Source organism: Bradyrhizobium sp. CCGUVB23 (genome assembly GCF_024199885.1).
Taxonomy (GTDB): Bacteria; Pseudomonadota; Alphaproteobacteria; order Rhizobiales; family Xanthobacteraceae; genus Bradyrhizobium.
In genome coordinates, this window is sequence record NZ_JANADQ010000001.1 from 4,906,967 (window position 1) to 4,964,637 (window position 57,671).

The following is a 57,671-nucleotide window of genomic DNA, read 5'->3' on the forward strand; positions in this document are numbered from 1 at the left end:
CTTCCAAATCACAGTTCAATGAACTACAGTTCAATGAACTAGAGAGGAAGCTTGACGGTCTACCAACTCAAGACATTTGCCCGCTTCGCTCGCGGCGAAAAGATTCCAGCAAAACGTCTGCTCGACGCGATTGAACGAGTTGAACGGGGGTTGGTGGATGCCGATTTAGGCGGCTGCCTCATCAAGCAGCGGGTTGCCCGGCAAGGGCAGGGACGAAGTGGCGGCTATCGCATGATGATCGCATTTCGGGCCAAGGATTTTTCGGTGTTCTTGTTCGGCTTCGCCAAAAGCGACGAGAGCAACGTCGATGATCGGCAGTTAGCTGTCCTGCGCCGGATCGCAAACGCGTGGCTTTCAGCCGATGCCGCGTCGATAAAAAAGGCTGTTCAACAGGGAGAGCTAATCGAGGTGACACCATGACCAAGAAGAAAGAGCAACTGTCTGACCGCTTCACCCGCGAGATGACCGAAACCGCCGATGCCATGCACAAGCTCGGCATCATGGACGCTGAATCGCACAAGCTGACGATGCGTGAGCTGAACCGCAGCATGCCTGCCGCAACTATCGCGCCGTTGACCGGCTCGGAAATTCGGAAACTGCGTGAGCAATCCAACATGAGCCAGGCCGTTTTCGCTAAATTCCTGCATCTGACGGTTGACCACGTGTCCAAATTAGAACGTGGCGCAAAACGTCCAAACGGCCCAGCCCTTGTGCTGCTCGATACGATCCGGCGCAAAGGCATCGAGGCCATCCTTTGACGCCATCGCCACCGGAAAAATCCGATGTCCTATCAAGTCGGGACGATCAGGGAATTCATGGAGTGGACAAAGCGCGTCGGCGGCAAAGGAAGATGCGAAGGCAGTGGTTTGCCGACGATGAGACGGTAATACGTCACCAAGAGGATCTGACGATCAGGCATGAACGCTTGTGCATTCGTGCACGGCTGCACCAACACACACTTACGCGAGGCCGAACTCCGCGGTGCTCGGTCGCTGAATTTGAATTCGGGCAGGCTACATCGAGAGCTAGGTGGCTAAGCCGAGCTTCGAGGACGGTGCAGGCAAGCTGCGACGCGTCAAAATTCACGGTGAAGGACGTCGCCGTTGTTTTTCTGGAGCATTGCGAACGCCGCCGGCAGCGTGGCGAGCGCATGACGACGAAGAAGGTCAGCGAGGGTCTGAGCGCATCGCTCGTAGTCTTTGACAAGTCTTCGGAAGCGCGTGGCCCACGCGAAAGATCGTTCGACGACCTTCACCTCATCGCCTTCGCATGCATCATGCTTAAAAACGTCGCTAAACTCGCTGCTGGTTCATAACAGTCTCTAAGGACGAGTATTTGAATTTGGAAACGACCCGTGCCGACAGGGATAAGCTGGATAGCGACGTACAACGACAAGCGCTCCGCCCTCGCGCTCGCCAAAGCGCGCATTGCCGAGCTCGAAGGGCTGGTGGGGCGCCAGCAGATGGACCTCGATTTGTTTCGGCGAGCCTTGCGCGCCTTGGAGCGGCCGGCAGCGCAAGGCAAACCCGCATCCGCATCGTCAAAGTCATCCAAACGATGACTTCGCAGGTAACAAACGCAAACGCCGACGTGCATTGACTATGCCGCCTCGCGGGCCTGCCGCGCGCGACGTATTCAGCCGACGCCCGATGCGCAGACACGTAGATCGAGTTCACGAAGACGGCGCCAAGCAGCGCAAGACCGACGAAAGCAAGAGGCTCGCCTGCGGCGATCGCTATCACTGCCTCTGTCCCGGGTGCCCTTTTAACCGGTCGCGTCGCTACACTCGTCCCGCGTGCCCTGTCACCTGCAAGCCTGTGCCAGGTCGCTATGCTCACGCGGCCCGGGTGCCATTTCAGTTGAGGCGATGCGCCAGACGCACGCCTGATCGGGGCCTGCGGCCCCCGGGCCGTCAAGGCCAAGCCCCTCATGAAGAATGAGGGGCGGAAAACGGCGGCCGTGTAGTCCCCCGGATCAAGTCCGGGGTCCGGCCCGCACCAAGCCCGCTCGTTTTCCGGCCTGTGACGGCCCACCCCTGCTCATCGGCGCGGGCCTAGTTCCGGTTGCATGCGCAACCGGCAATTAGGAGGCAAAAGTGAGAACGGACGTTTATCAGAAGATCACCGATCAGATCGTCCGCGAACTTGAAAAAGGTGCGCGGCCCTGGCACCAGCCTTGGAAGGTCGAGCACAGTGCAGGACGCATCACGCGGCCCCTGCGCGGCAACGGCATTTGGTAGCGACGATCTCTCGAGCCGCTTTGCGCGCCTCTGTGTCCACCGACAAGCTCATGCCCTGCTCACTCATCCGTGTGCTCCGGAAACAGCCCCGGCATCCGCCGCGAGGCGAGGGCGGCGGGGAACGCAAGCAACAACGGATCACGTGGCCCCTTTGAGCTGAGGACGCCGCGGCCGAGGAGTTCAGAGACGATACGTCGGGCATGACGTGGCGTCAGACCGAGAAGGCCGGCTACATCGCCGCGCGGAAGCTCGCCGCGATAGAGGATTGCTTCAAGCACCGCACCTGCCTTAGGGGGCAGCTTGTTGACGCGAATTTCCTCCTCCGCCCACAGCAATATGCGCGTGCGCAGCCGATCAGGCTGCATGAGCGATTCCATGAAGTTCACCTGGTCAATGCAGGTCTCAAGGAAGAAGCGGGTGAATGATGCGAGGGCTTCCTCACTGAGGCTGCCACGACCATCCAGGTCGTTGCGTCGCGGAAGATCACATTGCGCGAGATGCTCCTTATAGGCGCTGTCATTTCGAGCAAGGCCGCGAGCTGCGGACCAAACAGCGCCGGTATCGAGCGCCTCTGACAGCATCGCATGCGACATCAGGCGTGTGACACGGCCGTTGCCGTCGAGGAATGGATGAATCCATAAGAGGCGATGATGCGCTGCCGCCGCAGCCCGAATCGCGTCCGTCTTGCCGACCCTGCTAAAATTCTTCTCGAACGCCACCACAGCCGATATCTCAGCCCTACGTAACCGTGCCGCCGCGCAAGGCGGAGCGTTCATCTACTGCTTCACATGCCAAACGACTTCGGCGCCAAACTGGCGCCGAAGTCGGTGTCACTACCAAAGCTTCATGATGGCATCGAACGGGCCTGGAGCTTGGCTGACTCAATCGAACCTATAGGACGCCTGAAAGAAGGTACCCCAGCGCTCCATGCCGAATTTCGAAAACTGAGTCCCAGCGATGATTCCCGGGCCATCACAGCCTGTGCATGTCGCTTCACCGAACTTCTTGGTCCACATTGCCCAGTAGCGCCCGCCGACGCCGACGCTGAAGTTCTTGGTGATCAAGTAGGACAACACGCCTTCAATCTGGATCCCGCCGCCTCCATTCCCGCGTTGTTCAATGAAGGTGGTCGTCGGGCGCAACAGATGATTGTCACGCCCTTTGAAATCGGTCCAGGGCAGGTAAGCGACGTCCGCGCTCAAACGCCAACGCTCGGTGAGCATGGTTTCGGCGCTTAGGCCGACACGAGGTGCATTCCACTGAGTATTCTGGCTGCCAATGATAGTGTCTGCCCTCGCCGGGCATGTGTAGTTGGGGTTGGCAATCTGCATGCATCCGATCGAGTCGGAACTCTGTTCGTAGTACGTCCAGCCGATAAATCCGCCGACCTTGTAGTTGGCGCCGCGCAGGAAATCGTAACCGGCATCGGCCGTGTAATAGGTGAACCTCCCGTTTGCCTGGCCGGATATATTGTTGACATAGGAAAGCGGCCCCAAGCTCCAATCTTCATCGTTGATGTTTCCTTTGTTGAAGCGTCCGAGGCCAATATTGCCCTTCAGGAATACTCCCCACGGGCTGTCAACACGACCAAATGCTTCACCGGAAAGCCCGTCGAGGCGGTGGTAGGTGAGCCTTGATACAAGAATGTTGGGATCTACAGTAGCGATCTCGACGGGCACAGCGCCAAAGTTCCATTGGAATCGTCCCCGGCTGAGCCAGAGCCGCGATCCGCCTTCAAACGACCAACCGGCGGCGTAAGCCATCGGCGGCGCGACGGCGGGTGCTTTCGCGTACAACGGTGCATCGGACCACTGCGTCCACGGGTCGGCGCCAAAATGGTAGTTCAATCCGATTTTTCCGATGTGATAGTTGCTGGACAGGCCCGTTGTGTTCGCCGGAAGAATTGCGAATGGCGGATTTTGTACCGTCGGAGGAGTCGCGACGCTTGGCCCACCGAAATGCAGATAGTTGTACTCTACTTTGACCGACCATGCAGGCGTAAGCGCTTGCTCGACGCCCAGCCCGATGATGCCACCGAGGCGACCATAGTCGAAGTGGGTCTTCTGCTGTGGCGCGAGGCCCTCGAAGTTGTTGACGATGTCGCCTCGATTGTTTTGCCAAGCAACGCCTCCCTTGAGATAGGCCAGCGTGTGACCCAGCGCGCCAAACGCGTAACCGACGCGACCGGTCCCCGTGGCAAAGACGTTGGGACCTGCCTTGCAGTTTGCGCTCACGAGAAAGCCGGACGGCGCGAGGCAAGTATTTGTACCGTCGGAGACAGCACCGCTGGCATCGAGTTCGACGCCAAACACCCAGCCGTTGTTCTGCCAGTTATAGCCGATCTGGCCGCCTGCGAGGAACACTGGGGTATCGACGGCGCCCCCATAGATTGACGGACCGTACGGATTTCTGAAGGAGGTTCGGCCGTAGCCGCCGCCGACGTGCCCGCCAATATAGCCTCCGGACCAGCTCCAAACAGCAGCGGGCAGTTTCACTACTGGCACAAGGTCTGCCGCATTGGCTGCACCTGTTGCGACGAGCGCAATTGTTGTGGCTCCCGAAAGAAGAACTCCAGACCGCATCGAACACTTCCCTGCATTTTCTCGGTCCATAACCGAGCGTCCTTGTTGTCGCCAGCAAACCGTCGGGGCGAACCAGACGCTAGCAGCGACGCGCGGCAAGTCCGTCCCGAAGACCATCGCACTGCGATTGGTGATGATGCCGTGAACCGAGCAAGTTGCGTGCCGAAGTGAATTCGCAGATTATGGAGGCACTTCGTAGTGGCGTGTAGCGTCAAATTGCTGACATTGGTCTCAAGACCGACAGCCGGCGCACGTGCGCCCACAATGCGCTTGTCTCCCTCGACTACCGGGACCAAGCGCTCAAGATCGAACTGTTCGAATTGAACAAGGCCCGCGCCCGGCCAGGGCACGGCTGTTGATCCCTCACGGCTGCCGAGCTTGCACAGATGGCGGTGTTCGCCTTACCGAAGTTCGAGCTCTCTGATCGCAAGGGCCGCAATTTCCGCCGGGTCACGGACAACGGTTTGTGCAATCTTGATGATCTTCCTCGCGATCATCTCCGATAGCGGATCGTCACCATCCTTCACGCAAAGGATATGGAGCGCTCGCTTGTAAGCCGCCGTGATGCGGCTGACCATTTCAGGCTCCATCGCGGCGTCTCGAACTAATCGTTGAATAATGCCCATCTCTCAACCGGAAATTCGGCATCGTCTCCCTCCCACCTGAGACGAACCATGAACGCTTCCCCCGAACGGAGTTCACCGAGAGAAGCAATGCTACAGCGTGAAATTTAGTAGTTCATCGCCCGATGGGCACTCCAGACGCCATCTACCAACCCTGATAGGTGCGTCTTGTGTGTCTTCGGAGATACGATGCGAGGCGGGTATAAGGGCCGGCTGCGTGGGGTAAGAGAACAAAGAAAATGACTGATAGAAGCGTGCTTTGGTTCGGGCTCGGGGGCTGTGTTGGCCTTACTCTATGGCTGTTTTTGACCGGCGGGCTAGCCGGTAAGGGCGGTGGCGTCCGTGCGGATGACAAGCCTTCAATCGACAAGGTTAGATCAACCTGGCGAGCGCAGGATGGTGAGACGGCGGAGGAAATCTTTGCCAAGGTCTCGACGGTAGCCCACCTCGTTCCCAGGCGATGGGAGGTTGGCCGAAAGACCGACGCTGGCGTACCCGTTGTCTTTTCATGGACCAAACACCGGTCTGATAAAGCGAAGGACGAATATGCGGTCACTTGGGAGGTGGCACCCGATGGCACAATGAAACTTGTGGCTCCGTATTTCTCGCAAGATTCTCCACGACTGGATCAAGGCGTGGAGGGCCGATAGGCCAGACGGGTTGAACCGCAAGCGCGGACCCAAGCCTGGCCCCCGCAAGCTGAAGCCGCTAGCGACGTACGACGACAAGCGCTCCGCCCTCGCGCTCGCCAAAGCGCGCATCGCCGAGCTCGAAGGGCTGGTGGGGCGCCAGCAGATGGACCTCGATTTTTTTCGACAAGCCTTGCGCGCCTTGGAGCGGCCGCCAGCGCAAGGCAAATCCGCATCCGCATCGTCGAAGTCATCCAAACGATGACTTCTCAGGTAACAGACGCAAACGCCGACGTGCATTGACTATGCCGCCTCGCGGGCCTGCCGCGCGCGACGTATTTCCGATCCCTTGGCAAGGGATTGTCAACTCCTCGACAGCTAACGCTCCTAGCATGAGACTTGGATTTCGACAGCCGACCGAAGCTTTCGAAGCGGCTTGCTGGCTTGCTCGGAGCGCAGTCGCGTGGGTTGCATGACTGATGTCGACCGCGTGCGGTCTAAAGGAGCTGACCGCGATGTTGTCCGACAAGATGCCGACCGGCGAGCGCGGCAGGTAATGGTGGCTTGTTTCTGGTTTTGACCTCAACGATCGGCTTGCTCAAGCTGGACCTCCGGCCCGTCGTCCGAGCTTCGTTTCGGAGGCTGTGAAAAACAACTATCCCCATCTGAGGAGAGTGGCGTGGAACCCAACTATTGCGACCCATTCAATACGGGCGCCTGGATGCACCAGTACGCTGCCTTGCAAGAGCGGCAGCGGGCAAGTCAAGAAGCTGACAACGTGCCGGCGGATCAAGCGGGCTTTGAGCAGCAGCTGAGCGATCTGCACCTCAGATCCTCTGATGAGAGTTCCGCAGAAGGGAGCTCGCCTGATGCTGGTTCGCCGGTTGCTCGCCCCGCAGAGGCGCATGGAAGAATCCAGCGCACTGATGTCGGCGGTTCGATGCGGTTGCCGTCACCATTCAACACACGGGATAACTGGCTCAACAACACGCGCTACAGCGTCGACCTGCCTCGTGCTCGTAGCTCGAGTGGCGACGCGCCGCCGTCTGACTTGCAGGACGGGCTGTTCAGCAGCACGCGCTATACGGCGCCATCGGAACTGCAGCCTGTAGCGCGCACGAAGAAGAAAAAAAGCCGGGGACTGTGGTCGCGCTTTAAGTCAGTGGTTGGTGGTAAAGCGTTTGGGGGAAGTCGCGGCAAAAAGTCGCCCAGCGGCTCGGCGTCGGACGTGGACATTTCAACAGAGTTTCAAGTGTATTATGCCAAGCGCGGCCGCGAGATCGAGCCCTACGAGGATGACGAACAACTCATTTCCATTTTCAGGAGCGCAGCCGAGCGGGACCGCATGAACCCTCGCACTGTCGCGAATATTGCAAGCCATCTGCGCAACTTGAGCGCTTATCTTCGCCAGAACGAGATGGCGCCAATGGCCGACCGGGTTAACAACGATTCGTTGGATGCGGATGCGGCGAGATATGCTAGCACTAATCCGAGCATCATTGGCGCGTTGAGAAAGCTGCGGGCGGCCTGTGCCGGACAAACGATTGATTTCGCCAAGCGCGACCGCGAGATCGAGCCCTACGAGGATGACGAACAACTCATTTCCATTTTCAGGAGCGCAGCCGAGCAGGACCGCGGAAACCCCTCCACTGTTCGGAATACGGTAGGCCACCTGCGCAACTTCGGCGCCTATCTTCGCCAGAACGAGATGACGCCAATGGCCGACCGTGTTAACGAAGAGTCGTTGGATGAAGATGCGGCGAGTTATGCTTGCACTAATCCGAACATCGTTGGCGCGTTGAGAAGGCTCCGGGCAGCCTATGCCGGACAACCAATCGATTTCACCAGACGCGGCCGCGAGCTCCAGCCCCACGAGGAAGACGAGCAGCTCATTTCCATTTTCAGGAGCGCAGCCGATCGCGACGGCATGACCCCTGGCACTGTCACGAATATTGCAAGCCATCTGCGCAACTTGAGCGCCTATCTTCGTCAGAACGACAGGGCGCCAATGATCGGCCGGATTAACGATGGTTCGTTGGATGCGGATGTGGCGAGTTATGGCAATCGGGATATCGCTGGCGCGTTGAGAAAGCTCCGGGCAGCCTATGCCGGACAACCAATCGATTTCAAACGCGGCCGCGGTGTCGTCGTGGGTCTTCACTCCGAAGACGCGGAGCTGCTGGGGAGGTTCGAGGCAGCAGTAAGGCGGGCTCAGGTTCCCACAGAGACCATCAAACGAAATCTGCGCCATCTTAAGAATCTTGCTAATTGGCTCTTTGAAAATGACAAGGCCCCATTGGCCTCTCGGTTCCGCGGTGAGTCAATAAACAACGATATCCTGGAGTATAGGGACAAAGGGGGCGACCCTTCGGACCGCCTCAGGTCGGCGCTAACTCATCTCCGAAGGCTCGGACCCGGCGAAGAAATCGAACAACTCGGGCCCGGCCCCCGCGTCATGGGACCTCGCACGCTGGATCCTTATCCCGACGACGCGCGCCTCATCGAAGACGCGACCAGGCAAGCCTTACACGACCTTGGAAAATCGACCTCAAGGCAGAGGATGCCTACCAATGACCGGGCCAGCCGTCTTCGCGGGCTCAGTGACTGGCTCCGAAGGGAGCAAAGGGAGCCCATAGCTGGCCGGGTCAACGGCAGCGAGCGCCAGCAAAGTGAGCTGCAGAAAGATGCTCGGGACTACGCGGGAGCCACTAACAACTGGCACTTAAGGCGAGATTTGAACGAGCTTCGGAAGTACGAACAACTCGTTGAGGCGAACCAGGCACTGGGGTTGCACCCCCCTGAGCAGGCGGATTGGCCGTGGGGACCTGCCGAGTCGCAAGCGGGAAGTTTTGATCAGGAGCAGCTCTGGCGGGAGGTGGACCAGGCTGGACGGCAGGCACCCGCCGGGTGGGACCATCCATGGTCGGGGCCGTCGTCGCAGTCCGATCAGCCCGCCGGGTCGCAGACGGTCAGCTACGATCAGGAGCAGCTTTGGCACGAGGCGGACCAAGCTGGAGGGCAGGCACCCGCCGGGTGGGACCATCCATGGTCGGGGCCGTCGTCGCAGCCCGATCAGCCTGCCGGGTCGCAGACGGTCAGCTACGATCAGGAGCAGCTTTGGCATGAGGCGGACCAAGCTGGAGGGCAGGCACCCGCCGGGTGGGACCATCCATGGTCGGGGCCGTCGTCGCGGTCCGATCAGCCTGCCGGGTCGCAAACGGTCAGTTACGATCCAGCCGAAGCCGTATGGGCGACGCTTACCGGATTAGCGGGCCAGTCCTCAGCGCATCCGTCGTCAGACTTCTTCCGCGGTGTTGGCTATCCCGTCAATTTGCCGTCCACCCCGCAGGAACTGCGAGATGATGCTCATTATGCGCCGGCATTTCCGAGCACGACCTCCGATGCGTCGAAAGCGCCGCCCCCCGACCGCAGCGGGCGGGTGCTCGACACTAGGGAATGGCTGGGTGACCAGCATATTCTGCGGGATTACGAACTGCTGATGCAGGACTTGCAGCGGAACAATCCCGACCTCGCCGCCCGGACGCGGCTCGTCGATCCCCTCGTCGCCCACTATCATCTGCGCCTGGGTTCTGCGAGCGTGACGCTCGCTGCCTTCCAGCGCATTGTAGAAGTGAATGGTAACGATACAGCCGACTTTCTGTTCGTGCCAGTGAACAACGCCAGTGCTTCGGATCCTGTTCTCCGGGGCACCCACTGGTCGCTGCTGTTCGTTGATCGTCGCGATCGGGAGATTCCAGTTGCCTATCACTACGACTCTAACCGGGGACAAAACGGCGAGCGTGCAGCAATGCTCGCACAACGGCTGAGTGCTCGTCTGGAGCCGGTCCGCATGACCCAGCAGCGGAACGACTATGATTGCGGTGTCTTTGTACTGGACGGCACGCGGGCGCTGGTTAGGCGATTGGCGCAAAGACGACGACCAGCCGTGCTGCATCTTAACAACCTCGTCGCCGACCGGCTTGCACTGCGAAACAGACTAAGGGGTTGACGTCAGCCTCTGCTGATAGAGCCGGTGGAGTGCGGCGCGGCACGAAGTTATCGGGGATCCCACGCTCGCCGACGCGATGCTGGATCGTCTCGTCCATAACGGTCATCGCCTCCAGCTTGCCGGCGAGATCATGCGAAAACATAACGCCAAACCGAAGCGGACACGACAGCTTGTCGTTTTTGTTGATGAGCTGACCCGAGACCAGGCGTTTCGTTACTTCTATGGTTCGACCAAGAGGTTGCCGGAACTGCGTGAGATGCGTGAGGGAAACGAACGGATTCTTACCGCCGTTCGTCCGGCGTGTTTGAGATCGATCACTACCGCGAGATAATCGCCGCTGGTTCTGATCGATTTAAGATGGGTTGAAAGCAGGCCACGAGCGCAGCTCCGTTTGCCAGCATTCGAGCAGCACGTCCGCACCTCGCTTCAGCGCAGATGGGGCAGCCCTGGTTACGGTTGTCCCGCTGCCAGACGAATATCCTTGATAATCATGAAGAGATGGCGTGGATCGGTTGGCGACGGCACGAACCCGAAATGCCGATAGAACGCCGCAGCCTCGTCGTCCTTCGCATGGACGGCGAGCGCGCGTATGCCGACAACATCGGCTACTTGCAGCGTTCGCCCCAGCGCATCGAGCAGCAGTCCAGATCCGATGCGGCGCCCTTGCATTGAAGTATGAACGGCGAGGCGCGCCAGCACCAGGAGTGGGATCGGATGGCGCGGCATGCCTTTTACGACTCGTTCTGGTGCGTTCGCGTGATGAACTTCCCCGGCTACAATGGTGTAGAAGCCGATGACCTCTTGGTCTGCTACGGCAACATAGGTCTGCGATGAGTTTGACTGTTGGGCCTGAAGGGCGTGCCGGATCAGAAAGCGATCGAGTTCAGGCTGGCCACAGGTGAAGGGTTCAACCGCGTGATTGCGATCCAGCTTTTCGATACGGAGCGAACCGGTCACGATTCACTTTTGACATCGAAGACGGAGGGTTCGCGAAAGAGACGTTCGAGGCGAGCATGCCGGCGGGGGGGCGCATCGAGCGCGGCGATAAACGCATCCCAGCTCTTGGCGCCAAGCGTGAAGATCCGCCGATCAGCAAGCCGCTCCTCGGCAACGCTCAGCGCGGAATCGAGCACGAATTCGCTGACCGACCTGCGTTCGGCGGTAGCCGCCGCCTGCAAGGTCTGCTTTGCCGCCCGACTGAGCCGCAAATCGAGCTTTTCCGTTCGGGTTGTGCGCTGAACCATCTTTCACTCCTTAGCAACATCATACCATATTTTGCCAGACAATGTCACGACAAATTAAGCGCAATGGAACTTGAGTTAAGCGACTGAAATAACGAGCGTATATCGAATATTCGGGGGTGGGTTGAACTGTAGCCGTTGAGAATGTTCGGTAATCGTTCTATGCTCATTCCGAACTATATGGGAGGCCTTCCCGGATGAGCAATCGCGACGAACTTTCGTCCAAGACCAAGCAAGCCCTCGCAATTCGCGCCGGCTACACCTGCTCATTTCGGGGTTGTCAAAGGCCGACTTCCGGGCCGAGCGAAGAAGCTCCCGATGCCGTCAGCGTGACCGGAAAGGCCGCTCATATCCACGCCGCCGCGCCGGGCGGCCCGCGCTATCTGGCATCTATGACGCCTGACGAGCGCAGGAATTTTTCCAATGGCATTTGGCTGTGCAGTCACCATGCCGATCTGATCGATAACGACAAGGTCACCTACGCGGCTGACGAGCTTCGCGCAATGAAGCGTGAGCACGAAGACAACTGCAAAAGGCGGCATCGTGAGGGCGTTCGGAGAGGTCAACCTGTCAACGAACTGATTGCAATCGGCCCTGACATTGTTTTCTGCGGCGAACTGATCGGTGCCGACCAGTCGGAGTGGAGCTTTCATCTACAGGATTTCGTCGATGGCGATCTTCACGCCCTGCTCACCTTCATAGCACGATATGACACCACGCCGCCGATGGATCGATATGTTCTGGTGAGTGGCCTCGGCGATGGGCGCGTCATGAGCGGAGCCCCAGCCGTCAAGAAACGGCAAAGTGGCCGTTACGAGCTAACGTTTCCCGTCGCCATGGGTGCCGAGCGCATCCGCGCGATAGACCTCGCCGCAGACCTTGCTCTCTCAGACAAGCACGACCTTATGCTGACGGAGAGCGGCGATATCGCCCTCGTGTCCGGCGTGGATGCGCTGCCGCAAAAGATCGAGACGTACCTTTCGAGTCAAAAAGGCGAAAGTCCCTTTCACAAGGACTTCGGCACGCGCATTGCCGAGTACTTCCGGCTGTTCGCCGGCTCACCCTGGTTTGAGCAGTTCCTGAAACTGGAGGTTATCCGACAGGCCGCGATCCCCTATATCGATCCGCTCTACAGCCGACAGTACACGCCTCTCTCCTGTATCGAACGGGTGTTCGGAATCGAGCTGCTCGCCGACGCGCCCACCAACAACTGGTTGCCCATTCGCGTGGATCTCGAAGTCAAAGGCCTCGGCCGATGGCAGCATCAATTGTCAATCTGCGTACCCAAGGAGGAAGTAAAGCGGCCGTCCTGGGATGAGCTGATGGCTGGTCCCTTGCGTCAGGTTTCTCAATGAAGGGTGCCCAGCAAATCGACACGAGTGAAAATCCGTCCTGGGTGTTTGAGCCACCAGACGCCGCCGAGATCACGCCGCCAGTTGATACGCTTGCTCAAGAGCTGCCCTTCGGCGAAATTAGCTGGCAGAATTTCGAGCGATTGTGCCATCGGCTGGCAAAATCAGATGGCGACGTTGAGTATTGCCGCCTCTACGGAACAGAAGGTCAGGAGCAAGGCGGCATTGACATCTATGTTCGTCGAACTTCGACGACAAAATATGCGACTTGGCAAAGCAAACGCCACAAATCGTTCGGTCCCGCCGACATTGAAAAAGCAGTTAAGAAATTTCTTGATGGCCCTTGGGCAGAGAAAAGCGATCGCTTCGCACTTTGCGTTCAGGCCAGCCTTCGTTCGACCGATGCACAAGATAAGATCGAAACATGCGCAGCCCTATTGCGTGAAAAAGGCATCGACTTTCAGCCGATGGACGGAGAGGAAATCAGCCTCCGGCTAAAATCTCAGCCTGAGATCGTTTACGACTTTTTCAGCCTCGCGTGGGTCGAGCGCTTTTGCGGAAAACGTGCGGCTGAGACCGTCGCCAAGCGGCTCACGCCATCTGAGTTTCGTACGCTCAAGAGCAAGCTGCGTGCTTGCTATATATCGCATTTTACAATTGTCGACCCCGGCGTTTTAAGCTTGCTGAGGGCGCCGACGGGTGACAAGCGGCAGCTTCAACTATCGGACCGCTTCATCGAACCCGATTTGACGCTGCAAACCGAAATCTTCGCCGAAGAACCGCGCCGACCACGCAACGATCGATGGCGCGAACCGATTCTGTATCGAGCGAGATAGGGGGAACGCCATTTCTCGCTCGTATGGAAGACACGCCGCGGAAAGAAAAGACGCGTATCGCCGCGCAAGATTGGATCGCGAAGGCAAATCACGACATCGTACTCGGACTAGCCGGCGCAGGAAAAAGTACGCTTCTCCGGTTCCTCGCGCTGGACATGTTGTCCGAGAGCCCAAAATTTGCTGCGGTGAGGCGCCAATTTCCCGATTTCTTGCCTGTTTGGGTTTCTTTCGCTTTTTGGACCAAACTGATTTCAGCGGAAAAGGATCGTTGTTCGCTCATTGATGCGATCGAGTCATGGTTTCGTCGACAGGATGAGCCTGACCTTCAAGCGCTTGTACGAAAGGCATATGACGACAAGCGCTTGTTCCTGCTCGTCGATGGTATCGACGAATGGGACAATGAGACCGCCGCGAACACGGCATTCGGTCTTTTACAATCATTTACGGAACGACACTCTATTCCCGTCATTATGAGCAGTCGGCCTCACGGCTTTCGACTTATCGCTGGCCTTGACGGTTCATGGCGAGTTTCTGAAATTGCCCCTTTCTCGGCAGAGCAGCAGACCGCGTTGGCGAAGACCTGGTTCGCGCATCTGAATCCAGATGGTGAAAATGAGGGAGAGAGCGAGGCAGAGGTCGGCGGCAAGCGATCGCGTTCATCCAGGAGCTTCAGCGTAACGGGCCTATGGCTCAGCTTGCGGCGACGCCTCTTTTGTTGACCGGCCTGATCGCTCTCAAGCAGGCCCGTTTGCAATTACCTCGCAACCGTTTTCTGGCGTATGAAGAGCTTACAAAACTCCTGCTTGAACTGCATCCCACGGCGAGGGACAAAGCAGCGCTCGCGGGCGCTCCTCGTTATGCTCTCGACCCGCCAACGCGAGAAATGGCACTTGCCGCACTCGCTTACGCCATCCACAGCGGTCAGGAAGGCGCTTCACCGGATGCGATTGAGAGCGACCGCGCTATCGGCGTCATAAGCCGATCCCTCGTTCAGGGCATTGGCGCGTCGATAGCGGATGCAAATCAAACGGCCCGGACCATCTTGACGTTAGGTGAGGAAGATATCGGAATTCTCGTCAAGAAGTCGTCGCGCGAAGTCGGTTTTTTTCACCGCGTATTTCAAGAATTTCTGTCCTCGGTGCATCTTGCAAGCTTGGAGTTCGACCAGCAGCTACAGTTCGTCGGCGCCCATGCAGCCGATCCGCGCTGGAGGGAAGCAATCCTTTGTCTGCTTCACAAGTTGCAACGACCCGCCGAGGTCGATCGCATGCTCGCACTCATTGAGGCTGTGGACGGTGATATTTCGACGCAGGCATCGAGGGATATCCTGCTCGCTGAAGCAACCTTCGGGGAATTCAAAAAGACGCCTCAACTGGCCGCTCGTTTAGCCGACAAGGCTTTCGATCAAATCGAGCTTGGGCGATGGCCGTCAGTACGTCATGTCTTGGTCACTCAAGCTATCGAGGGGCTTTCCTCGCCCACCTTAGGTCCCCAAATAGCGAGTAAGCTCCGTCAATGGTTTCCGAGATGGACCAGCTATGGTTTGGAGAAAACTTTCGAAGCAATTGGAATCTGGCCCGATGATCCCGCAATTGAACCCGTACTTTGGCGTGGCCTTCACGATGAGTATTACGGTGCGGCTCAGGCTGCGGCGCGCACGCTCGCAAGGCGATATGGTCCTCGACCAGAGATGGCGGAACGCCTTTCTGCACTGATCGCTGACCCGCCCAATATTAGCGCTGCCGCCGCTGCACTCGAAGCGCTTTGGCGAGGCTGGCCGCTATATCCGAAGACCGAACAGGTTCTGGGTGCGGCGCGGGAGTCGGAAAGCCCATTGATCGCCATCACCGGAGTTCGCGGGATCGTCGCTTTGGGAAAGCAAGGTGATGATGACTTCTCCCTTCTGACCGAAATTGCTGGCCGCGACGACTACACGCTGAATAACCTCCTTGATGAAGCCTTGGTTGCCGGATGGGCGGGACAAGAAAAGCTTCGTCAATTTGCTCTGCAGGCGCCGGAAGACGAGCGAGTAAGATATGTTCGGCGTCGCAGGCCGGATTTTGGGCTGTTAATTGAGGGGTTTCCAGGCGATCGTCAGGTCGCCGAATTGATTGCACGCGATTTTGCAAAGCAACATCCGCACTGCGTCCTCGACAGAGATGACTTCCATCTCCTCGCCGAACACTTCAAAGACGATCCGATTGTAGTTCCAGCGGTGGAAAGCTGGGCGATCAAACATCGACCAGACGATGGGTACACGCTTTCGCACGCTGCGCGTGTCGGTGCGACCCCAAAGTTCAAAGCTGCTCTATTAAGGTGTGTCGAGGAGAAGCACCTCGCATTTTGGGCAGCTTCGGCGCTTGTTGATCTCTGGGGCGCGGCGGACGCCGAAGTTAACGCGACTCTTAACAAAGCTGCCGAGCAGCCGATCGAAAGGCGTCAAAATATCGCGCATGTGCTGCCGTTGGTGATGGCCGACAAGGCGCGTTGCCGCCAGCTATTGCTGGAGATTGTTTCTGCCAATGAAGAAGAGAGAATTCGGGCTGACTTTGCCCTGGAGGGACTTCGCGTTTTGGGCATTGATGCGTCAGATCGTGAGGCGGTCGACTGTGTGATTGCTCGGGGCTATGACGAAGATCGCTTCGTATTAGGAAACGAGATTCGCGAGGTAATCTGGACGTTCTATGGCGACGAACGTGTCGTAGAGCTGGCCAAACGTGAGCTGAAGAGAGAATCCGGTGCCATCGGCACTGTCGCCGCCGTGTTTTCTGACAGCAGCGCAATGCGAAGATTGGTGTTGGACGCGGCCGTGCCTCTCGATTTAGGCATCCGCTCTGCGATTGTTGAAGCGCTCTCAACGAGAGCGGTGTCAGACACAGAAAGCCGTGCGTTGATTTCGACGGCCTGCCGAGAAGAATCGGGTGAAATCGTAATCGAGTCGTCGATTAAACTCGCGCAAATCAATGGAGATGCGGGCCAAATCGACCCCGAATACATCGGCAAAGTCGTTAGCGAGCTAGACGCGATAGGTCCACGAATGGACGCGCGCCGGCAAGCGGCTCTGTCCGCACTGATCGTGACGAAGCGATTGGACCTTTTGAAGTCGGAGCAGTTCTCGGATGTTCATGGCATTGGCATGAACAAACATCGCGAACTGTTACGATTGGTGGCGTCGGAGTGGGCGTCGATCGTCGAAGGTCTTGGAGGAAATGACGAGGCTCTTGGCGCGCTTGGTGTTCAACGCGAAAATTTCTTCGACGTTTTTGGCAACGATGTCGCCTTGTCTAAGGCCATGACGACGTTTGCTCTTAGCCTGGTGGAATCTTCAACGAAGGGTGTTCCCGCGCCAGCAATTCGTTTCGTCGAGCGGGTTCGTCCCAACAGCGGGCTTCTGCGTGAAGTGTGCCTTAGCGGACTCCACTATAGTGGAAATACGAATTGGGACACGTTTTCGACCGCCATAACTGCCGGCGAGGTGCTTGGCCGTAATTTTTCGTCGGATAAAGGTCTCGAAGATCAGCTAAGCCGAAATCTCGACCAAAATCCGCGCGACGACGGAGCGATCATGGGCTTATGCGAGGGGTGGCCGTCGTCCACCGCTTTGCAAACGTTGCGCTCGCGGCTTACAGGTCAACCGCAGCTTCCTATCCCGGTCGCATTCAAGCTGATGTCTACGGTCACACCGGAGGACCGTCTCGTAGAATCCTTGGAGTGGGCCGTAAACCAGTTGGGAGGAGATTTGTGGGAAAGTCCTGCTCACTGGATACCGTCGGTCATTCGCCGTCTCAAGCAAGACGACGCGGCGTACGAAAGAATGCGCAAAATTCTCCTCGAGAAACTATCACCCGGCATCAAGGCGAGCTTTCCGAGGTTGCTCGCGCGTGCACGGGGACTAACGGGAGACTTGCGTTCCTGGTGCCAATCTGAGGCTCTCGACGATAGAGATGTTTTAGTCGGTGAGGTCGGCTTTGATTTGATCGCCGGTCAAATGCGCTTAGTCTCGCATTCTCTATTCGACTTATTGAGTGGCCAGGATTTGTAGAAGCCAGGCTAGCGAACATTGGAATCAGTTTTCTACTGACCAGGGACTTTGGGCGGCCCTCCAAACGGGAGGCCACGCTCTAGTCGCAGCCGCGACCGGGGCCACACACTAGCCGCGCCCGCCAGATATTTATTAGTCGGATTCTCCGAGCTGCTGCGATACGACGAAGACCTTTACTCCGCTCATGGAGCATTCCTGATGTGTTGGGTCATGGCCTGCCTTTGGCGGCAGGCAATTGCCTGCACTCCCTGAACAAGCCATTCTGGAAAAAGTCTAGCCTTTGCCGAATCTAGCAATCAGATTTTTACATGCAGCCGTGCCAACCAGGCGTGCCTTTTCTTCTTTTGTTTAATCTCAGGCTCAAGGCGCTTTAGCGCTTCCGGCTGCCAATATTGGCGCTGTTTCTCGAGGGGTAAGTGGTCTGAATCGCTTGCGATCCCAGTGAAGACCATAAAATCAGGATCAGACACTTCGACGCCACCAACTTTTATGCTTAGTCCATATAAAGGGTTGGCCCCTTCTAGGAAGGGTAGCTTCCCACCCAGCATATCTTGGGCCAAGGAAACCACTTTTTTCCTGGATTCGATTTCTTCTTCGGTACGTGCGGGACGATCAGTCATGGCAGAAATTTCGACTTGTAATCTGGGTAATAGAGAACTTCATTCGTAGCCGGATCCATATAGAAATGAGTCTGAGCTGGGCCGTAAGGAGTGTCAAACACTTGTGTCGTGTATTTTCCAAAATTGGAAGGAATTGACGGATTGCCTAATTCTCCTGGGCCGTATCCTTTAATCGGCGTCGACATATTGAGTGTTTCTTGGGTCAATTCCCCATTGCTTGCCGTATTCGCCGACGCTTGTTCGCACGTCAACTGCTGTTGCAACCTTCCAGCACTGGCAGCATTTTGCGGATTTGACGTGAAATAATTTTCTAACTGTTGAAGCTCGGCCTGAGCTTCTTCGACCAATGCAGGCCCTTCTTCTTCCACAAATTCTTCGATCTGCGGTGGAATTCCCTGCAGCCCTCTTGGGTCAATTCTGTTAACCGGATTCCCTCCGACATACCCATAAGTATTCACCCCCGCAGCGAGACCGAGAGGATCGGACTGGATGTACCGGCCCGTTGCCGGATTGTAATCGCGGGCCATGTTGTAGTTGGTGCCGGTTTCTTCGTCGTAAGTTTGGCCAGGGAAGCGCTGGTCATAGCTCAGCAGGCTGAAACCCTCCACAGTGGACGAGGGCTGGCCATTGCCGAACGGATCGTGATGCCAGGACCAGACTTCTCTACCCTCGCTGTCCGTGATGATGTGCGGCGCCTGCAATTGGTCAGACGCGATATAGAAAATGTCGTCCCGTTCCTGATTGCGGAACCAGCCATCGCAATCTTTGGCACTGCCCTGCATCACGGCGACTGGGATGTCGCCGAGATAGATGGTTTCTTCCGACACCCGGCCCAGCCGGTCATATTCTCCGATCATGTGCCCGGCATTGTCATAGGCATAGTGCCGCTCGGTCAGGTTCTGCGCGATGGCCTGATGCTTGGCCACACGCTGCCCCAACCCGTTGACCGCGTAATCCGTGGCAAGGAAGCTCTCGATCCGCTCGTTATCGCGCAGACCCCTAATATCCCGCGTCACGCTCGCCATCCGGCCCTTGGCGTCGTACGTCCATTCATGGATGCCGTCGGAGAGCAAGTTTCCGGTCGCGTCATAAGACAGCTCAAACGTTTTCTCGCTGCGGCCGGTGCCTTGTTTCGTTTGCAGCAGCCGGTTGCTGTTGGCCGCATAGCCATAGGATATCGCGCCCGGCGTCATGCCGCCTGTGGCGCTCTGCCCCGTGCGGTTGCCGTCGGCGTCATAGTTGTAGGTGATGGTCTGCCCGGCATTACCAGCTCCGGCCACATAGCCCGTCAGCCGGTCGAGCGCGTCATAGCCATAGGCCTGATCCGGCTCGCCGGTTTCGGTCATCGCTGTGATGCGGCTAGCGGGATCGTAAGCAAAACTCAGCATATGCGCCGTCTGCTGCTTGGCGGTCGCACCGAGGCCGATAGCGGCAATGCGCCCGTCAGCGTCAAACGCGCGCACCAACGCCGCGCCGTTGCCTTCGCGCCAGGCCGACGCCGGGCCAAACGGGCGATAGGCGATGTTCGAGACAATCCACACACCGTTTTTGGCAATGCCGTTGACATGGCCAGCCGCGTCGTAGGACAGGGCTATTTTCTTGCCCGACGGGTAAGCCATGGCGGCCAGACGTCCGGCGGTGTCGTAGGCATATTGCGTTGTCAGCTCGGCATTGCCGCTTTTCTGCGTCTTCTGCGTGATGCGGCCATGCTGGTCGTAGGACCACAGCGTGGTACCGGTCTTGTCCGCCATCTGCGTCAGATGGCCGATGCCGTTCGTGCCCTGGTCATATTGATAAACAGCGGCGCTGCCATCGGCATAGGCCGCCTTGGTCACGCGGTTGAGCGCATCGTAAGTGTAAGTCGTTTTCTTGCCGCGCGCATCGGTCGAGGTCGCGATATTGCCGAACGCATCATAGGTTTTGACGCTCAAACCGGTATCGGGGCTTGTCGTCGCCGTCTGGTCGTCCAGCCCGTCATAGGCACAGGCGGTGGCGAGGCCGCGCGGATCGGTTTCCCCTGTCAGATGGTCGAGCGCGTCATAGGTAAATTTGGTCTGCCCGTTGGCCGCATCCGTGGTCGCAGTCTTGCGGTTGAGCGCGTCATAAGCATAGGCGGTCGTGTGACTCAGGGGATCGGTGACGCCGGTCAGGTTGCCTTCGGGATCGTAGGCATAGCGGGTGACCTGATTCTGCGCGCCGGTTTCCTGGATGAGGCGGTTGACGAGATCGTAACCGAACGAACGCGTCTGCGCGAGATGGGCGGCAGGATCGAACAGCGCAGCGCTGGTACGGTTGCCATTGCCGTCCAGTGTCAGTGCCAACTGGTTGTTCAGCGCGTCCACCGTATGTGTCAGGCGATGCGCCGCGTCATAGACGTATGTGATGTAAGAGCCGTCGGGCGCTGTCTTGCGGATCAGGTTGTTTGCGGCGTCATAGGCGAAACTGGTCTTCTCGCCGCCCGCGGTGCGGGTCAGCAGATTGCCGCGCAGGTCATAGGTCATTGTGGTGACAAGGCCGTTCGGATCCCTAAAGGATAGCAAACGTCCCGCGCCGTCATAGGCGGTGAAGACGGTCTTGTGGCCCAGCGCATCGGTCATGCTCGCCACGTTACCCATCGCGTCGTAAGCATAGGCCGTGACATGGCCGAGCGGATCGCGCTCGGTCAGCACTTGCCCCATTGTGTTATAGGTATAGGTCCAGCTGCGGGTTAGCCCGCCCGCCGCTACGGATTTGGTCAGCAGATTGCCGCGCGCATCATAAGTGAATGTCGTGGTGCGGCCCGTCGGCTCGACGATGCGATTCGGCAAATGGAACGTCGAAAGCCATGTGGTCGAGGTGACGCGCGCCAAAGGCGTGCCGTAGGCATCCGTGCGCGACAGTTCGTTGCCGCGCGCATCGTGGGTATAGGCGGTGATGTTGCCGTCAAAATCCTGCCTGCCCGCCAGAAAACCACCCGCGTCATAGCTGAAAGCCTGGCCGCCGAACGATGGCTCCGGCGCGCCGGTCAGAACCGAGGCTTGCAGCAGGCCAGACTGGCTCGATCCGCTTACCGTATACTGGTTGCCGTTGGCGTCAGTGACAGTCGAAGCGCCATTGTTATAGGCCACGGAAGCCAGCTCCGCGCCGTTCGCGTGACCGCTCGTCACCGCGCGGCCCTGGCCGTCATAGGCAATCGAGGTATAGAGATTGCCGAGTTCGTCGATGACGCCCGTCAGCGCGTTCGGGAAAGTGGCGTTTCCGTACTGGTATTGGCGTTTCGCGCCGCCGGGGTAAGTGACCGAGACGAGGTTGCCGTGCGCGTCATAGGCATAGGCATAGATGCCGCCGTCCGGCGCTTTCATCGTTTTCACGCGGCTCATCGTGTCATAGGTGAAATATATCACATGCCCGAACGGGCCGGTCACTTTGGTCAGATGACCGGCGGCATCGTAGGCGAGAGTCGTAACGCGCCCCGCGCGCGTGGTGATCGTGAGCAGCTGCCCCGCCGCATTGTAGGTCTCGACATTGTCATTCGAGAGCGTCAGCGCATAGCCGTTTGTCTTGGCGACAAGCGTGTTGGTGACGTTGGCGTTGGCCGCGAAACCCGCACCGGTATTGGTGAACACGTCCTGCTCGCCGTCGGCGCGGGTGACCGTCACCGTATTTCCAGATACGCTCAACCCCCTATGCCAGGTGCTGTGCCATTTGATGCCCATGACAAGGCCGCCGCCATCCTGGCTGTTGTAATAACGGGTGAAGCTGATGCCCGTATGTGGGGCGCAGGTAAGATCGGTTTCCGTTTCGAACAGGTTGCCGGTAAAGATATTGATCGGATCATAGACATTCGAGGAAGGCGCCTTGCCGCCGTCACAAGGCGTCGAGAGATCGTCGCCCGGCGTTCCGTTGCCGAGATTGTTCGTCGAGGTGGTTTGCGCGCCGGAGAAGCTCCAGCTACCGGGTCCCGCCGATATATAGGAGCATAACGTCGGCTGCGGTTGGCCCGTAACGGGGTTGAGCGCAGAGACGAAGATGTTGACCTGGTCCTCTCCCGACGCCGTGCCGCCTGTCACCAGGTAAATCGACATGACCGTGGCGCCATCGCCGATGCTGGCGGTACCGCCCGACAGGACGCTTTGAGTGACCTGTCCGCTCGAGGATAGGGAGATATTGGCGCTGGTATTGGTCAGGGTAATCCCGCCAAGGCTTATATCAGCGGATGCCGAACCCAGTGTTGTGGGCAGCACGGTCCCGCTCACGATTGCCGATACGATGCCGAGACTGGCAGCGCTGGGGCATGATGCGGAAATCGTGCCGCCGCTTAGCGCGGTTCCTTGATAGGTATAGGTCATCACTTCCTGCGCGCGGCCCGCCGTCGGCAGAAGCAAAATAAAAACCGCCATGAGGGCGGCTACGACAAACCAATGTGGTTTCTGTTTTTCATGGCTGAAGGGAGCTTTTGCAAAGCAAAGCGCAGAGGCGCACAAATGCAGCCATCAAATCTCCATCGCAGCGAAACAAAAAAAATAAAAATTGAAAATGAGGCTGAAGCATAATCGAGCAGGATTAAAATCCGGTTAGGACATCGCTAACTGTTTGGTTAAGCCGGCTTTCATCAAACGCCGATCCCAATGAATACAAGGCATTACGTTACGCGTGATTCAAACAGACTAATGCTTCGGACAGGCGTCCCGATCAATAGTTGGCACCAGCCGTCGCTTTTTCAACGAGTTCACGAGTCTCGATGAGGCGCTGCAATTCGTCATCATCATCGCTCATGACGAGATCGTCCCCGAGACCATCGCAACGCCACAACTAGCGAGCGGTTAACGGATCGGGCCACCTCATCTGAGATCACCATTTTAGATCGAGGAAGGAATCGGTTGGCTTCGAGATTATCGTTTCGCGGTACTCGCCGCCAAGCGACATCCTCTACCAGCGCGGAATCCCTCGTATCGCGCGTCACCATTCGGGAATGATCGTGACCGCAGGCTCTCAAGGATTGAATTACGCAGCGTGAATCCCGACACTGATGGACAACAAGCCATCCCGGCTCAATCCAACAGAAGGGACTTCGCGATGATCATCGGCAATTTTTCTTACGATCCAGACCTGGATACTTACGCGGGCGAGATCACCACGCTTACGCTCCAGCGGACGGATGTCAGGTTTCTCCCGTCAGAAAAGACGAGTGAGAAGGAACCTGACTACCGCATCGTTCATGAGTTTGGCGGAATGGCGTTCGAGCTAGGCGCGGCCTGGACACGCAGCAGCGATCGGGGGCGGCGCTATCTTTCGGTGATGCTGGACGATCCTGCCCTGCCGACCTCCATAAATGCCGCACTGTTTCCCTCCGATGGGGATGAGCAAGCGGCGCTGGTTTGGCAGCGGCAGGTCAAGAAGCCGCCGGCCGCCGAATCCAAACCGGAGGCCCCACGTGCACGCAAGTCATCAAGACAGGCGCCGCGTCCATCGTGATATCGTGCGTTTCGACGACTCTGTTGTCGAGAATGGAGGCTCCGCCGTCAGGCGGAGCCTCTTTTTTTATTTGGGAGCTTGGTCGTACCAATCCAGCACCCGGCGTATATCGTGCATGTAACGCAGCGTCCTTGTGCGCTCTGCCGACTGCTCCGGCCGGGCCGGCAGTGACAGTGTGAGACGGTTTGCAAGCCCGCATAGTTCGGCCCTTGCCAATTTCATCAGTTCGCGCACCGACAGCTCGTTCATCATTTCCTCCCCTGGTTCGACCGCGCCAACCGCGGCTTGTGGGAGGCCATCGCGACGACGGAGGCGGCCGCATCGCTTGCGACCGGAACGACAGTGGAGGAGTGCGCCAGCACTTGCGGCCACAAGCCGACGGACGGCGCCAGAAGGCCGGATCAAGCCGAGGTTGCGCGACCGAACGAGGAGATGTGTCGCGCTGGGCCGTCGCCGAGTGATGATCGGAAATGGGGGCTTGTCCGGATTAAAGGGCGCGTCAGACGGTGCCTGACCGGGCTCTACTCGCGTTGCTCACCGAGTCCGGAGATCCCGAAGGCGGGATGCCGGTCTCGGGCCTGCGGTGACGATTCCTTCTGTAATCCGACTTGAAAGGCCTTTTTCGAAGGCTACGATGTCTCGATTTAGGGTAGAGCCGGACATCTTGGGCTCAAAGGTTGAGGTCGCACTTTGACCCTGGCTGTGTGAAAACACAGTACCGCTGTTATGATTCTCCCGTGATTCTGAGGGGGAATTGATGAGGCGCTTCGTTGAGGAGGCGGATCGTGGGCAACGGATGCTCCTGCCTGAATGCCTCGATGATTTCATTGACGAGAACAACCCTGTTCGCGCGATCGACGAGTTTGTCGATGCGCTTGATTTGGCCGAGATGTGCTTCGGTGGAGTTACGCCGGCGGCGACTGGCCGGCCGTCGTATCACCCCTCGGTTCTCCTGAAGCTTTACATCTACGGCTATCTGAACCGGGTGCAGTCAAGCCGGCGGCTGGAACGAGAGGCCGGACGCAACATCGAGGTGATGTGGCTGCTGGGTCGGCTTGCTCCCGATCACAAGACGATCGCGGACTTCCGCAAGGACAACAGCCTGGGGCTGCGTAAGGTCTGTGCGCGCTTTGTCGAGCTCTGCCGCGGGATGGGTCTTCTCACGACGGCGAGCGTCGCCATCGATGGGAGCAAGTTCAAGGCTGTGAACAACCGGGACAGGAACTTCACGCGCGCGAAGGTGGAGCGGCGGCGTGCTCAGTTGGAGGAGAGCGTCGCGCGCTATCTGAGCCAACTTGACACGGCCGACCGACAGGAGCCGAGCGAAGGCGCTGGCGGCGAAGGTGACGAGGCTTACCGAGAAGCTGACGAAGCTGAAGGGGGAGATGGGCAAGCTTGCTGCCTACGAGAAGCAGATGCTTGCTTCGCCGGATCAGCAAATCTCCCTGACCGATCCGGATAGCCGTTCAATGGCAACCAGTGGCCGCGGATCCGGCGTTGTCGGCTACAATGTCCAAGTCGCCGTCGATACCGACCACCACCTGATCATCGCGCATGAGGTGACGAACAGCGGCTCAGATCGGGCACAACTTGCCAATATGGCCAGGCAGGCGAAGACTGTTCTGAAGACTGAGACGCTCGGGGCCGTTGCCGATCGCGGCTACTTCAGCAGCCCGGAGATCCTCGCCTGCCACGAGGCCGGCATCACAGTAACTCTACCCAAGCCGATGACTTCGGGCGCCAAGTCGGACGGACGCTTCGGTAAGCAGGACTTTGTCTATTTGCCGGAGGAAGACGCCTATCGTTGTCCGGCCGGGGAGCGATTGCCGTATCGCTATACAAACGAAGAATCCGACAAGATGCTACGGCGCTACTGGACCAACGCCTGTAAGAATTGTTCGATCAAACCCCAGTGCACGCCCGGGTCAGAGCGACGGATCACGCGATGGGAGCACGAGGATCTGCTCGACGCCGTGCAGCAGCGGCTCGATGCGAACCCGCTCGCTATGCGCCTTCGTCGCGAGACCGTCGAGCATCCGTTCGGCACGATGAAGGCACGCATGGGAGCGACGCACTTCCTGACCAAAACTCTCCCAAGGGTAGCCGCCGAGATGGCCCTCTCGGTTCTGGCCTATAATCTGACCCGAGCAATGAATATCCTCGGGATCAGGCCGCTGATCGCCGCGATCGCGGCCTGAGGCCGGCCCAGTTTTGGCTTCAAGACTGACGGCCCTGCAAGGCCGTTTTTACACGGCCAAGACCCTTTGCGGACATGTCGAAATCAAAAAAGGACCGAAAAGGCCGAGACGAGAAGCGCTGCGGCTCAACTACGGAAGTCCTTTTGTCATCGTAAAGGGATTGAACCCACGTTCCGCGAGGGCAGCCCACGAAGCTGCGCCAAGATGTGACAATCGGAAATAGAGTCGCGGCTTGGTCGGGTCGGTGTCCAACACGAACCCAGTCGGTAACTCGCGGACAGTCGTGGCATAGAACCCACCATCGGGCGACCTCCGGGATTCGATTACAGCGATCAACGACTCTGCCCTCTCAGTCCTGCCGAGCAATTTCATCAAGAGAGCCATTTGGCCCGTCCCTTCGGTCCACACACCGTCCCGGTCTTCACCGTAAGAAAAGCCCCCACCGACACTCATTCGCTGTTCGGCGGTCGTCTTTGCTGATGCAAATTTCCCGGCCGCTCCGTGAAGCGCTGTTAAAGGCCAGATCTGAGCATCCAGAGCCAAAATCGGATTGTGCGTGACGCCGTCTTCAGCTGTCCCTGCGCCGAAACAGGCGCATGCCGGATCCCACATCGTATTTACGAAGTGCTCAGCAGCCGTTGCCTTATCACGCCAGCGCGAATCGCCTGTACGGATCGCAAGAAGGCCAAACGCGGCGGCGAGGTCAGTATTATGTTCAGTCGATTTCCACGTCCGCACTTCCGGCGTCGGTTCGTGCCCAAACGTACCGCCCGTGAAACCGCCAGTACCGCGCTTATCGGCCCATTGCGCGACCCAGGCGCCAAGCCGTGCTGCACCATCGCGGAACCGAGAGCCGGTGTTCACATCATCAATCGACAGCAACGCCAACATGGCCCATGCCATGTTACCAACATCGCTGCCCACCTGATATCGATCCTCTAACCATTTGTTCTGAGTATTGTCCCACCACCCTGGAAGTTTGACGGGGCCATTCGCCGCCACACCCGCGGCGTAGGCGTTCCTGAGCCGTCCATCATGCCAGATGCGGTCGTTGTCGATGGCCCAGAGAATCGCCGAGCCAATCCGATGCGCTTTGTCTTGCTCACCGCAACCGACCAATGCGATGGCGGCTACCGCATTGTCATAGAGGTAGGCGGCGCCATGCAGAGGCCCCGATTCGACGGTCGGATAGCTGGGCAGGAACAACGGCCCTGATGGCGGTGCCTTATCAATTAGACCAGCGAGGTATCCGCACGCTGACATTTTTGGTGCTGTTGAAGCCTGCAGTGGAGCGGAGGCCATCATGATTGCGAAAGTCGCGACGACCCAAGTGTGAGGGCAGAGCCCATGACAACGATAGAAGCAATAAGTGATTGGTGCCGGTAGCATTTCGCTGCCTCTCGTGTCTTTTCAACCAAGATGGACTTTGGGACATCAGGAAGAAAGCAGGTCAGGATCGAATCGTGCCTTCATCTTCAATGGCAGTTTATGGCCCATACCGACAAGCTCAGCCGTCCGGCTGAATTTCGGCTGTCGAGGGTAGACCGGAACAGCTAAGCAAGAAGTCTGCACCACGAGAAATCCGGAGTACGCCAAGACAATGGGACAAAGGATGGGAGCTGAGTGCGACATCACGCATAGCGAAGGTGGAAATGGCACTTATGCGGTTCCTGGAGTTGATTGCCGTGGCGTTGGCCATTTTACGAGCGGTCGTTTCAGTCAATAATTACGGTTGGCCATTGCTTTCCTTCCACTCCCAGCTGTGCCCCGACAAAATCCGCGTTGCAGGCAGCCCGCCAGGTTTTCTGACGGCATTCCTCGATGAATAACTTGCGGGCAGGCCGTTGCTGTTCTTTAGAGAACGTCATATGAGGGCAGTATAGAGCGGCAGGAGATTGAGCGTGGCAAAAGCAAGGAAGACGGTGAAAGCAAGGAAAACAACGAATCGCGTTGTTCAACACACTTGGAAGGTAACGCGGCGCAATAACGAATCGGTGGAAATCACTGCGGAAGACTTAAGTGTAGTGTACGGTGATTTGGTATTCTCGACCAAGGGAGTTGTCGTCAGGGTAGTTGGAGTAGACGCTTATAGCGATGTTGAACTAGTGAGTGCCTTAGAACTCTAGCGCGGCAGCTTCATCACATCGTCAAAGTCGAAGGACAGAACGAAGCCAATTCCCCCTGACAACAATACATGAGCCCGACGACGGTGAGTGAGCCGAGCAATGCTCCGAGGCATATCTCCGTAATTTCCTAGATCATGGCCGTGTTTGAGGTTTGTGAGTAAGGTGCCAGTGCCTGCATTTCGCGGCATTTACCGCGCGAGCGGTTTAATCCATCGGCCCGAAGTGGCTGATGGCCGATGGGCAGAGCATGTCCGCTCCGCCCTAGTGGTTCAGACATCAACTTGTTCGACAATCGCGAGCGCGTCGTCAACCTCGATGCCGAGACAACGGACCGTGCTTTCGATCTTGGTGTGACCGAGCAGGAGCTGCACGGCTCGCAAATTCCCCGTGCGGCGGTAGATCAGCGTTGCCTTAGTCCGGCGCAAGGAGTAGGTGCCAAAAACCCTCGGGTCAAGCCCGATGCTTGCCAACCAGTCGGCAAGAAGGCGAGCATATTGGCGGGTTGTCATTGTCCGATCGTGCCCACGGCGCCCAGTGAACAAATATTCACCTGGCTTCTTGCTGGCTTCCTTCAAGAAGTCGTCAACGGCGTGCCGAGTTTGATCTGTCAACTCGAATTTGACTGGTCTCCCAGTCTTCTTCTGCCGGACGGTCGCACGATCGACCGCATAGCCATTCGGAGCGATATCTTCGACCCTTAAGGCGACAACGTCGCAACCACGCAACTTGCTGTCGATCGCAAGGTTGAAAAGGGCCAGATCGCGGGTCCGTCGTTCGATCAGGAGCCGGGTTCGGATCGACCAGACTTGGTTTGGCCGCAGCGGGGGTTTCGCTCCGATCAGCTTACCCTTGTTCCAGGGTGTGCGACGAGCTTTGGTGGAGAGGCTGTCTTCGTCAGGCAATCCGGTTGCGGTTGGCGCTGGCCCTCGCCATTGCCTGAGCCATCGAAGAGTGTTGGGTGTCGATATGAAGATCCCGAATATACGCGGATTGCGAATCGGCCCTGCACATTTCCTGCGCGCGTGCTTTGCGAGACGCCGTCTCGTTGAAGTCATTTTCTTCTTGATTCGGAAAATAAGAAGATAGTAGAGAAGCGCGAAGATCGAACTCAGCAAAGGCAGCTCGATGGCCGGCGCACGCCGATTACCGAGCCCGCGACGGTTGGTTTCGATGGCAAGGAAGTCGACCGCCTCGTCCTGATTCTGCCTGCCACGGCATAGGGTTCGTTCGCGCTAGCGACACGGGCTTGCCCTCTGCCGTTGATCTCGGAATTGGCGGCGTAGGGCTATACTGGCACCGCCTGGTGCTCCGACGTATCGGACGCAAGTCCAGCGTTTTATTCAACCTCCTCGAAGCCAGAGGAAAATTGCAGGAGACATCAAGGAATGTTCGGACTTTTCAAACAGGGTGAATTGGAGAAGGCGGCCGCCATTGACCGGTCGCAGGCCGTCAGCGAATTCCGGATGGACGGGACGCTCATTACGGCCAACCAAAAGTTCCTGAAAATGATGGGATACGCCCTGTCGGAGATCCAGGGCCACCATCACCGCATGTTCGTCGACGCAGATGAGCGAGACTCGACCCGCTATCGCGAGTTCTGGGCCCGGCTTAACCGCGGTGAATGCCTCGCCGCTGAATACGAGCGCGTCGCAAAAGGCGGCGCAAAGGTCTGGATACGGGCCTGCTATAATCCGATCCTCGATGCTACGGGACGGCCCTCGAAGGTCATCGAATTTGCAACCGACATCACCGCGCGGAAGATGCGCAGCATGGAGGATGCCAGCCAGGTCGCGGCCATCGACCGCTCGCAGGCCGTGATCTCTTTCAAGCTCGACGGGACGATCGAGCGCGCGAACGAACACTTCCTCCGCGCCATGGGATACACGCTCGCCGAAATCGAAGGCGGGCACCACAGCATGTTCGTCGATCCGGCCGAGCGCGATTGCGCCGCTTACCAGGAATTCTGGGCGCGGCTCAACCGCGGCGAATGCCAGACCGGGCAATTCCGACGAATTGCCAAGGGCGGCCGGGAAGTATGGATGCTGGCATCCTACAATCCCGTTCTCGACGAAAAGGGAAAGCCTTTTGCGGTGGTGAAATTCGCCACCGATGTGACCAGCCAGAAGCTAGAGGCAATTGATACGTCCGGACAGATCGAGGCGATCGGCAGGTCGCAGGCCGTCATCGAATTCGGCATGGATGGCGCAATCATCGCCGCCAACGAGAACTTCCTCAAGTCGGTGGGATATTCGCTCCGCGAGATCCAGGGCAAGCACCACAGCCTGTTCATGACGGTCGACGAGTGCAACAGCGCAGCCTATCGGGACTTCTGGGCGCGTCTCAACCGCGGCGAATACCAGACCGGCGAATACCGGCGCGTCGGTCGTAACGGGAAGGAAATCTATATCCAGGCGTCCTACAACCCAATTCTCGACCTCAATGGCAAGCCATATAAGGTGGTCAAATACGCCGCCGACGTCACCGAGGCGGCTCTCGCTCGACGGCGTGCGGAGCGCGCTCGCTCGTTGATCGAATCCGTTGCAGCCGGCAGCGAGGAAATGCGCACGTCGATCCGCACAATTTCCGAAACCATGGGTAAATCGAAGGAGGCAGCAAACCTCGCTGTCAGCCGAGTGCAGTCGGCCAATACTCAGGCGGACCGTCTGAACGCGGCGGCACACGCCATGGAGGGCATCGTCGAGCTGATCGGAGACATCACCGGCCAGATCAACCTGCTCGCCTTGAATGCGAGGATCGAATGTGCGCGGGCCGGTGAGGCCGGAGCTGGTTTTGCGGTGGTCACGGGCGAGGTCAGGAACCTTGCCGACCAAGCCAAGCAAGCCACCACCAGAATATCGAACGAGATCACCTCCTTGAACGCCATTGCCGAGGAGGTTGTCTCCACCCTGAACGGCGTCCGGTCCGCGATCGATAGCGTTAGCGAGTTCGTGGCGAGCAGCGCCGACGCGATTGAGGAGCAGACTGTCGTGTCCGGCGACATGTCCTCCAATATGCAACGCGCGGCGGCGGAGCTTGCCGTGTGAGCGATTGCACGGCCCTCGAAGTTCAAATCCGCATCCGCATAGGCAACGATATGTCGAGCCTATGGCCCCTGCTCAACCAGCCGGCGCGATAGGGGTGGTTCTCGCCACCGAGCTTTAGGATGCGCGGCTACGTTACTGAGGGTTCTTATTTTGACGTCCATTCGCGTGTCTCGGAGAATCCCGTGAGGAACTTTGATTGGTTCCCTGGCTTGCTGCTCGGAGCTACGGCGGCAGTCAACCTTATCAGATCGTCCATATTCGATATCCGCAGGCTGAGATCGGGTGCGAGCGGGCCTTTTGCCAAAGCTTCGGAAAGGTTTCTGATGGCTGCGACCAGACTCGGATGATCGGTGAATATCTTGGCCGTCGCGGGATCGACCGGTAGGGCTTTGGACAGATCGATTTCAAACAGTTTATTCGTCAGCAGCCGAAAGCTCTCCTCCCTGATCGGCGTGGACGGGTCCATGTCCTTATTGAGCAGGGCGAAGTAGCGAGCTGAAAGGACCAGCCGCGCAAAATCAGGCGCGGCATCCACCTTCTGCTGGTCTGGCGTCTGCAACTGATCATGGCCCGCAAGGAGCACCGCTACAGCCTTGCCAATGGCGTCCGCCGCCGTTTTGAAATTCCGCGGTCGGACCCGCGCTCATGATGCCTCCAATCTCCGAATCACTTGCGCCAATCGCGACCAGTCTCCTTCGTAACATCAGTCGATCAATCGCCGACGCTGGGTTCGCAAGCTGCTCCTTGCTGAGTGGATATCCGCGTGCTTCATGTTCGATAACCTGCCGTACGTACCCGCTTGTCAGGACGGCGATCACGAGCGTTATGAGACAGGCCGAGCAGCAGGCGAGCAACGAAGCGCCGAGGGTCTGCAACTTCTGTTGCGCTGCCGGCTTGGCAAGGTCCATCTTCAACAGTGAAAAGCTGCCGGCCCCTCCGACCAGCCCGAACAGGAGCGGGATAACGGTGGCCACAATTGGACTGGCCGACCAGGCGATCATAACACCCAAAAGTGCTCCCTTCCTCCTTTCGAGCTAAGGTCGTCGGGCGCCAAGCTAGCTCGGACCGATCTTCCGGAAACGGTCTTTGCGCGTGCACACTCATAAATTGTCGGTGATGTCAGCTTCGCGCTGACACCGACCACCTTTGTGCAACCGGAGCAAACGACGCCATGGGCCATGAAGCGACATGCGATGCGGTTCGGAAAGTTGCCTATTACGCTTGGCTTGCCAATCTGTGATTGATAGCTTCGAACCAGTGCGACGCTGAACATGACCAACTATTAAGGTCATTCAAAAAAGAGGAGCGGTTGCGAGCCATGCAACGGGCGCTAATTATTTTGGTTATTTCGCTTGTAAGCTCCGTTGCGGCGCGCGCCGGCCAAGTTGTAAATAAGGTTTACCGGGATCTCATTAGGCCGCACTGGCACCCGCGCAGTGCCGCTGTCTCGCAAGCCGCGCTCGATTTTTGCTATAGCCAGACTGGTGACATTCGAGACCTTGCGGATACCGCTGCACTCAAACAGTGCATGCTCGGTCGCGGCTATCGGTGGCAAACAACGAGGATACAGGGGAGGCCGGCACCCGAAAATGGCCCGGACTGGTGTATGGCACACGACATGATGTGTTAGTTCGCCGTAGATGGCCGGCAACCGAGCAGATGCGGAAATATCTTTAGCTCAAGTCCGTTCCGGGCCGACGTCAGCGGTCAGGCGAACATAGAAAAAGGCCGCCAACTGCGGCGGCCTCTTGTTCACCTATCGCTTCTTTGGTTTTGGCTTTGTCGCTGGTCTCTGTGTAGCGATTTCCGTGCGGATAGCTTGTGTTTGTTGAGCCAGCCGTAAAGCCCGAAGCCGCTCCATATTCGCGCGAACGGCGACAGCCTTAGCTTCCGCTTCTTGGAGTGCCGTCTCGGCTTCCGCTCTAGCTACTTTCCGGCGCAAAATTGATGTTTTGGAGAGAGTGGCCGAGGGCGTCCGGCAACGCAAAAGTCGCCGGAGGTGACCGGCGGAGTGTTGCAGAGTCAGATGGCGAGGCTGTCTATGGGGCGGTCCGCTTTTCCATTGCACGGCCGATATTGACGATGTTGTCGGCGACGACACCGAGGCCGACCCAACGCTTCATGCCGGCCTCGCCTTTGTAGCGGCAACGGTTAAGCCCATGTCGCCGCTTGGCTACGCTGATGCGGCCCTCGCATCCGGTCCGCCATTTTTGGCCGTTACGGAACCAGCGCTTTTTCTGCTCGCACCTGCGTTCAATGCTCTTGGTTGAGCGGTTGGGGATGCAGACGCGTCTGACGCCTTTCGCTTTCGCGGCTGCCTCATTCTTTGCGGAGTAAAAGGCGGCGTCTGCCGCCACGAGGCGTGGCGCACGTCCGAGCATCGTTTGATGCGTTTCGATGGCTGCAATCAGCAGCTCCGAATCGTGCGGTCGCTGAGCGTAGACTTCATAGTCGATCACGATCTGGTTTTCGGCCTCCTGTAGTTTCACCATCTTGCCGAACTCGTTGGGCTTGCCCGCTTTGCCCTTGCGAATGACTTCTGTCGATGGCTCGAACAGGCTGAGGATCTTGCCTTCAGAGCGCGTATCACCACGGAAGATGCGCGCTCTGGTCTGCTTCATCACCTGCTTGATGAGCGGCACCATCGCATCGAGTTCCTGACGCAGGCCCTCCAGCATCAGCTGCTTGCGGGCGCTCGAGGCGCGCTTCACTCGTTCGGCGATCTCCTTGGAGAACCGCTTCGCCTGTCCCACCACCCGGCTGGTCGAACTGAGCAGTTTGCCATACGCCCGCGTGAGCTTCTCCCGGCTCTGCTTGGCTTTGGAGCGCGCCGCGCGCGCGATGTCCAGCACCCGCAGCCTCACGGTCCGGCTACGGTCGGACAGCGCGGCTCCGACCTCGCCAGCGATCGTTGTGATCTTCTTCATGGTGCGGATCAGCACCCGAACACCGTCTCCCAACAAGCTCGAGTCGGTCGGATAGTGGATGTTGGTCTCCACCACCGTTGTATCCACGCGCATTCTGCGCCCTTCCGTCACCCCCTTGTCTCGTGCGAGCTTTACCAGCCTTTCGTGAATCTGTTTGACCACGTCCGGCCCCACCGCCACGCCCCAGCGCCCCATGGTCTTGGCATCGGGCGTCTTGGCGGCGCCGACGCGGGTGAAGTCCCGGTACACCAGATTGGCGCGCACTTCGCGCTCCAGCACGCCATAGCTCCAGTTACGGATGTGCTTGAGAATCAACAAGCGGAGCACCACTTCGGCTGGAGCGCCCGGTCGGCCGCGGCTGCGACTCTTGGGATGCCGCTTCGCCAACGCTTCGTACACGGCAGCTACGATTTGTTCGTCCGCCAGCACTTGGTCGGCGTGTGTCATCCAGTCTTCACGAAGATCGCTCACTTCCTCAGTGATCAGTCCGTCGCCGAAGCTCAGCTGCGCCCGCCGCATCTTAATCACAGCTCTTGCCCCCGCGTGCTCGGCGCTTTGTCGCGGCTCTCTCCGGACGCAGCAAATCGTGATTGAGCTCGCAGATCGTCTCGATCGCCTCCTTCAGCTTCTGATAATTGTCGAGCCAGCGGCGAACCTCGGGAACCCGTTCGCGGCGCACACTGATTTGCCGGGTTCGTCCACCGGCGTAGCTCACCGTCAGCACGAAGACCTGGTGCCCTTCGCCGCGCGCGCATTTCGGGCAATCTTTGGTATGTCGGACAGTACGCTCCAGCAGCGAGCCACGCAGAATCTCGCCGGTGACCGGCAATTTGCCGGCCAGCTTCTGGCGGGCCCGGAGAGCTTGCGCGCGTTTCATCCGCAAGAATGAATCAGCGGCAGCGACCAACGTCAACTGCAATTCCGTCCGACCTTGCAGTTTTCAGCCCACCGGCCGATTCTATTCAAAGGCTAACCAGACCAAATTTTGCGCCGGAAAGTAGCTAAGCTAGTCGCAGCCTGTTAGCTTTGGCAAGCTGCTCTGGAGACTGACTGTCGGGTTTGCCCGACATCAAACGCGCAGGTTTTCTGCGCTGCTTTTGCCACGCTTGGGGTCGACTTTGACTTCGTAAGAAATCTTTTGGCCTTCTGCCAAGCCAGAAAGTCCGGCGCGTTCTAGTGCGCTGATATGCACGAAAACGTCTTGGCCGCCGTCATCCGGCGCGATGAAGCCGAACCCCTTTTGACCGTTGAACCACTTCACCGTACCCGTTGCCATTGGCGTTTCCTCTATGTTTGTACCTTGGAGGAATACCACAATGGGGTCGTTTTGACACAGCGCCCGATATCTAACGCCCGCTGGCTCACCGGGAGCGCACCGGATCGATGGCGCGAGGCCGGAAGCTGAGTAGCGCAGGTTCCACTGCCAAGGACCCTACCCGCATTTATCGAGGCGGGTTCAATCCACTCTGAAGCCAGCCCATAGCTTCGGAATTAATCGGGTCTGCGGGAGCTTGTGCTTCGTATATCGTTGGGCAGTTAGTACACCTCAAGGTTCGGTGCTCGAACCCCGGTCTTCCCGGTACAACCCTGAGAACTTCCGCCTTGCCTCCGCACCTCGGGCAGCGGGGCCACATCGTCTCGCGGGGTGAAAGCTTGTTAGTGAGCTGCGCGTCGAGCATGAGACGCTCCCTTCTGCTGTGAGGGCGGGAGCACAACACTCTCCGTCACCGATAAAGGCCACGGGCGGCGCGGTGATGACGGCAGCCTACGCCCAACGCACGCACCGCGTTTAGCAAAAAAGATACACAAAAACCCAGCGAAAGGTGCCAACTGTGGCAGCGTCAATGCCTTGTCTGGTCCATTTCGAACGTGAACTTAGCCTTGCAGCACCGGGCCGTTGTCATCTCGGACTTCGATGGCCATTCGGTGCCGTGGGGAGCTATCGCCGTTACCCCTGACTGCGTGCTTTGCCATGTCTACCAATAAGCGAGCAGCTTCTTCCTGTACGGATTCAATGTCGGGGAGTTCTATCCCTTCAAGGCGCAGCCGAATTGGTTATGGTTGTTTGGGGTTCGTAGCTGCGACGCTCGGGAGCGCGCGGGTCGGACGCTTATCATTGGGCTTCTTGACTGGGGCGGCAATCAATCCCTCTCGAATAGCCTGTTTCCGGGCCAGCTTGCGAGCGCGGCGAATCGCCTCGGACTTTTGGCGGGCCGCTTTTTCCGAGGGCTTCTCATAGAAGCTCGCCCGCTTCATTTCTCTGAACACGCCTTCGCGTTGCATTTTCTTTTTCAGAACTCGAAGTGCCTGCTCGACATTATTGTCGCGAACCAAGACTTGCATTCGTCAGAACTCCTAATTCGCTGCACCATGTCTGAAAAGACGCAGCCTGCGACGCAGAGCGCCGCGACAACTTAAGTGGCCGACTGTCATATGGTTCCCCGCCGACTACGTCAATCCAGAAGAGAGAAACTAAATCGGACTACGCGCGTCGTAAGCAGATGGAAATCCATCTTGTTCGAGTCACGACCGATGACGCAGAGCGCCGGATTTGGCTGGCTGCCACGCCGCGTGAGGAGGCCGTGGATCGTGTCCTCGACGCAACTCCCGAGGGCTGGACAGCAACTCTGATGGAAGAAGGGCTGAGCGGAGAAGAGTCTGCGAACCTCGCCATGCCCCCGGGGGAAGTCAGAGAGATGCCTTCGAAAACGCGCCTGTCCTAGGACGGTATCATCCGATCACGCTTGGCCGCTCCCGAGGGCCGCCATCCCTAACATGCCGATCGAATGTCTGTTGAGGGTCATGTGTGGACGACGCCCGCATTGCAAGAAGAATCTGACGTTCGGCTGGCGGTCGGGTACAAGTCATGTGTCCGGCCTGTTTGCGCGGCACCATGACCGCTGGCCCTGATGTAGTCCGCGGATCGGGTCCCAATCATTTCCACGGGCTTTAATGCCCATGACCCAGAAGCGGGTTGTCCCAATCGACGGCTCGACCGTTTCGCATCACGCCATCATCACCCTCGCAATTCGATTGTCTTGCTCCGCCGTCGCCTCACGCTCCCATTGCTAAGCCTCTTCAGGTGGCTGCAGCAAGCTCCGGCGCTCGATAGTGTCCCCCTTTTGGCCATGATCGCCCAAGCGATGCGCGCCATCTTGTTGGCAACGGCAACGGCGACGAGCTTGGCCGGCTTCCTGGCCAGCAGCCTTGTGATCCAGGGATGCTTTTGCGGATGCCGCCGGGCGTGTTGAACAACGGATGTTGCACCGATCACGAGCAACCGTCGAAGATAGCGATCTCCCTGCTTGGAGATGCCGCCGAGCCGCTCCTTGCCGCCCGTCGAGTGCTGACGCGGCACAAGTCCGATCCATGCTGCAAAATCCCGACCTGATTTGAAGTTACTCGGGTCCGTGACAGTAGAAGCGATAGCCGTGGCCGCGATCACACCTATCCCAGGCACGGTCTCGATGCGGCAGCTCATATCATTGGCACGATGCTGGGCGTGAATGGCGCGATCCAGAGCCCCGATCTGCAATTCCCAGCGCGGCGAGTTGACCGACAATGGTCTGCAGCGCCTGTTTCATCGCAGACGGAAGAGCTTCGCGATTACTCTCGTCCGTGATGATTTCGGCAAGCTGCGCGAGACCTTCGCGTCCCGTCTCCGCAACGAGGCCGAACTCGGCAAGATGGGCTCGAAGCGCATTGATCAGCTGCGTGCGCTGGCGGATCAAAAGATCCCGCGTTCGATACAGCATCAGCAAGGCTTGCTGATCAGCCGACTTGATCGGCACGAACCGCATCGATGGGCGTGTCACGGCCATCGCAGATGGCGGCTGCATCGGCAGCATCGTTTTTTGACCGTTTGACATAGCCCTTCACCTAGCTCGGCGGCATCAGTCGCACGGTGTGACCGAGCTTGGAGATTTCACGAGCCCAATAATGAGCGGTTCCGCAGGCTTCCATACCGACCAGGCAAGCAGGAATCTTGCTCAAGAAATCGATGACCTGCTTGCGCCGCAACTGACGGGTGATGACGACCTTGCCCACACTATCCACGCCGTGCACTTGGAACACGTTCTTGGCGAGATCAACGCCGATGGTGCTAACCTGCATTTGGACGACCCCCCTCCGGTGATTCGTTGTTCAACGATCACCCTTTGGCACATTCGATGCCGCGAGCGTTGCGCCTTGCAAGCGCGTTGAAGTCTGCCGTCTGCGATGACGGCCGCGGCAAAGCCTAGCGAGCAGCCGCGAACCGAGTCTTGCGTGGCGTCCGGTAACGGCCGTTGCGAAGCGTAGACAGGGAGGTTGTAGGCCGGAATCAAGTGAACGGGAAGATAGCCCCGAAATCGAACGTGATCGGAGTAGCCGACCCTGTCTCTCAAAGGGGAAGGCGGAACCGCAACCCACGCCATCGCGAGCGGGCTGAGGTGCTCCCGGGGTTCGTACCGCCAGCATGCAACCAAAGGAAGCAACGTGAACAAGGGAGATCCATCCGGTTCAAGCGCAAGCTTGTAGGACCTGCCAAGCCGATGAGGTGAGAAGGGTCTGATGACCGGGTGGAAGTCAGACTGACTGATAGTACTCGGAGGTCGGGAGAGCCGACTACATGGGGAAGCGGTCAGCGGTAGTTGAATTGTTCTTGGGCGACATGGGCTCCATTCAACGGGAGTCACGGCCTTCTATTCTAAGAGAAGATCAGCTGACCATGGAAACGAAACTTGAACAAATAGCAGTGAAAGCTCGGCGCGAGCCAAATCTTCGCTTCACCTCGTTGGCCCATCACATCACGCGCGACCGAGTGCAAAAGAATCTATTACAGATTCCGAAGCGCTCCGCCGCCGGGGTGGACGGACAGACGGTGGAGGCGGCGAGGGAGAGCTTCGACGGATGGATCGAGCCGATGCTCCAATCCATCCACCGACAGGGATATCGGGCGCCGAACATTCGGCGTGTCTATATCCCCAAGCCCGGTAAGACGGAGAAGCGCCCCCTCGGGGTCCCAACTGTCGCCGACCGGGCGCTCCAGCGCAGCACGGCTGAGGTGTTGTCCGCCATCTACGAGCAGGACTTCTTGCCCTGCTCGTTCGGCGGCAGGCCGAAGCTCAGCGCCCATCACGCCTTGGCGACCCTCAATGAGGTCATCGCCGGCGGCATGATCAGCTGGGTGTTGGAGGCGGATTTGAAGAACTTCTTCGGGAGTCTCGATCATGATTGGGTCCTCCGGTTTGTCGAACATCGAGTCGGTGATCCGCGCCTGATCAGCTTGATCCGGCGCTGGTTGAAAGCGGGTGTCTTGGAAGACGGAGCGGTGTATCCGAGCGAACAAGGAACGCCACAAGGCGGATCGATCAGTGTGCTTTTGAGCAACCTCTACCTTCATTGTGTGCCGCAGTCGTAAGAGAGGAGGTTCAGAATGAACTGATCCAATCAAACAAGAAGCTATACAGAAGATGGAGGTGGGCCCTCCGGAGTCGGCTTTCAGGAGCAGACTTCAAACCACTCCAGGCGGCCTAGGTAAAGAGCCATGGTCGTGAGCGCTGGAGTAAAGCGTGGGGAAGAACCCCAGCAGGTGAGAGTCAAAGAGACGAACGCAAGTGAACCCTCGAAGACGCGTCGTTAAAACGAAATGTCGTCAAAACCGGGAGCGAGTGCAGACCCCGGGACAAGTCTGTCGGAAACCTGATTACTGGGCAGATGGCGGCCGGTGTATAGGGGGCGTGACTCTGATTCAGGCTTCAGTATGGAACTGCGGGAACCAGTCGCTACGATGCCAAGGGAAAAGCACAAGTGGTCAAAACCACAAGGCGAAAAGCCCGATGCGGAGCACTGGGACGGACCGACTCGTACGAGCGATGAAGGCTGGTAATGCGGCTGGAGCAAAGGGGTCGGGTCAGACAGCTGTATTTGGCGTCCAACTCGCAAGAGGATGAGGCGGGTGAGTGCAGCGAAACCATTCGACATCTCAAAGCAACAAGTGTGGAAAGCCTACAAGGTCGTCCGAGCCAACGCGGGCGCTGCCGGCGTGGATGAGGAGACGATCACTGATTTCGAAAAGAACTTGAAGGGCAATCTGTACAAAATCTGGAACAGGCTGGCGTCTGGGAGCTATTTCCCCCCGCCGGTCAAAGCGGTCGCCATTCCGAAGAAGAATGGCGGGGAAAGAATTCTCGGCGTGCCGACGCGCCAGGCATAATGCACCTCACACAGTTTACGTTGGGGATGCTGGGTGGAGATGGCTCGAGTTTGCGACCCATTCTCGCAGTCGTTGATCAACATTGTCGTCGATTTTGATGGCATATGGCGCATTTGATTTTCGTTGTGTCGCCGAGACAATGCCACGTTCGATCCAATAATGGACAACCCACAGGCTGACGCCATATCTCGCGCGGACCTGGCGGACATTGAGTGTTCCATCGGGAAGCAGCGGTCTGGAAATGCGATGCTTGTAACGGGTCCAGCTTATCATGCTGGCGGTGAATAGTTTACCGGTCGAGCTCGTCAAACCTTCTGCTTTGAGGCGCGCAACGATCTCCGTGTCATCGTATCGTTCCGCCATGGTGCGGATTTTAGCAACGAATGCGTCGGGATAGCGGAGCACATCAGGGTAGCTCGGCCGCTGCTGAACTTCGGTTGTTTCCGTCGCCCCTCCCTGCCAGCAGATCTGCAAGCGGAGCAGCTTTGGTTGTGGGGCCTTGCTGACGGTAATATCGCGGATCAGCAGACGGAGTATGCGCTTGCGGTCGCGAGCCGAGGTGGTTGGTGCCTTCCACAGTCGAGGAAAGTCTCGACCGAGCCGCAGAATCTGCTGCTTCTGCTCAGCCGTAACGCTGCGCATTGATTGGCGTTCGAAATGCGCCAGTTCGGCTTCCAGTTCAATCACCCGCTGCATCGCGTCGTTCCAGCGTTTCTCGAGTGTAGCGGCGACGAGCCGGTTGCTGGGGTCAGACTCCTCGTAACGGCGCTCCGCTAAATCAGCTTCGTAGCGGGCCCGCTCGATTCTTCGACGCCATTGCGCAGAAATCGTTTTGTCGCGCACTTCCAAGTTGTTCAGCGCCTCGAGCGCTAATTTGATTGTCAGTGGCGTAACGGCGGTCAACAAACGCGCCGCAATGGCATCATCCAACGGCTTTGCCGGCAAAGACATGCAGTGGCGAAGCGGCGATGCGTCCCGACTTCTCGAATTGCAGTCATAGCTCGGGTAGAGACCGCCGTTGCCGGCATAACGTGTACTCAGACGCCGCCCGCAAATGCCACAAAGCAATACGCCTTGCAGCAAACAGAGACCTTCGCGAGCAGGCCCAGCGAGAACCTCGCTGTTGGTCCGGTTCGCTGCGAGGTGACTACGATTGGCAAGGAATTGAGCCCAGGTGATGTAGCCCGGATGGTGGTCCGGAATAACTACACGCCACTGATCTTGTGGCATCTGGCGCGATTGAGTTGAGATTTCGCCGGCGGGACCGATCTTCTTGCAGGATTGATACCGACCAAATACGTAGGTGCCGGCATAAGACGGATTCGTGAGAACGCCGAGAACTCGTGAATGGGTCAACCGACCCCAGATAAGCTTGCCATTCCAGACACCGCCGTACGACCGACGCGGAAAGAGAAGGCCGAGTTGGTGGAAGCGTTGAACGACACCGTAGGCGCTGTTCTCCTGCTCAAACAGTTCGAAGGCCGCTCGAACAGCGCCTTGCACTTCTTGGTCGGGGTCGAGAACGATTTTGTCGCCGTCGAATACCAAACCAACCGGCAGAGGAAAACGCAACTCGCCTTTGTGCGCCTTATTGAGTTTGCCGCCGTGGAGACGCGCGCGAATGATGTGCAGTTCGGCCTGAGCGAACGTGCCCTTCATCCCAAGAACGAGGCTGTCGTTGAAGTCGGATGGATCGTACGACCACACCGCATGATGCCCCTATTCGGGAGCCATCTGATCAGTTGGAGCAGATTACCGTAACCGACCCAACCCATCCACTATACGGACGGTGCTTTGATTTGGTATCGGCCGGAAGCTCGCTCCGACCCGGCGGCTGCGTTCTCGTTCATTATCGCGACGGCATTTTGCTGAGAGTTCGAGCTGCAGCAACCAACCTCTATGGCGAGCGGCTGTCTGTCCCGTCAAGCAAGCTTTCGCTCGAAAGCATTCGAGACTTGCTTCGGCTTTCAAGAGAAGTGGTGCTGACGAGCTTGGCGAATCAGCCGACAAATGATTCTTTAGGGCACGGCTCCGAATCAAAATTGGCGAGCTCGCGTGGTTCGCTGGGAGGAGAGCCATGAGGTCGGATCTCGTGACGGGGAGCCACCTGTGTCGCAGAGCCGTAATTTACATTCGGCAGTCCACGCCTCATCAGGTGATGACCAACCAGGAGAGCCTGCGACTGCAGTATGCACTGCGACAGCGAGCCACCGATCTCGGTTGGGATGATACCAATGTTGATGTCGTTGATGCCGACCTTGGATTGAGTGGATCGACAGCAGCGCATCGCGAGGGCTTCAAGGACGTTATCGCTCGCGTCACGTTGGGTGAAATCGGAATCATTCTCTCCTACGAGGTGACGCGTCTCGCGCGCAACTGCTCTGATTGGTACCCGCTACTCGATCTGTGCGGCTACCGGCAATGCCTCATTGCGGATCGCGACGGCGTCTACGATCCTGGCTCAACCAATGGGCGCCTGTTACTCGGCTTAAAGGGCACAATCTCCGAAGTGGAGTTGCACACTCTGCGCGGTCGTCTGACGGCGGGGCTGCGCGCCAAGGCCGAGCGCGGCGAGTTGACGTTACTGTTACCGGCGGGTTTGGAACGTGACGCCAATGGCGTGGCATCGAAGGATCCAAGCAGGGAGGTGCAGCAGCGGATATCACTGGTTTTCACGACGTTTCTGGAGGGAGGCTCCGTAGGCAAGGTAATCCGGTCATTCCGAGATCGTGCGCTCTCCATACCGCGGCGGGACCGGTTCGGCGATATTGCGTGGCGGACACCATCGGCCAGCATGATTTCCGGAATTTTGAGGAATCCGGCCTATGCTGGCGCTTTCGTCTATGGCCGTACCAGGTCCTGCCGCACGACCTATGCAAGTGGTAAACTGAAGACGGCCCGCTGCCCAATGGCAGAGTGGAAGGTAGTAGTAAAGGACCGCTATCCTGCATACATCGATTGGGATGGCTTTGAGCGGATCCAGGCCATGTTGCGCGACAACCATGCCGAATACCAACGCAATCAAACGCGTGGCGTGCCCCGAGAGGGGGCCGCTATCTTGCAGGGCATCACCTGGTGCGGCCGGTGCGGCCACAAGATGTCGATACAATACAAGGGCGGGTCTCGCTACGTCTGCAATGCCCTGTTGAACCACCAAGGCAAGACGCTATGCCAGCATCTTCCCGCCGATCCGATCGACGCACAGGTGGTGGCTGCATTCTTTGCAGCGATCGCTCCCGCTGAGGTGGAGGCCTGGAGGCGTGCGCTCAATGCGCGGCAGCAGACTGACGAAGCGCTTGATCGCGCCGAAGAGCAGCAGGTTGAGCGACTGCGCTATCAGGCGCTCCTGGCCGAACGACAGTATAATCGGGTCGATCCTGACAATCGCCTCATCGCCGCTGAGCTGGAGCGACGATGGGAAAAAGCGTTACGCGAACTCCGGCAGGCTGAAGAGGCGCTGACCACCCGCCGAGCCACGAAGAGCAAATCAGCCATGTTGACCCCAGAGGAGCAGAATGAGTTTCTTGCGCTTGGTCCACACTTGCCTGAGCTCTGGCGGCGGCCTGATGTGAGCCGGGCAGATAAGAAGCAGTTATTACGAACGCTGATTGACAAGGTTGTTCTCCACCGCATCACGCGCGATCGAATCGCGGTCCGGATCGTCTGGTGTGGTGGCGAGATATCCGAATTGGAAGTCGAGCCGAGGGTCCATGCCCTGCATGCTCTAACTCGAGGGACTGAGATGCAAGCACGGATCCTTGAGCTGGCCCGCCAGGGTTTCGATGATGCCGAAATCGCCAACACCTTGACCCAGGAGGGGCACCGCTCACCGCGCCGAAATTATGTTCCAGTACGAACCGTTCAGATCGTGCGGCAGCGCCATCGCGTACTGCAGGACGGCGTCGCAACGCGTGCTCGTCACATTGCTGGCTGGCTGCCGGTGACCGCAATGGCAAAGCGTTTGGGAGTTTCGAGTTCTTGGATCAAGCGACGTATCCGCAGCGGCACCATTGATATCCAGCGCGATCCTTGGGACAAGCGATTCCTCTTTCCTGATACGGAAGCCAGCATTGTCGCATTGCGAGAGCTTAAAACAGGAGCTCGAGATCACCTCGTTTTCGACCCGAGAGCAAACAAATGAAGGTATCAACATGATCGATCGTAGCAACCATCGCCATCGAACACCAAGGTCTTGGTAATGGCGCATAGTTCCAGCAATCGGTGCCAATCCTTGTTGGAGCGCGCCAGGCGCGACGACTCCAACGAGAAGATGGCACCGACTTGCCCCATCGCTACGTCGGTCACAAGGGTCTTGAAGTCGTCGCGCTTGGTTGTCTGTTGCCCCGACTGGGCAAGATCCCCGTCGAGAATCCGAATCTGTTCTGGGCTCCAGCCGAGCGACTTCGCTTGGTCTGCCAGATTGTACTGACGCTCTGTGCTCTCCTGGTTGAACCGCACTTGCGCCATCGTCGACTGGCGAATGTAGATACAAGCGTGCCGCGTCAGATGATGATCGGCAATCTTCGCATTCAACAGCATGTTCGGCTCCTTCCGCACTGAGCGGCGAGGCGCCGGCAGCAAGATAGGATTCGATCATGTTGGCGATGATGGCGCCCGCCTTGGCAATATCGAGGGCTGCGATCGCCGGGTCCATTTAGTCGAGACTCTCGCGGCGGCGCAGAAGCTCGGCATTGATCGCACAAATCTCGTTGAGCATCTCCTGAAGCGTGCGGTAATTGCCAAGAAACTCTGCGACTTTTGGGTAGATCGCATTTGGTACATAGCCGAGCCGTGGTCGCTCGCCGGTTCGCGCAATTGTCGATAAATATCGCTTGGGTCCGTGTCCAGGTCCGTCGATACAATGACAACTGGGACGGCCACAACGCTTGTAGGTCTCGATCAGAGAGCCACGTACGATCTGCTCGATTGACGGCAAATCCCGCACCAGCTTGCGTCGGCGTCGGCGTAAAGCAGCGGAGGAAGCCTTTTCCATATCTGCCGGACCGAATCAATTTTATGTCCGATTGATTCAGAGCTGGAGTCATCGGTCAAGCTCTCGTTTTGTGCTTTATCGAGACGACGAGATCCGCGAGTGCTAACAGTCCGGTGACATCAATGAGCAGCGGCAAATTTGCCTCGGTGGGCTCACTCGGGGTGCCAGGGGGTGCCCAGTCGGTCCAATCGCGACGGACAGCAAAAGAACCCATCGAGGCATGACGCAGGCTCAACGTCTCAACGCCGGACATCCTTCTGATCTTCAGAACAACGAACCGTTGGCCGCGAAGCGGATGAAAAGGATGGGTGATCTCAGCCGATCCCAAAGTCTGACCAGGCCGAAGTGCAGTTCGAAGCAGCCGTGCCTACAGTGGCCGACCGCGTGGCACAGACAGTTGTCAAGCAGCACCTTGAACCGATTCTGGAACCTATCTTCCTGCCCGATTCCTACGGCTATCGTCCGAAGAAATCGGCGCTCGATGCAATCGCCGTCACGCGTGAGCGCTGCTGGCGATACGATTGGGTTCTGGAATTTGATATTAGAGGTCTGTTCGACAATATCGACCACGCGCTTCTGCTGAAAGCGCTCGAGAAACATACGATGTGTAAGTGGGTGACGCTTTACATCAAACGTTGGCTTACCGCCCCGCTGCAACAAGAGGACGGAACTCTGGTTGAACGAACCCGAGGAACTCCTCAAGGTGGTGTGGTCAGCCCCGTCTTGAGTAATTTGTTTATGCACTATGCGTTCGATGTCTGGATGACGAGAATGTTTCCGGACCTTCCTTGGTGCCGCTATGCTGATGACGGGCTCGTGCATTGCAGGACTGAAGAGGAAGCAAACGCCATTAAGGCGTCACTGCAAACTCGACTTGCTGCATGTGGCCTGGAAATGCATCCGGATAAAACGCAGACTGTTTACTGCAAGGATTCAAATCGAAAGGACTCGCTCCCGAACACGAAGTTTGACTTCGTAGGTTACGAGTTCCGAGCGCGGGGTGCCAGAGCGCGTGAAAGGGGGATACTCTTCACGAGCTTCTCACCTGCAGTCAGTGCAAAATCTCTTAAGGCCATGCGGTCAGAAACGCGGCGGCTCAATCTTCGCAATCAGTCACATCTTAGCCTGGAGGAGTTTGCTCGCATTTTCAATCCAATCCTCCGGGGTTGGATCGCTTATTACGGGAAATTCTATCATTCTGCGATGTGGCCGATATACAGGCACACAGACTTCACGATACGTGCCTGGATCATGCGAAAATACCGTCGGCTAAGTGGCCACAAAGTGCGGGCCAGCATGCTCATGCAAAGAATTGCAAAGCAGAACCCGTCTTTGTTCGCACACTGGCGCTTTGGAGGTATCGGCGCGTTTGTCTGATGGGAGCGGTGTGAGTCGAGAGGCTCACGCACCGTTCTGCGAGAGGCCGAAGGTGCAATTCCTTCGGCCTACTCTCCACGTTCTCGACCTCTGGTTCGAACGCGTGGTGAAGGGCCGGTTGCGGGGCGAAGCCCGACTGGTGCGCTATATCGACGACTTTGTGATCTGCTTCCAATATCGATCGGACGCCATCCGCGTACAGGAGGCCCTGCGTCTTCGGTTGGGGAAGTTCGGCCTCACTCTAGAGCCGACCAAGACCAAGTTGGTCGAGTTTGGTCGGTTCGCGCAAAGACACGCGGGCAAACGCGGCAGAAACCGCCCGGAAACAATTTACTTTCTGGGTTTAACGCTCTATTGCACGCGAAACCAAAGAGGCAACTTCAAGGTTGGGATGCGTACCGAGAAATCTCGGCTAAAGCGCAGCCTTATGTCTCTGCAGGAGCTGATGCGGCGAATACGGCATTACAAGATCAGTGACCAGGCCGATGAAATCAACGTCGTCCTGCGCGGCCACTATGGCTATTACGGCGTCGCCGGAAATCTCCGGAGCCTCGTAAAAGTTTATCGGGCAGTGGAGCGTTACTGGCGCGGAATGCTGCGCAGCCGCAGCTGGGCAGGCCGACGCCTCACTTGGGACGCCTTCAACCAAATCAAAGAACGGACACCGTTGCTGAAGCCTAAGCTGCGCCTCCCTTATCGGGAGCTGCAGGCGCTTGCAGTGCTGTGAACCAACTGTCGAAGAGCGTCGGTGCGGGAAATCCGCACGCCACGTTCTGTGGGAACCGGGGGCGGGCGACCGCCTCCGGTGACCCGGTGGCGTCGTCCACCACATCATTTTCGACGGATACAGCGGGGGCGTCGGCAGGTTGATGTCCTCTTCTGCCCGTAAGCGCCGATCCGGGGCCGGGCCAGAAGCGTTGCGTTTGGATGCGCAAGAGCGCCATGACCGGCGCTTTTCCTTGCGGTTGATATGCGAGCTCGTGCAGGTGCTTCCGTGGGGATGCGATGGTGCTGAACTCCTCGTGGAAGACAGCCTGCCTCTCTGGAAATATGACGGGATCACGGCGATGGTCCCGGATGATGACGATCTTTGAGATAAGAAGATGGGCCGACGACCGCGCCCTGTGATGGAGGCTGTTGCGGCGGAGGGAAGCGTGCGCCTTCCAAAAGCCAATCGAACGAGCGCGAGTTGCCTGCGGCACGATGCCGAGGATGGTGCAAACCGGCGGGAGTGAAACACATGGCGCGGCTTAAATGGAGGAGCATGCTTCTCATCTCGGGCGCGTCCACCATGCGCAGCGGGCTCTATGAGCTGCGCTCACCGAGTCTCACGCCTCGGCCCGTCGGGTCACGATCGCCTCGCGCAAGACATAAGGTGCGCCTCGCCGGGGACACTCGCAGGAGGGGCTCGCCTTCTGTGATCGCCATCACTGCCCATCCTGTCGGGTGCCCTTTTAACCGGTCTCACCGCTGCACTCGTTCCGCGTGCCGTCCCCGCGCGCGAGGACGTCGCTATGCTCACGCGGCCCGGGTGCCATTTCAGGTGGGCGATGCCCCTTCGCACGCCCCATAGGGGCCTAGTGGCCCCCAGGCCGTCAAGGCCAAGCCCCTCATAAGGATGAGGGGCGGAAAACGGCGGGCGGTGTCGTCGCTGCGCTCCGGCCCGCACCAGCCCCGCTCGTTCTCCGGCCTATGACGGCCCACCCCCGCTCATTGGCGCTGGCCTAGTTCCGGTTGCATGCGCAACCGTGTCGATTGGCGATCACCGCGCGGTATCCGCGCGACTTCGGTTTCTGACTTGCCCGGCCGCTCAGGCCTTGCCACGCGTTGGCGTGGACGGAGGCGGAATCGGCCGAGCTATCGAGCGGGATGCGCGCGATGGGTTGCCCGCCCTGACTTCATAGTGATCGGCAAGCTTCAAGAGTCGCTGCTTCGTAAACGGATCAGCCGTTTCAGCCATGTCGCGAACCTGCGAAGCCCGGGTCCGATAGAAATCCTCGTCCATGAAACACCAAAAATATGTTGCGACTGAATTATCCAGATATAGCGCTCGATTCGGCCAGGAGTCTGCTTCTTTTGCGCGATGGTTAAGCGCATTCTGGAATCGTTCACCCAGCTTGCGCCAGCGCCGGCTCGCTCGGTTTTGCCGGGTAGGGCGCGCAGTACCCCTGCTGCTCGCCGCGAATTGCCCCGCCGAGCTGGCGCGCGCATCGAGCAAACGTCATTGCAGCGTAGGCGGACCAGCCCCCATTGTTCTTGCCAGCAGGCGGTCTTTAAGCTGGCGGATTTTGTCCAACATCTCACGAGCCTCGTCGGCCTCGCGGGCGTGATGATTGACGACGTCGCCCGTCAGAAATGCTATGGTCAATGTTGCGTCTGAAACATCTTCGTCAATAAGGGCCGTTGCCAGCTTTTCAGCGAGCTGCGTTGCGCGGGCCAGATATGATCGCCCGTCACTTGTGACGGCACGGGCCGTACCGGTTCTGCCATTCGAAGCTATCCTTACGTCAGGGAGTATTCGTAGCATCTACCTGAGCGTTTTCTTGGTTCGAATCATATCAGGCAGCCTCGGCGAGTTTGTAGGACCAAGTATGGATGACCGGATGGCCGCTGACGTCGTCGATGCCGGCTATGATGCGCTGCTTCAGCTCGTGTTTTGATGTCACCCGGATGTGGCGCAATACCGAGCGAGCAAACTTGGAGAAGAAGCCCTCGACCGAGGAGTCCGCCAACACTCAATCAGTTCCAGCGCAGGATTCTTGGAATCGATCGTCTAGGTAGTGCCAGCGTGCGAGAGCTTCGGCCCGAAAAGCGTTGCACTGGTCAACTACTCGAACTTGTAGTCGCCACAGCGGGCCTACCGTTGGCGATACGCTGAAGCGTTAGACGAGCCAGGCGAACGGATCGACGTGGTTCGTCTTCGCTGTCTGCAGCAGTGTTGCGACGCTCGCCCCGGTCCCTGCACCACCATCGCGACCAGCGAGCAGACTATTTTATCTCGTAGTTGTTCGCGGGCGCGAGAGGAATGAATGCGCTTGGCGCGCTATTTGCTTGACTCGCCTTAAACTTATTGAGGTGTGCTGTGCTAAACATACGTTTGAATGTTCCGCTTGTCGGCCAAGAGCATGGTTATGATGGCCAACCGATCATGCGACGAGATTACCAGGGAATTATGCGGCGGTCTGGGGATTGCGCGTGTTGGTATGCTTCCGCTTGTATGGTGTCCTATTACTTTCGCGCGGGGCCCCGCCTGGGTTTGCCCATGCTTTGGCGGCCCGACTTAGGCCTCCCCCGAAACTGTTTTGACGATTTGGCTTTGATCGAAGGATTGGAGTGGCTCGAAAAGCCATATGGCGGATTTACCCCAAATTTCGTCGCCGAGACGTTGCGGAGGCGAGGGCCAATCTGGGCTGCGGTAACGCTAGCACCGGAGGATAAGCATGTAGTGGTACTGACCGGCGTGCGTGGAAATACGCTACACTTCAATGATCCCCAACCCCCAGAGCGTGCAGAGATTGGCTTCTTTGATCTTGAGCTCGACGCGCTTTGCGTCAAGAACCGCGATTGGCCGTGAACGCTCTGCCGCAAGGCCCTTCGCACAGGACTGGGACGCCAGTTGAGCGGAAGTAGCAGCCATGCAGGCGTAGGGTTGCTGAGAACTTTGGGGTGATAGAGTGGCGGGCTTTTGGGGTGCGATTGGCGTTGACCTTGCCCCACGGGCTTAATCCAGTTTGAAAGTTCGTTCTGGCCCCACGCGAGGACCAGAGCATGAAGCGCAGCCGCTTTTCGGAAGAGCAGATCATCTGGATTTTGAAGGAGCACGAGGCTGGCGTTTCAGTTGCCGATCAGTGCCGGAAGCACGGTGTCAGTGACGCCAATATCTACAAATGGAAAGCCAAGTTTGGCGGGATCGAGGTCTCGGAGGCCAAGCGGCTGAAGACGCTGGAGGATGAGAACACGCGGCTGAAGCGGCTGTTGGCCGACGCCATGCTGGACAACGCGGCGCTGAAGGACCTGTTGGGAAAGAAGTGGTGACGCCCGCGGCCAAGCGGAAAGCTGTCGCGCATCATCGGTGAGCTGGTCCGATACGAAGTCAAGCGACCTCTCGCTTCAGCAAAACATGCAGGCGCCGATAGCCGAAGCGACGGCGCTCCTGGGCAATCGCCCTCATGCGTTGACGCAGGGCGGCATCATCCACCCGGGTCGTCTGGTATCTGACGGTCATGCGGCAATAGCCGATGGCTTTACACGCCCGCCGTTCGCTCATCCCGTGGGCCTCCGCCGCTTCCGCATCCTGACCGTGGTGGATGACTGCACCCGCGAGTGTCTGGCGCTGGTGGCCGACACCTCGCTCTTCGGCACCCGGGTGGCGCGGGAACTGGACCGGCTTCTGATTGAGCGCAGCAAGCCGAAAATGGTGGTCCGCGACAACGGCAGCGAGCTCACCAGCAACGCCATCCTGACCTGGGCCGATCAGAGCCGCGTCGCATGGCACTACATCGCGCCGGGTAAGCCCATGCAGAACGCCTTCATCGAGAGCTTCAACGGTCGGCTGCGGGATGAACTGTTGAATGAGACGCTGTTCACGTCGCTGGCCCAGGCCCGCATCGCGCTCGGATGTTGGCGGGCCGATTACAACGATGCGCGACCACACTCGCAGCTCGGATGGAAGACGCCGTCCGAGTTTGCCATCACATGCCACCCGCGACGGGATCTGGCGCTGCGCTATGTCGAGGGCTCCGCGCCAGCTCCCGTCGCTACCACCGCCCAACCAGGCAACCAACTTCAAGGCGCGCCTCGTTCTGCTCAATCGCGACGTCGTTCTCACCGAACAGACGCCGCAGGAGTTCGCAACCGAGCACGAACTGCACCTGTTCACCGAGGACAGCGTCGCCGTCAATCGGGAGATCGTGTTCAGGGTCGAGACGTTCGAGCCGACCGAGAGCTTCAATCCGGCCAAGCCCTACAAGACCAGGCTCAAATGGCGCGACTTCGGCGGCGGCGAACAGAGCAAGCTGCTTCTTACCCCGCCCGAGACCGTCATCGCCGAACTCCTTGGCGCCAAGGAAGAACTGGCCAAGGCGCCAAAGCGTCCCGCACGGCGGGCAGGAAGAGGCCGCTCGGGCTCCCGCAGAATGGAAGCTTTCCGCAGCTAGTGAAGCGCAGATGAAGGCAAGTGTTGAGAACGCCCCCTGTCGAGCAATGAATCGGCAGGGGGGGTCGCAAGAGACCTACGGTTTCACATAACGGATTTGCGTGCATATTTTCATTGAAATCCTGCGATCCTCTGTGGATTTACTGCGCCGTATCCGGTGTAGGTGCCGCAAAGCGGAGCGAGATCACCCGCCAAATCTCAGCGAGGAGTTGCCGCTTACTGCAACGTCGGGCGAAGTCGCCTTCATCGTCCTTGCAGAATCCGCTCCAGCAATTAGGCGAGCATGGAATTATTCGCGCGCCAGACCGCCGTCATCATCCGATTGCAAATCTCGTCGACTATCCGCTCTGGTAGTCGTGCTGCGCGGCACCGCCTTCCGTGCCCGTGAGCCGACGGATTTTGCACCAGTTCATTTTGGAGAAACCCATGACGCGCCTCACCAAGACCCGCAAGGAAAAATCCGCACCGAAAACTTCCCCGATCGACAATACCGGCGCGACAGAGCTCGAAGCTCCGGTATTTGCGCAGCCGGAGCCGACTCCGGACCCGACGAAATTCGAGGTCAAGCATCCTTCCGACAATCCCGTTTATAAAAAGATCGATGAGCTCAATCGCGAACACAAGATCGCGCCGCTGCCGTTTCCGCCGCCACGCGGCCTGCCCGAGCCCAAGCTGACGCTGGCCCAGGTTCTCGATCTGAACCCGCAGACGCTGCAGCAAAAGGTCGATAGCAGCGGCCAGCTCGTCTTTCACGCGGTGGGAGACACCGGCAACACGCGCGGGCCGGAATCGCAGAATCTCGTCTCCGACAAGATGGTCAATGACTTCACGGATGCCGAGAAGGAAAGGCCTCTGTTCTTCCTTCATCTGGGGGACGTCATCTACAGCTTCGGCGAAGCGCAATATTACTACGACCAGTTCTATGAGCCCTACCGGGATTACCCGGCGCCAATCCTGGCGCTCGCCGGCAATCATGACGGCATGGTTGCGCCAGGCGCGAACGCCACGACGCTGGAAGCATTTCTTGACAATTTCTGCGCCGAGAAGTTCGAAGTAACTGCGGAGGCGGGCGGTCTGGCACGAACGGCCCAGATCCAGCCCGGCGTCTTCTTCACCTTCGAGGCGCCTTTGGTGCGCATCGTGACGCTCTACAGCAATACGCTTGAAGATCCGGGCGTGATCGAGAATGCGACGATTGGCGATTCGCAGCTTACCTATCTCAAAGCCGCCCTGAACCGCGTCAAATCCGACAAGTTCAAGGGAGCCCTCATTCTGGCGCACCACCATCCCGCCTACACCGCCGGCGGCAAGCATGGCTGGAGCCAGGAGATGCTTTCCGAGATCGACAAGATTTGCACCGAGACCGGCGTATGGCCGCACGCCGTCCTGTCGGCCCATGCCCACAACTATCAGCGCTTCACGCGCCTTCACGGCGAAACGCAGATCCCTTACCTGATCTGCGGCAACGGCGGTCACGGCCTCACGAGGCTGACACGGAAGAACGGGCCTCCGTTGCGAACGCCGCAGCAATTGCAGATCACCGGTCACGCAGACAAGGTGATCCTCGAGAACTATGACGACCAGGATTACGGCTATCTGCGTGTCGTGGTCACCCAGAAGCAATTGCGCATCGAATATCACCCCGCGAGCGATGGTGACGGAGCGAAGACGCCGGATGACTTCGTGACCGTCGATCTGGCCGCCCGCAAGCTGGTGCATTTCACCGGGGCCTGACCCAAGATCTCTAGTTCGCATTGCACGTTCGGCGCGAAGGCGGCCGGCCGTATTGCTTGTTGGAGAAGAATTCCGGTCTATCGACGATCCGAACGTAGACGGTCGTCGCATACGCTTACGGGGACGGGCAATTTCTCCCGAGACCTCCAGCCTTCGATTTGGCTTGAAACCGAATTACGTTTGATCGGACGAGGCCTGGACGTGCCGTCGCAACGTCGGTTCTAATGCTATCGACGAGCCTCAGGACCTCTACGGGTGAACGAAGCTCCAGCTTTCGCATCATCCGCGCGCGATTGACCTTCACCGTCACCTCGCTGACCTTTAACTTGGCGGCGATCTGCTTGGCTAGTAAACCGTCCGCCACCAACGGCAAGATGTCGCGCTCCCGTGCCGTGAGACCGTCGACGCGTAGTCGGGCTTCGCGGGCGATGTGCTCGCGCTCGAGTCGGCCTCGGTCACGTTCCACGCCAAGCCGCACCGCATCGAAAAACTCCTGCTCGCGGAACGGCTTGGGCAGGAAGTCCACCGCCCCCCGCTTCATCGCTTCCGCGGTGACGCGAATATCCGAAACGCCGCTGATGAATACGATCGGAATCATGATGCCTGAATCGGCGAGTGTTTTCTGCAACTCCAAACCGGTTGGCGATGTGCCGGGGAAGCGAACGTCCAGCACCAGGCATGACGGACCATCTGAGAGATCCTCCGTCATGAATTCGTCAATCGAGCCGAACAGCCTCACCTGAAGTCCGGCATCCTTGCAGAGACCTCCAAGCGTACTCCTGATTTGCTCATCATCATCAATCACATAAATCGTTGTCGGGCTCGTATTCATGACCAAAAATCTCCTTGAGAAATTCATTTTGTCGCGAGAAGCGAACGGTGCCGGTTCCACGCGAAAAATCAGGCAATCATTCTAGTTCAGCGGCGTGACAATGCTGCGGGCGAGATTACAGTTGTTGGATTTCATTTCGGCCCTACAAGACGGGCGTTTTGATGGTCGGCAATCTGCTCACATAGGCCTTCCTGCTCAGTAAAAGCAAGCTGCTAAGTCTAGCTCCTGCTCGCGCCTTCGCAAAGAGGCTTTCCAATTGATCGAGATAGGGCCACCTCCGCGCGCATCGAAAACAGGCTGGCGTTCGAATTCAAAATCCAAACTGGCGAAGAACGGATACTGCGTTCGAAGTCTAGCAAATCGGATATCCAAATGGGACTGTCGCGCCCTCGGGTTTGAAGCAAAAAATAAATGCTGGACGAGATACCCGTTTCTTGGGGGAGTTTCTTCTCCAGCGGCCCGAGTCGATGGGCTAAATCGCTCCGCCACATGTGGTCCGCCACGTGTGGAATGACTCGAATGGCGAACGTGCAAGAGGTCCCTTCGGTGGCCTTCTTCACGCACGGTGACGAATAGCCGATAATCCGAAGACGAAGCGGAATGCGTCTATGCTTGCAGTATGGGACGGAGTTCGGACTTTGCAAGTGGGATCACCACTGCGCCCATCATATCCTGGCGAATTTTCATCTCATTGCCCGCTCTCTCGCGTCCAATGGCCATGCTCATCGGCTGACCTGACGCGGATATTCGTCCGCCGCAAGGGGCAGTCCCTCGCGCGCAGGCGCGCACCTCTCGGTGTGCGAGCGTCCGTCCCTCCGCGACTGAGGACGAAGTCATCTGTCCATCCCGCAGCCTCCGACGATGCGCCAGGCGCCGCCGAGCCGCCATACGCCGAGGATAGCTCCCCACGTCTGGCAGGCGATAATGGCCGAAGCACAGCTGAGGCCGGGGTAACTTGAGCATCGTGACGCGGCTCATAGCTCGTGGACACATCCGGCGCGACAACCATGTACTGAGTGCCCGGCTCGGCGCTCGATTGCGCCTGCTCGCGGCACAATTCTCGAAGGTGCCCCAACGCAGCCGGCAACTGGTGGTTCTTATAGTGTTCAGCATCCTGGGTCAGCGTATTGTCGTACAGGCGGCTAGCTATCGACCTCTTTTTTTGCGCCTGGAGCCAATTACTGAATCCGCGTAGAGCAGAAGCGTAGTTGCGGACAGTGGCTCGTTGCACAGGCAAGGGTGCCATCCTAAAGTCGGAAATAAGCCTCTCATCCTCAGCACACATCGCTTTGATGGGGCGGCCAGCGCGGCTGGTGATAAGATGCCCGACCGGCCTCCCGGCAACGACGTTTTGAAGACATGTCAACGCCAGCGAAAGAAGTTGCGGCGAAGAAGGCTTGAGGGTGCTCGTATAGACCTGCAAATCGGCATCCAGCTGGCTCAACCGACCGGCCATTGACTGCCTTCCAGTCTGGCGAAGCCAGACGCCGAACCTACTCGCTACGCTTTCCAGCGTCTCCCTGTAGTGTTTTTTGTGGTCTCTTTCGGTTTCTATTGCGAGTCTTGAAATGAGTTGCGCATCACTTTCGAAGAGCTGTTTCTGCTGGTCAGAGAACCTGCGGGCGAGAGACCTCTCATTGAATCCGGGAGTAAGACGCACGATCGCCCTCCCGGCAGCGACAGCTCGAAGGTGTTCTAACGTTACATCAAGAGCTAGTCGGTCAGAAACGCTGAGCGCGGTCGTATAGGCCTGCAAATCGCCATCCAGCTGGCTCAACCGACCGGCCAGTGGCGGCCTTTCAGTCTTGCGAAGCCATCCGCTAAACTTTCGCGCGACGCGACCCATCGCTAGCACGTAATGTTTGTCGAAGCCGCTTCTCCCGGCTTGCTTTGCGAAGAGAGCAATTAGTGCCGCATCAACGTCGTGGGGGCCCGGTTCTGGCTGGGCGGAAGAGCTACCGGATGAGCCGTACTTTTGCTTTTTGGGCGGCGGACTGTCCGTCATCGTCGATCCCTCCTTCAGAACTCACTGAGCGCGCAATCAGTCAACCACCATCCTATATCCGCCTTGGTGTGCAAATGATGATGATGAAGACGAGACGGAGTGTGCTCACCCTGATCGCCGCCGCCCAGCTTTGGTAGGTCCGCAATTCTACGATCTGTGTGAATGTGGGCCTGTCGGTGAATGGAGCCACCCCACCCCAGCCCAGCTGGCTGAAGCGCCGGCCAGGGATCGAAGTCGTCGCCCGCGATCGTGCGGGACTGTCGCCCTATCCTGATCAATTCACCCCCTCCCGCTTTTGGCGCTGAGGTGGAGAACTTGCTACGATCTGACTTCGGACGCGGGAGGTTGGCGTGGACCCAGACAAATTCGATCCATTCGTTCCAAAAAATTTTGATCCATTCGATCCAGGTTGGCATCAGGCGTACGCTGACACGGCGCAACATCAGGTAGGGCCGGCCACCCAAGGGGAGGTAGACCAGGTCGCGCACGAGGATTTTGAGCAGCACTTGACCGAAGAGCGCCAAGGCGGTGCTGCTCCTGTCGCAGGGGGCCCGCCGCGTTCAAACCCTTACTATCCTCATCTGTCCGATAACGACCAGAACCTCATCAGTTCGGCCCTCGAGGCCGGGGTTGTGTGCGGGAATCTAACGCGCGCACGGCTTCGCCGGTCGGGCTCTACGCCACCCGCTTGCGCGGGCGTCACCGAGCCCCGCGAGAGCGGGTCTCGGCCAGAGGTAACGATCCCTCGTGCAACATAGCCAGACAGCCTGCGGCTGACTTCATTTCATTAGATGCTTCAGGGCCTGCGGCCCCCCGACCGTCAAGCCCAGGCCCCATGAAGCCATGGGGCGGAAAACGGCGGGCCGTGTAGTCGCTGCGCTCCGGCCCGCACCAGCCCCGCTCGTTTTCCGGGCTGTGACGGCCGACCCCTGCTCATTGGCGCTGGCCTAGTTCCGGTTGCATGCGCAACCGGCAAAAAAGGCAGCACAATGAAAACCGATGTATATCAGAAGATCACCGATGAGATCGTGTCCGCGCTCGAGAAAGGCGTGCGCCCATGGCATCAGCCATGGAAAGCCGAGCATGCCGCTGGTCGCATCTCACGGCCCCTGCGCGGCAACGGCATTCCCTATCAGGGCATCAATGTTCTGATGCTGTGGTCCGCCGCCATCGATCACGGCTACAGCGCGCCCATCTGGATGACGTTCAAGCAGGCCTTAGAGCTCGGCGCGCACGTCCGCAAAGGCGAGAGCGGTACGCTTGTGGTCTACGCCAACAAGATCATCCGCAAGGAAACCGACGCCGAGACCGGCGACGAAGCCGAACGCGCCATTCCCTTCATGAAGGGGTACGCTGTGTTTAACGTTGAGCAGATTGAAGGCTTGCCGCAGCATTTCTACGGCCAGCCGGAAAAGCCGAGCGAGACTGTCGAGCGCATTGCTCACGCTGAAGCGTTC

Annotated in this window: 45 protein-coding genes and 7 pseudogenes (1 of these 52 cut by a window edge); 25 read left to right on the plus strand and 27 right to left on the minus strand. The window is 58.3% G+C overall.

The features are described 5' to 3' along the window. Positions 1-51 precede the first annotated feature (51 nt). From NLN62_RS22710 to NLN62_RS22725, 4 genes are all read left to right on the plus strand, one after another. The gene (locus NLN62_RS22710) at positions 52-420 is read left to right on the plus strand and encodes a type II toxin-antitoxin system RelE/ParE family toxin (protein ID WP_254110272.1); all 369 of its coding nucleotides are present in this window, start codon (positions 52-54) and stop codon (positions 418-420) included. Further along, positions 417-758: a DNA-binding transcriptional regulator gene (locus NLN62_RS22715; RefSeq protein ID WP_254110273.1), complete on the plus strand. Its 342-nt coding sequence runs from the start codon at positions 417-419 to the stop codon at positions 756-758. The genes NLN62_RS22710 and NLN62_RS22715 overlap by 4 nt, the downstream gene beginning before the upstream one ends. A 329-nt stretch (positions 759-1,087) precedes the next feature. Further along, on the plus strand, positions 1,088-1,315 hold the full coding sequence (locus NLN62_RS22720) for a hypothetical protein (RefSeq protein ID WP_254113883.1): 228 nt from the start codon (positions 1,088-1,090) through the stop codon (positions 1,313-1,315). A gap of 780 nt (positions 1,316-2,095) precedes the next feature. Further along, positions 2,096-2,239, plus strand: coding sequence for an ArdC-like ssDNA-binding domain-containing protein (locus tag NLN62_RS22725; protein WP_371933012.1), 144 nt, complete (start codon positions 2,096-2,098; stop codon positions 2,237-2,239). A gap of 59 nt (positions 2,240-2,298) precedes the next feature. On the opposite strand, the gene NLN62_RS22730 is transcribed toward NLN62_RS22725, so the two are convergent. The 4 genes and pseudogenes from NLN62_RS22730 to NLN62_RS22745 form a co-directional block, all read right to left on the minus strand. Further along, positions 2,299-2,820 carry a hypothetical protein gene (locus NLN62_RS22730; protein WP_254113884.1) on the minus strand — a complete coding sequence of 174 codons (522 nt, stop codon included), beginning with the start codon at positions 2,818-2,820 and terminating at the stop codon, positions 2,299-2,301. A 6-nt stretch (positions 2,821-2,826) separates the two neighbouring features. Further along, a pseudogene (locus NLN62_RS22735) lies at positions 2,827-3,015 on the minus strand (Fic family protein); the annotation flags it as partial. Between the two features lie 105 nt (positions 3,016-3,120). Beyond that, positions 3,121-4,821: an outer membrane beta-barrel protein gene (locus NLN62_RS22740; RefSeq protein WP_254110274.1), complete on the minus strand. Its 1,701-nt coding sequence runs from the start codon at positions 4,819-4,821 to the stop codon at positions 3,121-3,123. A gap of 401 nt (positions 4,822-5,222) precedes the next feature. Continuing rightward, the gene (locus NLN62_RS22745) at positions 5,223-5,399 is read right to left on the minus strand and encodes a hypothetical protein (protein WP_254110275.1); all 177 of its coding nucleotides are present in this window, start codon (positions 5,397-5,399) and stop codon (positions 5,223-5,225) included. 1,353 nt (positions 5,400-6,752) lie between these two features. Between NLN62_RS22745 and NLN62_RS22750 the strand changes: the two genes are divergently transcribed. Together NLN62_RS22750 and NLN62_RS22755 are read left to right on the plus strand one after the other, a co-directional pair. Further along, positions 6,753-10,082: a Ulp1 family isopeptidase gene (locus NLN62_RS22750; protein WP_254110276.1), complete on the plus strand. Its 3,330-nt coding sequence runs from the start codon at positions 6,753-6,755 to the stop codon at positions 10,080-10,082. A 40-nt stretch (positions 10,083-10,122) separates the two neighbouring features. Further along, positions 10,123-10,233: pseudogene (locus tag NLN62_RS22755) on the plus strand (ATP-binding protein); the annotation flags it as partial. Between the two features lie 299 nt (positions 10,234-10,532). On the opposite strand, the gene NLN62_RS22760 reads toward NLN62_RS22755, so the two are convergent. Both NLN62_RS22760 and NLN62_RS22765 read right to left on the minus strand, forming a co-directional pair. Next, entirely contained in the window at positions 10,533-11,039 is a 507-nt protein-coding gene (locus NLN62_RS22760; protein ID WP_254110277.1) for a GNAT family N-acetyltransferase, read from the minus strand. Further along, a complete protein-coding gene (locus NLN62_RS22765) occupies positions 11,036-11,326 on the minus strand; it encodes a DUF1778 domain-containing protein (RefSeq protein ID WP_254110278.1) in 291 nt (96 codons plus the stop codon). The genes NLN62_RS22760 and NLN62_RS22765 overlap by 4 nt, the downstream gene beginning before the upstream one ends. A gap of 194 nt (positions 11,327-11,520) precedes the next feature. On the opposite strand from NLN62_RS22765, the gene NLN62_RS22770 reads away from it, so the two are divergent. Genes NLN62_RS22770 through NLN62_RS22785 form a run of 4 tightly spaced genes read left to right on the plus strand, consistent with a single transcriptional unit; the run spans position 11,521 to position 17,553 of the window. Continuing rightward, positions 11,521-12,678, plus strand: a complete 1,158-nt coding sequence (locus NLN62_RS22770; protein WP_254110279.1) for a hypothetical protein — start codon at positions 11,521-11,523, stop codon at positions 12,676-12,678. Continuing rightward, the gene (locus NLN62_RS22775; RefSeq protein WP_254110280.1) at positions 12,675-13,511 is read left to right on the plus strand and encodes a restriction endonuclease; all 837 of its coding nucleotides are present in this window, start codon (positions 12,675-12,677) and stop codon (positions 13,509-13,511) included. The genes NLN62_RS22770 and NLN62_RS22775 overlap by 4 nt, the downstream gene beginning before the upstream one ends. After that, the gene (locus NLN62_RS22780) at positions 13,478-14,230 is read left to right on the plus strand and encodes an NACHT domain-containing NTPase (protein WP_254110281.1); all 753 of its coding nucleotides are present in this window, start codon (positions 13,478-13,480) and stop codon (positions 14,228-14,230) included. Before NLN62_RS22775 ends, NLN62_RS22780 begins: the two co-directional genes overlap by 34 nt. Then, on the plus strand, positions 14,197-17,553 hold the full coding sequence (locus NLN62_RS22785) for an NACHT domain-containing NTPase (RefSeq protein WP_254110282.1): 3,357 nt from the start codon (positions 14,197-14,199) through the stop codon (positions 17,551-17,553). The genes NLN62_RS22780 and NLN62_RS22785 overlap by 34 nt, the downstream gene beginning before the upstream one ends. A gap of 296 nt (positions 17,554-17,849) precedes the next feature. Here NLN62_RS22785 and NLN62_RS22790 read toward each other — a convergent pair whose 3' ends face one another. Both NLN62_RS22790 and NLN62_RS22795 read right to left on the minus strand, forming a co-directional pair. After that, positions 17,850-18,173: a hypothetical protein gene (locus NLN62_RS22790; RefSeq protein WP_254110283.1), complete on the minus strand. Its 324-nt coding sequence runs from the start codon at positions 18,171-18,173 to the stop codon at positions 17,850-17,852. Continuing rightward, on the minus strand, positions 18,170-22,552 hold the full coding sequence (locus NLN62_RS22795) for an RHS repeat-associated core domain-containing protein (RefSeq protein WP_254110284.1): 4,383 nt from the start codon (positions 22,550-22,552) through the stop codon (positions 18,170-18,172). The genes NLN62_RS22790 and NLN62_RS22795 overlap by 4 nt, the downstream gene beginning before the upstream one ends. A 613-nt stretch (positions 22,553-23,165) precedes the next feature. On the opposite strand from NLN62_RS22795, the gene NLN62_RS22800 reads away from it, so the two are divergent. After that, a complete protein-coding gene (locus tag NLN62_RS22800; RefSeq protein ID WP_254110285.1) occupies positions 23,166-23,627 on the plus strand; it encodes a DUF736 domain-containing protein in 462 nt (153 codons plus the stop codon). Between the two features lie 66 nt (positions 23,628-23,693). Here the strand turns inward: NLN62_RS22800 and NLN62_RS22805 are convergent, their stop codons facing one another. Continuing rightward, complete coding sequence (locus tag NLN62_RS22805; RefSeq protein ID WP_254110286.1) at positions 23,694-23,876, minus strand: hypothetical protein; 183 nt, start codon at positions 23,874-23,876, stop codon at positions 23,694-23,696. Between the two features lie 508 nt (positions 23,877-24,384). On the opposite strand from NLN62_RS22805, the pseudogene NLN62_RS22810 reads away from it, so the two are divergent. Next, positions 24,385-25,825, plus strand: a pseudogene (locus NLN62_RS22810) (IS1182 family transposase). A gap of 129 nt (positions 25,826-25,954) precedes the next feature. On the opposite strand, the gene NLN62_RS22815 reads toward NLN62_RS22810, so the two are convergent. Continuing rightward, on the minus strand, positions 25,955-27,031 hold the full coding sequence (locus NLN62_RS22815; RefSeq protein ID WP_254110287.1) for a hypothetical protein: 1,077 nt from the start codon (positions 27,029-27,031) through the stop codon (positions 25,955-25,957). A gap of 455 nt (positions 27,032-27,486) precedes the next feature. Between NLN62_RS22815 and NLN62_RS22820 the strand changes: the two genes are divergently transcribed. After that, complete coding sequence (locus tag NLN62_RS22820) at positions 27,487-27,654, plus strand: hypothetical protein (protein ID WP_254110288.1); 168 nt, start codon at positions 27,487-27,489, stop codon at positions 27,652-27,654. Between the two features lie 72 nt (positions 27,655-27,726). Then, positions 27,727-27,951 carry a hypothetical protein gene (locus NLN62_RS22825; protein WP_254110289.1) on the plus strand — a complete coding sequence of 75 codons (225 nt, stop codon included), beginning with the start codon at positions 27,727-27,729 and terminating at the stop codon, positions 27,949-27,951. Positions 27,952-28,220: 269 nt separating this feature from the next. Here NLN62_RS22825 and NLN62_RS22830 read toward each other — a convergent pair whose 3' ends face one another. Next, positions 28,221-28,853: a tyrosine-type recombinase/integrase gene (locus tag NLN62_RS22830; RefSeq protein WP_254110290.1), complete on the minus strand. Its 633-nt coding sequence runs from the start codon at positions 28,851-28,853 to the stop codon at positions 28,221-28,223. 483 nt (positions 28,854-29,336) lie between these two features. Between NLN62_RS22830 and NLN62_RS22835 the strand changes: the two genes are divergently transcribed. Then, positions 29,337-30,995, plus strand: coding sequence for a PAS domain-containing methyl-accepting chemotaxis protein (locus NLN62_RS22835; RefSeq protein ID WP_254110291.1), 1,659 nt, complete (start codon positions 29,337-29,339; stop codon positions 30,993-30,995). A 145-nt stretch (positions 30,996-31,140) separates the two neighbouring features. On the opposite strand, the gene NLN62_RS22840 is transcribed toward NLN62_RS22835, so the two are convergent. From NLN62_RS22840 to NLN62_RS22870, 8 genes and pseudogenes are all read right to left on the minus strand, one after another. Continuing rightward, positions 31,141-31,578, minus strand: coding sequence for a hypothetical protein (locus tag NLN62_RS22840; RefSeq protein WP_254110292.1), 438 nt, complete (start codon positions 31,576-31,578; stop codon positions 31,141-31,143). Next, complete coding sequence (locus tag NLN62_RS22845; protein WP_254110293.1) at positions 31,559-32,005, minus strand: hypothetical protein; 447 nt, start codon at positions 32,003-32,005, stop codon at positions 31,559-31,561. The genes NLN62_RS22840 and NLN62_RS22845 overlap by 20 nt, the downstream gene beginning before the upstream one ends. Positions 32,006-33,034: 1,029 nt before the next feature. After that, on the minus strand, positions 33,035-34,441 hold the full coding sequence (locus NLN62_RS22850) for an ISNCY family transposase (RefSeq protein ID WP_254108288.1): 1,407 nt from the start codon (positions 34,439-34,441) through the stop codon (positions 33,035-33,037). 1 nt (position 34,442) lies between these two features. Continuing rightward, positions 34,443-34,799, minus strand: coding sequence for a DUF6788 family protein (locus NLN62_RS22855; RefSeq protein ID WP_371933107.1), 357 nt, complete (start codon positions 34,797-34,799; stop codon positions 34,443-34,445). 192 nt (positions 34,800-34,991) lie between these two features. Then, positions 34,992-35,198, minus strand: a complete 207-nt coding sequence (locus tag NLN62_RS22860; protein ID WP_254094002.1) for a cold-shock protein — start codon at positions 35,196-35,198, stop codon at positions 34,992-34,994. Positions 35,199-35,797: 599 nt separating this feature from the next. Further along, positions 35,798-35,905: a hypothetical protein gene (locus NLN62_RS53515; RefSeq protein WP_371933013.1), complete on the minus strand. Its 108-nt coding sequence runs from the start codon at positions 35,903-35,905 to the stop codon at positions 35,798-35,800. Between the two features lie 72 nt (positions 35,906-35,977). Next, complete coding sequence (gene rpsU / locus NLN62_RS22865) at positions 35,978-36,265, minus strand: 30S ribosomal protein S21 (RefSeq protein WP_035665512.1); 288 nt, start codon at positions 36,263-36,265, stop codon at positions 35,978-35,980. A 735-nt stretch (positions 36,266-37,000) separates the two neighbouring features. Beyond that, positions 37,001-38,035 (minus strand): annotated as a pseudogene (locus NLN62_RS22870) (IS110 family transposase). 595 nt (positions 38,036-38,630) lie between these two features. Between NLN62_RS22870 and NLN62_RS22875 the strand changes: the two are divergent. Together NLN62_RS22875 and NLN62_RS22880 are read left to right on the plus strand one after the other, a co-directional pair. Next, the gene (locus NLN62_RS22875; RefSeq protein WP_254110294.1) at positions 38,631-39,323 is read left to right on the plus strand and encodes a reverse transcriptase domain-containing protein; all 693 of its coding nucleotides are present in this window, start codon (positions 38,631-38,633) and stop codon (positions 39,321-39,323) included. A gap of 528 nt (positions 39,324-39,851) precedes the next feature. Next, a pseudogene (locus NLN62_RS22880) lies at positions 39,852-40,106 on the plus strand (group II intron reverse transcriptase/maturase); the annotation flags it as partial. Between the two features lie 27 nt (positions 40,107-40,133). On the opposite strand, the gene NLN62_RS22885 reads toward NLN62_RS22880, so the two are convergent. Further along, positions 40,134-41,825, minus strand: a complete 1,692-nt coding sequence (locus tag NLN62_RS22885; protein ID WP_254110295.1) for a recombinase family protein — start codon at positions 41,823-41,825, stop codon at positions 40,134-40,136. A gap of 370 nt (positions 41,826-42,195) precedes the next feature. Here NLN62_RS22885 and NLN62_RS22890 point away from each other — a divergent pair, with 370 nt between their 5' ends. Further along, positions 42,196-44,259, plus strand: a complete 2,064-nt coding sequence (locus tag NLN62_RS22890; RefSeq protein WP_256575945.1) for a recombinase family protein — start codon at positions 42,196-42,198, stop codon at positions 44,257-44,259. 5 nt (positions 44,260-44,264) lie between these two features. Here the strand turns inward: NLN62_RS22890 and NLN62_RS22895 are convergent, their stop codons facing one another. The 3 genes from NLN62_RS22895 to NLN62_RS53525 all read right to left on the minus strand — a co-directional run bounded on the left by NLN62_RS22895 (position 44,265) and on the right by NLN62_RS53525 (position 45,439). Then, positions 44,265-44,657 (minus strand): recombinase family protein, encoded by a 393-nt coding sequence (locus NLN62_RS22895; RefSeq protein ID WP_254110297.1) that lies wholly within the window; start codon positions 44,655-44,657, stop codon positions 44,265-44,267. A gap of 115 nt (positions 44,658-44,772) precedes the next feature. Further along, positions 44,773-45,111 (minus strand): DUF6788 family protein, encoded by a 339-nt coding sequence (locus tag NLN62_RS53520; RefSeq protein WP_371932974.1) that lies wholly within the window; start codon positions 45,109-45,111, stop codon positions 44,773-44,775. 55 nt (positions 45,112-45,166) lie between these two features. Beyond that, entirely contained in the window at positions 45,167-45,439 is a 273-nt protein-coding gene (locus NLN62_RS53525) for a DUF5372 family protein (RefSeq protein ID WP_256576112.1), read from the minus strand. On the opposite strand from NLN62_RS53525, the gene ltrA reads away from it, so the two are divergent. Further along, complete coding sequence (gene ltrA, locus NLN62_RS22905) at positions 45,433-46,488, plus strand: group II intron reverse transcriptase/maturase (protein WP_371933130.1); 1,056 nt, start codon at positions 45,433-45,435, stop codon at positions 46,486-46,488. The two genes, NLN62_RS53525 and ltrA, sit on opposite strands and share 7 nt — an antisense overlap. 52 nt (positions 46,489-46,540) lie before the next feature. After that, positions 46,541-47,215 (plus strand): reverse transcriptase domain-containing protein, encoded by a 675-nt coding sequence (locus NLN62_RS22910; RefSeq protein WP_254110299.1) that lies wholly within the window; start codon positions 46,541-46,543, stop codon positions 47,213-47,215. A 1,831-nt stretch (positions 47,216-49,046) separates the two neighbouring features. Here NLN62_RS22910 and NLN62_RS22915 read toward each other — a convergent pair. Continuing rightward, complete coding sequence (locus NLN62_RS22915) at positions 49,047-49,223, minus strand: hypothetical protein (protein WP_371933014.1); 177 nt, start codon at positions 49,221-49,223, stop codon at positions 49,047-49,049. An 88-nt stretch (positions 49,224-49,311) separates the two neighbouring features. Further along, positions 49,312-49,481: pseudogene (locus tag NLN62_RS53530) on the minus strand (transposase domain-containing protein); the annotation flags it as partial. 179 nt (positions 49,482-49,660) lie between these two features. Between NLN62_RS53530 and NLN62_RS53535 the strand changes: the two are divergent. The 4 genes and pseudogenes from NLN62_RS53535 to NLN62_RS22940 all read left to right on the plus strand — a co-directional run bounded on the left by NLN62_RS53535 (position 49,661) and on the right by NLN62_RS22940 (position 53,377). After that, positions 49,661-50,062: a papain-like cysteine protease family protein gene (locus NLN62_RS53535; RefSeq protein WP_371933131.1), complete on the plus strand. Its 402-nt coding sequence runs from the start codon at positions 49,661-49,663 to the stop codon at positions 50,060-50,062. Between the two features lie 194 nt (positions 50,063-50,256). Continuing rightward, positions 50,257-51,167 (plus strand): annotated as a pseudogene (locus NLN62_RS53540) (transposase); the annotation flags it as partial. Positions 51,168-51,215: 48 nt separating this feature from the next. Further along, the gene (locus tag NLN62_RS22935; RefSeq protein WP_254110300.1) at positions 51,216-51,644 is read left to right on the plus strand and encodes a hypothetical protein; all 429 of its coding nucleotides are present in this window, start codon (positions 51,216-51,218) and stop codon (positions 51,642-51,644) included. A 425-nt stretch (positions 51,645-52,069) separates the two neighbouring features. Then, the gene (locus NLN62_RS22940) at positions 52,070-53,377 is read left to right on the plus strand and encodes a metallophosphoesterase (protein WP_254110301.1); all 1,308 of its coding nucleotides are present in this window, start codon (positions 52,070-52,072) and stop codon (positions 53,375-53,377) included. Positions 53,378-53,492: 115 nt separating this feature from the next. Here NLN62_RS22940 and NLN62_RS22945 read toward each other — a convergent pair whose 3' ends face one another. Both NLN62_RS22945 and NLN62_RS22950 read right to left on the minus strand, forming a co-directional pair. After that, complete coding sequence (locus NLN62_RS22945; protein ID WP_254110302.1) at positions 53,493-54,209, minus strand: response regulator transcription factor; 717 nt, start codon at positions 54,207-54,209, stop codon at positions 53,493-53,495. A gap of 2,019 nt (positions 54,210-56,228) precedes the next feature. Continuing rightward, positions 56,229-56,738: a hypothetical protein gene (locus NLN62_RS22950; RefSeq protein WP_254110303.1), complete on the minus strand. Its 510-nt coding sequence runs from the start codon at positions 56,736-56,738 to the stop codon at positions 56,229-56,231. A gap of 465 nt (positions 56,739-57,203) precedes the next feature. On the opposite strand from NLN62_RS22950, the gene NLN62_RS22955 reads away from it, so the two are divergent. Beyond that, positions 57,204-57,671, plus strand: partial view of an ArdC family protein gene (locus tag NLN62_RS22955; protein WP_371933015.1) — the 5' portion only. The gene runs 240 nt beyond the window's last position; only the first 468 of its 708 coding nucleotides appear in the window; the start codon lies at positions 57,204-57,206; the stop codon falls past the right edge of the window.

Bases quoted from the DNA above. Each gene is read 5' to 3' on its own strand.
- NLN62_RS22715 (WP_254110273.1), top strand. From the start codon at position 417: ATGACCAAGAAGAAAGAGCAACTGTCTGACCGCTTCACCCGCGAGATG.
- NLN62_RS22730 (WP_254113884.1), bottom strand. From the start codon at position 2,820: ATGCTGTCAGAGGCGCTCGATACCGGCGCTGTTTGGTCCGCAGCTCGC.
- NLN62_RS22740 (WP_254110274.1), bottom strand. From the start codon at position 4,821: ATGCGGTCTGGAGTTCTTCTTTCGGGAGCCACAACAATTGCGCTCGTC.
- NLN62_RS22745 (WP_254110275.1), bottom strand. From the start codon at position 5,399: ATGGTCAGCCGCATCACGGCGGCTTACAAGCGAGCGCTCCATATCCTT.
- NLN62_RS22765 (WP_254110278.1), bottom strand. From the start codon at position 11,326: ATGGTTCAGCGCACAACCCGAACGGAAAAGCTCGATTTGCGGCTCAGT.
- NLN62_RS22770 (WP_254110279.1), top strand. From the start codon at position 11,521: ATGAGCAATCGCGACGAACTTTCGTCCAAGACCAAGCAAGCCCTCGCA.
- NLN62_RS22775 (WP_254110280.1), top strand. From the start codon at position 12,675: ATGAAGGGTGCCCAGCAAATCGACACGAGTGAAAATCCGTCCTGGGTG.
- NLN62_RS22780 (WP_254110281.1), top strand. From the start codon at position 13,478: ATGGCGCGAACCGATTCTGTATCGAGCGAGATAGGGGGAACGCCATTT.
- NLN62_RS22785 (WP_254110282.1), top strand. From the start codon at position 14,197: ATGGCTCAGCTTGCGGCGACGCCTCTTTTGTTGACCGGCCTGATCGCT.
- NLN62_RS22790 (WP_254110283.1), bottom strand. From the start codon at position 18,173: ATGACTGATCGTCCCGCACGTACCGAAGAAGAAATCGAATCCAGGAAA.
- NLN62_RS22795 (WP_254110284.1), bottom strand. From the start codon at position 22,552: ATGGCGGTTTTTATTTTGCTTCTGCCGACGGCGGGCCGCGCGCAGGAA.
- NLN62_RS22805 (WP_254110286.1), bottom strand. From the start codon at position 23,876: ATGAACGAGCTGTCGGTGCGCGAACTGATGAAATTGGCAAGGGCCGAA.
- NLN62_RS22820 (WP_254110288.1), top strand. From the start codon at position 27,487: ATGCGGTTCCTGGAGTTGATTGCCGTGGCGTTGGCCATTTTACGAGCG.
- NLN62_RS22835 (WP_254110291.1), top strand. From the start codon at position 29,337: ATGTTCGGACTTTTCAAACAGGGTGAATTGGAGAAGGCGGCCGCCATT.
- NLN62_RS22850 (WP_254108288.1), bottom strand. From the start codon at position 34,441: ATGCGGCGGGCGCAGCTGAGCTTCGGCGACGGACTGATCACTGAGGAA.
- NLN62_RS22855 (WP_371933107.1), bottom strand. From the start codon at position 34,799: ATGAAACGCGCGCAAGCTCTCCGGGCCCGCCAGAAGCTGGCCGGCAAA.
- NLN62_RS22860 (WP_254094002.1), bottom strand. From the start codon at position 35,198: ATGGCAACGGGTACGGTGAAGTGGTTCAACGGTCAAAAGGGGTTCGGC.
- rpsU (WP_035665512.1), bottom strand. From the start codon at position 36,265: ATGCAAGTCTTGGTTCGCGACAATAATGTCGAGCAGGCACTTCGAGTT.
- NLN62_RS22875 (WP_254110294.1), top strand. From the start codon at position 38,631: ATGGAAACGAAACTTGAACAAATAGCAGTGAAAGCTCGGCGCGAGCCA.
- NLN62_RS22890 (WP_256575945.1), top strand. From the start codon at position 42,196: ATGAGGTCGGATCTCGTGACGGGGAGCCACCTGTGTCGCAGAGCCGTA.
- NLN62_RS22895 (WP_254110297.1), bottom strand. From the start codon at position 44,657: ATGCTGTTGAATGCGAAGATTGCCGATCATCATCTGACGCGGCACGCT.
- NLN62_RS53520 (WP_371932974.1), bottom strand. From the start codon at position 45,111: ATGGAAAAGGCTTCCTCCGCTGCTTTACGCCGACGCCGACGCAAGCTG.
- NLN62_RS53535 (WP_371933131.1), top strand. From the start codon at position 49,661: ATGCGGCGGTCTGGGGATTGCGCGTGTTGGTATGCTTCCGCTTGTATG.
- NLN62_RS22935 (WP_254110300.1), top strand. From the start codon at position 51,216: ATGTCGAGGGCTCCGCGCCAGCTCCCGTCGCTACCACCGCCCAACCAG.
- NLN62_RS22940 (WP_254110301.1), top strand. From the start codon at position 52,070: ATGACGCGCCTCACCAAGACCCGCAAGGAAAAATCCGCACCGAAAACT.
- NLN62_RS22945 (WP_254110302.1), bottom strand. From the start codon at position 54,209: ATGAATACGAGCCCGACAACGATTTATGTGATTGATGATGATGAGCAA.